The 57,671-nt window shown below is 37.1% G+C and carries 58 protein-coding genes, 1 tRNA gene, 1 pseudogene and 4 riboswitches (1 of these 64 running past the window's edge); of the genes and pseudogenes, 44 read left to right on the forward strand and 16 right to left on the reverse strand.

Going from position 1 to position 57,671, the window contains the following annotated elements:
- Positions 1–232: 232 nt before the first annotated feature.
- The 10 genes and pseudogenes from ACGLXV_RS08995 to ACGLXV_RS09040 all read left to right on the forward strand — a co-directional run bounded on the left by ACGLXV_RS08995 (position 233) and on the right by ACGLXV_RS09040 (position 6,574).
- Positions 233–305, forward strand: a tRNA-Val gene (locus ACGLXV_RS08995).
- Between the two features lie 137 nt (positions 306–442).
- Positions 443–805, forward strand: a complete 363-nt coding sequence (locus ACGLXV_RS09000) for a DEAD/DEAH box helicase family protein (protein WP_391558401.1) — start codon at positions 443–445, stop codon at positions 803–805.
- Positions 798–1,013: a hypothetical protein gene (locus tag ACGLXV_RS09005; protein ID WP_391558402.1), complete on the forward strand. Its 216-nt coding sequence runs from the start codon at positions 798–800 to the stop codon at positions 1,011–1,013. Before ACGLXV_RS09000 ends, ACGLXV_RS09005 begins: the two co-directional genes overlap by 8 nt.
- A gap of 262 nt (positions 1,014–1,275) precedes the next feature.
- Positions 1,276–1,644 carry a type I restriction enzyme subunit R domain-containing protein gene (locus ACGLXV_RS09010; protein ID WP_391558335.1) on the forward strand — a complete coding sequence of 123 codons (369 nt, stop codon included), beginning with the start codon at positions 1,276–1,278 and terminating at the stop codon, positions 1,642–1,644.
- Between the two features lie 44 nt (positions 1,645–1,688).
- Positions 1,689–2,090 carry a type I restriction enzyme endonuclease domain-containing protein gene (locus ACGLXV_RS09015; RefSeq protein WP_391558403.1) on the forward strand — a complete coding sequence of 134 codons (402 nt, stop codon included), beginning with the start codon at positions 1,689–1,691 and terminating at the stop codon, positions 2,088–2,090.
- 1 nt (position 2,091) lies between these two features.
- A pseudogene (locus tag ACGLXV_RS09020) lies at positions 2,092–2,396 on the forward strand (type I restriction enzyme endonuclease domain-containing protein).
- A 285-nt stretch (positions 2,397–2,681) separates the two neighbouring features.
- The gene (locus ACGLXV_RS09025; protein WP_391558336.1) at positions 2,682–4,886 is read left to right on the forward strand and encodes a hypothetical protein; all 2,205 of its coding nucleotides are present in this window, start codon (positions 2,682–2,684) and stop codon (positions 4,884–4,886) included.
- Positions 4,887–5,045: 159 nt separating this feature from the next.
- Positions 5,046–5,312 (forward strand): hypothetical protein, encoded by a 267-nt coding sequence (locus tag ACGLXV_RS09030; RefSeq protein ID WP_391558337.1) that lies wholly within the window; start codon positions 5,046–5,048, stop codon positions 5,310–5,312.
- A gap of 94 nt (positions 5,313–5,406) precedes the next feature.
- Complete coding sequence (locus ACGLXV_RS09035) at positions 5,407–5,625, forward strand: hypothetical protein (RefSeq protein WP_391558404.1); 219 nt, start codon at positions 5,407–5,409, stop codon at positions 5,623–5,625.
- Between the two features lie 91 nt (positions 5,626–5,716).
- Positions 5,717–6,574 carry an HNH endonuclease gene (locus tag ACGLXV_RS09040; RefSeq protein WP_391558338.1) on the forward strand — a complete coding sequence of 286 codons (858 nt, stop codon included), beginning with the start codon at positions 5,717–5,719 and terminating at the stop codon, positions 6,572–6,574.
- A 313-nt stretch (positions 6,575–6,887) separates the two neighbouring features.
- Here the strand turns inward: ACGLXV_RS09040 and ACGLXV_RS09045 are convergent, their stop codons facing one another.
- A complete protein-coding gene (locus tag ACGLXV_RS09045) occupies positions 6,888–9,179 on the reverse strand; it encodes a DUF2726 domain-containing protein (RefSeq protein ID WP_391558339.1) in 2,292 nt (763 codons plus the stop codon).
- Between the two features lie 722 nt (positions 9,180–9,901).
- Between ACGLXV_RS09045 and ACGLXV_RS09050 the strand changes: the two genes are divergently transcribed.
- Positions 9,902–10,819: an alpha-helical endospore appendage domain-containing protein gene (locus ACGLXV_RS09050; protein WP_391558340.1), complete on the forward strand. Its 918-nt coding sequence runs from the start codon at positions 9,902–9,904 to the stop codon at positions 10,817–10,819.
- Between the two features lie 73 nt (positions 10,820–10,892).
- Here ACGLXV_RS09050 and trhA read toward each other — a convergent pair whose 3' ends face one another.
- Positions 10,893–11,540 carry a PAQR family membrane homeostasis protein TrhA gene (gene trhA / locus ACGLXV_RS09055; protein WP_391558341.1) on the reverse strand — a complete coding sequence of 216 codons (648 nt, stop codon included), beginning with the start codon at positions 11,538–11,540 and terminating at the stop codon, positions 10,893–10,895.
- A 137-nt stretch (positions 11,541–11,677) separates the two neighbouring features.
- On the opposite strand from trhA, the gene ACGLXV_RS09060 reads away from it, so the two are divergent.
- The 7 genes from ACGLXV_RS09060 to ytvI all read left to right on the forward strand — a co-directional run bounded on the left by ACGLXV_RS09060 (position 11,678) and on the right by ytvI (position 19,018).
- The gene (locus tag ACGLXV_RS09060; protein WP_391558342.1) at positions 11,678–12,247 is read left to right on the forward strand and encodes a DUF1836 domain-containing protein; all 570 of its coding nucleotides are present in this window, start codon (positions 11,678–11,680) and stop codon (positions 12,245–12,247) included.
- Between the two features lie 228 nt (positions 12,248–12,475).
- Positions 12,476–13,741: an ammonium transporter gene (locus ACGLXV_RS09065; RefSeq protein WP_119707296.1), complete on the forward strand. Its 1,266-nt coding sequence runs from the start codon at positions 12,476–12,478 to the stop codon at positions 13,739–13,741.
- Positions 13,742–13,801: 60 nt separating this feature from the next.
- Entirely contained in the window at positions 13,802–14,773 is a 972-nt protein-coding gene (locus tag ACGLXV_RS09070; protein WP_391558343.1) for a DUF294 nucleotidyltransferase-like domain-containing protein, read from the forward strand.
- Positions 14,763–15,491, forward strand: coding sequence for an exonuclease domain-containing protein (locus ACGLXV_RS09075; RefSeq protein WP_119707298.1), 729 nt, complete (start codon positions 14,763–14,765; stop codon positions 15,489–15,491). The genes ACGLXV_RS09070 and ACGLXV_RS09075 overlap by 11 nt, the downstream gene beginning before the upstream one ends.
- Before the next feature lie 73 nt (positions 15,492–15,564).
- A riboswitch (SAM riboswitch) is annotated at positions 15,565–15,678 on the forward strand.
- Between the two features lie 64 nt (positions 15,679–15,742).
- Positions 15,743–17,020 (forward strand): homoserine dehydrogenase, encoded by a 1,278-nt coding sequence (locus tag ACGLXV_RS09080; protein ID WP_391558344.1) that lies wholly within the window; start codon positions 15,743–15,745, stop codon positions 17,018–17,020.
- Between the two features lie 103 nt (positions 17,021–17,123).
- Complete coding sequence (locus tag ACGLXV_RS09085) at positions 17,124–17,852, forward strand: protein-glutamine gamma-glutamyltransferase (RefSeq protein ID WP_391558345.1); 729 nt, start codon at positions 17,124–17,126, stop codon at positions 17,850–17,852.
- Positions 17,853–17,986: 134 nt separating this feature from the next.
- A complete protein-coding gene (gene ytvI, locus ACGLXV_RS09090) occupies positions 17,987–19,018 on the forward strand; it encodes a sporulation integral membrane protein YtvI (RefSeq protein ID WP_391558346.1) in 1,032 nt (343 codons plus the stop codon).
- Positions 19,019–19,051: 33 nt separating this feature from the next.
- Here the strand turns inward: ytvI and ACGLXV_RS09095 are convergent, their stop codons facing one another.
- The gene (locus ACGLXV_RS09095; RefSeq protein ID WP_391558347.1) at positions 19,052–19,357 is read right to left on the reverse strand and encodes a hypothetical protein; all 306 of its coding nucleotides are present in this window, start codon (positions 19,355–19,357) and stop codon (positions 19,052–19,054) included.
- A gap of 288 nt (positions 19,358–19,645) precedes the next feature.
- Between ACGLXV_RS09095 and ACGLXV_RS09100 the strand changes: the two genes are divergently transcribed.
- The 3 genes from ACGLXV_RS09100 (at position 19,646) to ACGLXV_RS09110 (ending at position 20,597) form a co-directional block, all read left to right on the forward strand.
- On the forward strand, positions 19,646–20,056 hold the full coding sequence (locus tag ACGLXV_RS09100; protein ID WP_119707304.1) for a hypothetical protein: 411 nt from the start codon (positions 19,646–19,648) through the stop codon (positions 20,054–20,056).
- 261 nt (positions 20,057–20,317) lie between these two features.
- Entirely contained in the window at positions 20,318–20,425 is a 108-nt protein-coding gene (locus ACGLXV_RS09105; protein WP_119707305.1) for a YjcZ family sporulation protein, read from the forward strand.
- Positions 20,426–20,459: 34 nt separating this feature from the next.
- Positions 20,460–20,597, forward strand: coding sequence for a YjcZ family sporulation protein (locus ACGLXV_RS09110; protein WP_391558348.1), 138 nt, complete (start codon positions 20,460–20,462; stop codon positions 20,595–20,597).
- Positions 20,598–20,636: 39 nt separating this feature from the next.
- Here the strand turns inward: ACGLXV_RS09110 and ACGLXV_RS09115 are convergent, their stop codons facing one another.
- The 5 genes from ACGLXV_RS09115 to ACGLXV_RS09135 are packed head-to-tail and all read right to left on the reverse strand — an operon-like array spanning position 20,637 to position 24,207.
- Positions 20,637–21,407 (reverse strand): TatD family hydrolase, encoded by a 771-nt coding sequence (locus ACGLXV_RS09115; protein WP_391558349.1) that lies wholly within the window; start codon positions 21,405–21,407, stop codon positions 20,637–20,639.
- On the reverse strand, positions 21,404–22,150 hold the full coding sequence (locus ACGLXV_RS09120) for an ABC transporter ATP-binding protein (protein ID WP_391558350.1): 747 nt from the start codon (positions 22,148–22,150) through the stop codon (positions 21,404–21,406). Before ACGLXV_RS09120 ends, ACGLXV_RS09115 begins: the two co-directional genes overlap by 4 nt.
- Complete coding sequence (locus ACGLXV_RS09125) at positions 22,137–22,910, reverse strand: ABC transporter permease (protein ID WP_391558351.1); 774 nt, start codon at positions 22,908–22,910, stop codon at positions 22,137–22,139. The genes ACGLXV_RS09120 and ACGLXV_RS09125 overlap by 14 nt, the downstream gene beginning before the upstream one ends.
- Positions 22,907–23,200, reverse strand: coding sequence for a thiamine-binding protein (locus ACGLXV_RS09130; RefSeq protein WP_119707310.1), 294 nt, complete (start codon positions 23,198–23,200; stop codon positions 22,907–22,909). The genes ACGLXV_RS09125 and ACGLXV_RS09130 overlap by 4 nt, the downstream gene beginning before the upstream one ends.
- A gap of 11 nt (positions 23,201–23,211) precedes the next feature.
- Entirely contained in the window at positions 23,212–24,207 is a 996-nt protein-coding gene (locus tag ACGLXV_RS09135) for an ABC transporter substrate-binding protein (protein WP_391558352.1), read from the reverse strand.
- 102 nt (positions 24,208–24,309) lie between these two features.
- Positions 24,310–24,420: riboswitch (TPP riboswitch) on the reverse strand.
- 190 nt (positions 24,421–24,610) lie between these two features.
- Here ACGLXV_RS09135 and ACGLXV_RS09140 point away from each other — a divergent pair.
- From ACGLXV_RS09140 to ACGLXV_RS09170, 7 genes are all read left to right on the forward strand, one after another.
- Positions 24,611–26,191, forward strand: coding sequence for a peptide chain release factor 3 (locus ACGLXV_RS09140; protein WP_391558353.1), 1,581 nt, complete (start codon positions 24,611–24,613; stop codon positions 26,189–26,191).
- A gap of 99 nt (positions 26,192–26,290) precedes the next feature.
- Positions 26,291–27,274 (forward strand): EAL domain-containing protein, encoded by a 984-nt coding sequence (locus ACGLXV_RS09145; RefSeq protein WP_391558354.1) that lies wholly within the window; start codon positions 26,291–26,293, stop codon positions 27,272–27,274.
- A 161-nt stretch (positions 27,275–27,435) separates the two neighbouring features.
- A complete protein-coding gene (locus ACGLXV_RS09150; protein ID WP_391558355.1) occupies positions 27,436–30,507 on the forward strand; it encodes an efflux RND transporter permease subunit in 3,072 nt (1,023 codons plus the stop codon).
- 95 nt (positions 30,508–30,602) lie between these two features.
- Positions 30,603–31,079, forward strand: coding sequence for a hypothetical protein (locus tag ACGLXV_RS09155; RefSeq protein ID WP_391558356.1), 477 nt, complete (start codon positions 30,603–30,605; stop codon positions 31,077–31,079).
- Between the two features lie 125 nt (positions 31,080–31,204).
- A complete protein-coding gene (locus ACGLXV_RS09160; RefSeq protein ID WP_391558357.1) occupies positions 31,205–32,233 on the forward strand; it encodes a DUF5667 domain-containing protein in 1,029 nt (342 codons plus the stop codon).
- A 115-nt stretch (positions 32,234–32,348) separates the two neighbouring features.
- Entirely contained in the window at positions 32,349–33,098 is a 750-nt protein-coding gene (sigI, locus tag ACGLXV_RS09165) for an RNA polymerase sigma factor SigI (protein WP_391558405.1), read from the forward strand.
- On the forward strand, positions 33,095–34,060 hold the full coding sequence (locus ACGLXV_RS09170) for an anti-sigma factor domain-containing protein (protein WP_391558358.1): 966 nt from the start codon (positions 33,095–33,097) through the stop codon (positions 34,058–34,060). The genes sigI and ACGLXV_RS09170 overlap by 4 nt, the downstream gene beginning before the upstream one ends.
- Positions 34,061–34,094: 34 nt before the next feature.
- On the opposite strand, the gene ACGLXV_RS09175 is transcribed toward ACGLXV_RS09170, so the two are convergent.
- Together ACGLXV_RS09175 and ACGLXV_RS09180 are read right to left on the reverse strand one after the other, a co-directional pair.
- Entirely contained in the window at positions 34,095–34,292 is a 198-nt protein-coding gene (locus ACGLXV_RS09175; protein ID WP_119707319.1) for an alpha/beta-type small acid-soluble spore protein, read from the reverse strand.
- Positions 34,293–34,406: 114 nt separating this feature from the next.
- A complete protein-coding gene (locus ACGLXV_RS09180) occupies positions 34,407–34,757 on the reverse strand; it encodes a DUF3905 domain-containing protein (protein WP_391558359.1) in 351 nt (116 codons plus the stop codon).
- 135 nt (positions 34,758–34,892) lie between these two features.
- Here ACGLXV_RS09180 and ACGLXV_RS09185 point away from each other — a divergent pair, with 135 nt between their 5' ends.
- Positions 34,893–35,054 carry a hypothetical protein gene (locus ACGLXV_RS09185; protein ID WP_162927708.1) on the forward strand — a complete coding sequence of 54 codons (162 nt, stop codon included), beginning with the start codon at positions 34,893–34,895 and terminating at the stop codon, positions 35,052–35,054.
- A complete protein-coding gene (locus ACGLXV_RS09190) occupies positions 35,054–35,194 on the forward strand; it encodes a hypothetical protein (RefSeq protein WP_162927709.1) in 141 nt (46 codons plus the stop codon). The genes ACGLXV_RS09185 and ACGLXV_RS09190 overlap by 1 nt, the downstream gene beginning before the upstream one ends.
- A gap of 34 nt (positions 35,195–35,228) precedes the next feature.
- Here ACGLXV_RS09190 and ACGLXV_RS09195 read toward each other — a convergent pair whose 3' ends face one another.
- Positions 35,229–36,974 carry a B12-binding domain-containing radical SAM protein gene (locus ACGLXV_RS09195; protein WP_391558360.1) on the reverse strand — a complete coding sequence of 582 codons (1,746 nt, stop codon included), beginning with the start codon at positions 36,972–36,974 and terminating at the stop codon, positions 35,229–35,231.
- Between the two features lie 114 nt (positions 36,975–37,088).
- The gene (locus ACGLXV_RS09200; protein WP_391558361.1) at positions 37,089–38,123 is read right to left on the reverse strand and encodes an acyltransferase family protein; all 1,035 of its coding nucleotides are present in this window, start codon (positions 38,121–38,123) and stop codon (positions 37,089–37,091) included.
- A gap of 264 nt (positions 38,124–38,387) precedes the next feature.
- On the opposite strand from ACGLXV_RS09200, the gene ACGLXV_RS09205 reads away from it, so the two are divergent.
- From ACGLXV_RS09205 to ACGLXV_RS09225, 5 genes are all read left to right on the forward strand, one after another.
- Positions 38,388–39,398 (forward strand): 2-oxoacid:acceptor oxidoreductase family protein, encoded by a 1,011-nt coding sequence (locus tag ACGLXV_RS09205; protein ID WP_391558362.1) that lies wholly within the window; start codon positions 38,388–38,390, stop codon positions 39,396–39,398.
- The gene (locus tag ACGLXV_RS09210; RefSeq protein WP_391558363.1) at positions 39,398–41,692 is read left to right on the forward strand and encodes a thiamine pyrophosphate-dependent enzyme; all 2,295 of its coding nucleotides are present in this window, start codon (positions 39,398–39,400) and stop codon (positions 41,690–41,692) included. The genes ACGLXV_RS09205 and ACGLXV_RS09210 overlap by 1 nt, the downstream gene beginning before the upstream one ends.
- A gap of 336 nt (positions 41,693–42,028) precedes the next feature.
- Positions 42,029–43,672, forward strand: a complete 1,644-nt coding sequence (locus tag ACGLXV_RS09215) for a methyl-accepting chemotaxis protein (RefSeq protein WP_391558406.1) — start codon at positions 42,029–42,031, stop codon at positions 43,670–43,672.
- 117 nt (positions 43,673–43,789) lie between these two features.
- Positions 43,790–45,256 (forward strand): PAS domain-containing sensor histidine kinase, encoded by a 1,467-nt coding sequence (locus ACGLXV_RS09220; protein ID WP_391558364.1) that lies wholly within the window; start codon positions 43,790–43,792, stop codon positions 45,254–45,256.
- A 14-nt stretch (positions 45,257–45,270) separates the two neighbouring features.
- Positions 45,271–45,768 (forward strand): methylated-DNA--[protein]-cysteine S-methyltransferase, encoded by a 498-nt coding sequence (locus ACGLXV_RS09225; RefSeq protein WP_391558365.1) that lies wholly within the window; start codon positions 45,271–45,273, stop codon positions 45,766–45,768.
- A 24-nt stretch (positions 45,769–45,792) separates the two neighbouring features.
- Here ACGLXV_RS09225 and mtnK read toward each other — a convergent pair whose 3' ends face one another.
- Both mtnK and ACGLXV_RS09235 read right to left on the reverse strand, forming a co-directional pair.
- Positions 45,793–46,980 (reverse strand): S-methyl-5-thioribose kinase, encoded by a 1,188-nt coding sequence (gene mtnK / locus ACGLXV_RS09230; protein WP_391558366.1) that lies wholly within the window; start codon positions 46,978–46,980, stop codon positions 45,793–45,795.
- 72 nt (positions 46,981–47,052) lie between these two features.
- Positions 47,053–47,212: riboswitch (SAM riboswitch) on the reverse strand.
- 68 nt (positions 47,213–47,280) lie between these two features.
- Positions 47,281–48,057: a carbon-nitrogen family hydrolase gene (locus tag ACGLXV_RS09235; protein ID WP_119707328.1), complete on the reverse strand. Its 777-nt coding sequence runs from the start codon at positions 48,055–48,057 to the stop codon at positions 47,281–47,283.
- A gap of 129 nt (positions 48,058–48,186) precedes the next feature.
- Between ACGLXV_RS09235 and ACGLXV_RS09240 the strand changes: the two genes are divergently transcribed.
- From ACGLXV_RS09240 to ACGLXV_RS09265, 6 genes are all read left to right on the forward strand, one after another.
- A complete protein-coding gene (locus ACGLXV_RS09240; RefSeq protein WP_391558367.1) occupies positions 48,187–49,362 on the forward strand; it encodes a pyridoxal phosphate-dependent aminotransferase in 1,176 nt (391 codons plus the stop codon).
- 83 nt (positions 49,363–49,445) lie between these two features.
- Positions 49,446–49,553: riboswitch (SAM riboswitch) on the forward strand.
- Positions 49,554–49,640: 87 nt separating this feature from the next.
- A complete protein-coding gene (locus tag ACGLXV_RS09245) occupies positions 49,641–50,873 on the forward strand; it encodes a 2,3-diketo-5-methylthiopentyl-1-phosphate enolase (RefSeq protein ID WP_391558407.1) in 1,233 nt (410 codons plus the stop codon).
- The gene (locus tag ACGLXV_RS09250; protein ID WP_391558368.1) at positions 50,870–51,532 is read left to right on the forward strand and encodes a 2-hydroxy-3-keto-5-methylthiopentenyl-1-phosphate phosphatase; all 663 of its coding nucleotides are present in this window, start codon (positions 50,870–50,872) and stop codon (positions 51,530–51,532) included. The genes ACGLXV_RS09245 and ACGLXV_RS09250 overlap by 4 nt, the downstream gene beginning before the upstream one ends.
- Positions 51,529–52,143: a methylthioribulose 1-phosphate dehydratase gene (locus tag ACGLXV_RS09255; RefSeq protein WP_119707331.1), complete on the forward strand. Its 615-nt coding sequence runs from the start codon at positions 51,529–51,531 to the stop codon at positions 52,141–52,143. The genes ACGLXV_RS09250 and ACGLXV_RS09255 overlap by 4 nt, the downstream gene beginning before the upstream one ends.
- Positions 52,144–52,163: 20 nt before the next feature.
- Complete coding sequence (locus ACGLXV_RS09260) at positions 52,164–52,697, forward strand: 1,2-dihydroxy-3-keto-5-methylthiopentene dioxygenase (RefSeq protein ID WP_119707332.1); 534 nt, start codon at positions 52,164–52,166, stop codon at positions 52,695–52,697.
- Between the two features lie 239 nt (positions 52,698–52,936).
- Positions 52,937–53,176, forward strand: coding sequence for a Spo0E family sporulation regulatory protein-aspartic acid phosphatase (locus ACGLXV_RS09265; protein WP_391558369.1), 240 nt, complete (start codon positions 52,937–52,939; stop codon positions 53,174–53,176).
- Positions 53,177–53,228: 52 nt separating this feature from the next.
- Here the strand turns inward: ACGLXV_RS09265 and ACGLXV_RS09270 are convergent, their stop codons facing one another.
- Complete coding sequence (locus ACGLXV_RS09270; RefSeq protein ID WP_391558408.1) at positions 53,229–54,107, reverse strand: YitT family protein; 879 nt, start codon at positions 54,105–54,107, stop codon at positions 53,229–53,231.
- 157 nt (positions 54,108–54,264) lie between these two features.
- Positions 54,265–55,011, reverse strand: a complete 747-nt coding sequence (locus tag ACGLXV_RS09275; RefSeq protein ID WP_119707334.1) for a ZIP family metal transporter — start codon at positions 55,009–55,011, stop codon at positions 54,265–54,267.
- 435 nt (positions 55,012–55,446) lie between these two features.
- On the opposite strand from ACGLXV_RS09275, the gene ACGLXV_RS09280 reads away from it, so the two are divergent.
- The 3 genes in view from ACGLXV_RS09280 to ACGLXV_RS09290 are tightly spaced (at most 34 nt apart) and all read left to right on the forward strand, a layout consistent with a single transcriptional unit that may run on beyond the window.
- Positions 55,447–56,268 carry an electron transfer flavoprotein subunit beta/FixA family protein gene (locus ACGLXV_RS09280; RefSeq protein ID WP_119707335.1) on the forward strand — a complete coding sequence of 274 codons (822 nt, stop codon included), beginning with the start codon at positions 55,447–55,449 and terminating at the stop codon, positions 56,266–56,268.
- Between the two features lie 34 nt (positions 56,269–56,302).
- The gene (locus ACGLXV_RS09285) at positions 56,303–57,331 is read left to right on the forward strand and encodes an electron transfer flavoprotein subunit alpha/FixB family protein (protein ID WP_119707336.1); all 1,029 of its coding nucleotides are present in this window, start codon (positions 56,303–56,305) and stop codon (positions 57,329–57,331) included.
- Positions 57,324–57,671, forward strand: partial view of an FAD-dependent oxidoreductase gene (locus ACGLXV_RS09290; RefSeq protein ID WP_119707337.1) — the 5' end (the start) only. It continues 948 nt past the right edge of the window; 348 of the gene's 1,296 nt are visible here — the first part of the coding sequence; its start codon is at positions 57,324–57,326; its stop codon lies off the right edge, out of view. Before ACGLXV_RS09285 ends, ACGLXV_RS09290 begins: the two co-directional genes overlap by 8 nt.

A 57,671-nucleotide genomic window follows, 5' to 3' on the forward strand; every position in this document is an offset into this window, starting at 1 on the left:
ATGTATGAACTCCTTCCCGACTTAAAGGTTCAACCTGCGAGGTTGTAAGGTAAGTATAGTAATAATTTTCTAACAAAATCAATAGACTTATAGAGTTAGAAAGTTGGGAAAATTTTGTGATAAAGCGGAGAGAAAATAAATTTTCAAGGAAAATTAAAGACTTCTGATAAGTGAGGGATGATATTGACAATTCTCTTAAATCAAGTATAATAAAATATGTACTTTAATAAGAGATCTGTTAGCTCAGCTGGGAGAGCATCACCTTGACAGGGTGGGGGTCGGGGGTTCAAGTCCCTCACAGGTCATTATAACAGAACCTTGGTAACCTTGAGTTATCAAGGTTTTTTCTATATAACAGGGAATTTAGTTTGAAGTAAAACAGATGAATTGGTGGCAAATTGGTGGCAAAATTAATATGATTAAATCATAACATGGTGCAAAGATTGCTTATCAAGAGGCATTACGGGCAGCAGGTCCGGGCGGTAATAAGAAAATTGGTACCGTGTTTCACAGTACAGGCTCAGGTAAGTCTTTTACTATGCTCTTTCTCTCCAACCTATTGCGGCGCTCAAAGGAGTTACAAAACCCAACAGTTGCCCTGCAGGTAGACCGAACAGACTTGGATGAGCAGTTGTATAATACGTTCCTTTCCGCATACAGTTTTATTGGTAAGGTAGAGCAAGCTCAAAGCGGCGATGATCTGCGGGATTTGCTACGGAATGAGAGTGGTCAAGTGGTTCTGTCCACGATTGAGAAGTTCCGATTGAAAGATAACGAAAGCGAGCACCCGATACTGTCTGTCTGATCGGAACAACCTTATTGTAATCGCTGACGAAGCGCACCATACTCAATATGGAGTAAAGGGATTGGCAGGGAATCTTCGGCTGGCATTGCCGAACGCGTCCCATGTTGCCTTCACTGACACGCCGGTTTCCATGATGGGCAGAGACACAACGGAGCAGTTTGGTCCAATCATTCATACGTATGATATGGTACAGTCCGTAGAGGCTTGAAGATTTCACTGAAATTGTCTCTAAAGGGACGGGGGACGAAGCGCTGGATGAATATAAACGAAAGTTTGCTGCGCTAAAGAAAATTGCTGGCACTCCTGTTCGGTTGAGGCAGCTTGCAAAGGAAATTGTGACACATTTCAATCGGGCCTGCATTGAACAGCCTTTTGCAAAAGGTTTAGTTGTCACGATGAGCCGGGAAATCTGTGTTGCTCTTTATAATGAAATGAAACAGATCTAGAATTGCCATTTGATGGAAGTTATCATGACGGGCGGTACAAATGATCCAGTTGAGTGGAAGGACATCCAGGATGGCAGCAAGTTCTCCCATATCAAGAATGATGAGGAAAAGAAAATTATCAAGGAACGCTTGGCTGATCCAAAAGATCTGCTGAAGCTATGCTTGGTAGTTGATATGTTTCTTACCGGCTCATACTTTCCGCCGATGACATATCTCTACGTAGATAAGCCGATGAAGGGACATACCCTTATTCAAGCCATTGCCCGTGTCAATCGGATGTTTCCTGAGAAGGAAAGTGGCATGATTGTAGATTTTATCGGAATCGTAGATCAATTAAAGGAGGCAACCAAGCAATATACGAATAAACCAAAAGTGCCTCTCAATCGCTTTTAAACATAGAGGAAGCACTCCAGCTGTTTTGGGATGCCTTAGGGCATATTCGTACCCTTGTACCAGATGCACTACGCCCGGCAAATTGGAAGTGCCTTGATAAAGTAGAGTGGGAGGACATTCTTGCTATGCTCGTCGGGTTATTTCTGGATATATCGGAGGAAAAGGACTTTCTAGAAGCGCAGTTGAAGCTGTCGAAGGCATATAAACACGTACTCAATGAAATGGATATCCGTCAGGTGGTGGATGAAGTGCTGATGTATGAGACAGTTAAAACACAAATTCGCAAAATTAAGATGAATGATTTTACCTCTGAAAAAGAATTGGAGCGTAAGTTGGCTCGCTTGGTGGACATTAGCCTAACAACGAAAGAAACTATTGATATATTTGCAGTAGCAGGCATTGAGAAAACCGGACATTTCTATTCTAGACGAGTCCTTTACGATTGATGTGAAGGATAAGAAACATCAGGATCTGCGGCTGAAATTGTTTAAGCAGCTAATCGAGAATCAGATTAAGTTGTTTATTCCAAGAATAAGAATGCGTCTAAATCTATGAGCGAATTGTTGGAGAAAACGCTGCGGGAGTATCGTGACCGCATCATTACAGCTGCTGATGTAGTTCATATGATGGTGAAGTTGCGAAACGAATTACAGAGTGAGGTTCACAAACGTCAGAATTTGGGACTCAGCGAGGAAGAGATCTCATTTTACGAGATTATTGGCCAGTATGAAGGAGCAATCGTTTACAAATGAGTACATTGCTGGCTTAGTTCGGTCCATTGTAAAGGAACTCAAGAAAGAACTAAAGCCTGGCTGGACTTAATCACATCGAACAGATGTAATGGCAAAAGTTCGGGTGGCTGTGACCAAGACGCTTATTCGGGAGAAAGTGACTGGGCAGGTGCTGCAGTTTATACTAAAGGCCGTCGTTGAGGAAGCCAAAGAGAAATACAAGGATTGGCCTATCCATGCCTAATTCATGAGAGGAGGTTTTATACCTTCCCACTTACTATTATGATTCAGAGAGAGAGGTAGTGTATGAAGGAAGCGAATGAGTTATCTGAAATGTTGATTGCACTTAACCCTGATCAGCTAGTACAGAAAATGGAAGAAACCCTCATGAAGATTCAAAGCAAAATTTTAAGAGGAAACCCCTTAGTCACTATGAGTAAACTCTACATACAGAGGTTTTTTTATCTTCTCAGTGATCAGGAAAGGTTTGTCCTCGGTAACAGTAAGCCTTCAATGAACAAAGGAATTGATATTATACAAAGTCTTGTAGTAACCTCGGAAGCGCCTTTCGAGGATGGATGTTTGCACATGGATGAAATAGGAGAATGTATGGAAGAATTGGATGAACTCTTTGTTGCTGCAAATATGTATGTAGATGTTATGCCACGTGACGAATTAATCAAATACTCTCAGGGCATGCAGATGAACGTATCGGGCACGCTGTATCCAACATTCGAAAAAGAACATTTTCAAGATTTACTTCTTCCATACAATGAACATCTTTTAGAGGTGTTTAAAGTAACTGCTTCAGATATTGTGGATGGAATTCTTAAAATCAGTGAGCATTTACGAACGGCAGGGTTCATGGATGTTATGATCGATGGTGGGGGCCCACTAAAGGGAGATTTTTCTGAAGAGTTACTGTTAAGTATGTCAGAGTACTTTGATGTTGAGCGAATAACGGGATGGCCCTTGGACTTTATAAAAGAACTGGCGATATTGCCAGGTGAGTATAGCGACTTCTTTACAAGTTATTCGGAAGTAATACTTAAGGAATTACCAATCAAATATAAACCTTTTTTAGGTATTGGGAATAAGTATTACTGCTTCTCTATTGATAACTTAATAGACAATTTTTATAGATCCGTCCTTCGTGCTCTACGAAGAAGGAATAAAGACCTTTCAACAGCCATTAATAATATTCAACAGGATTTATCAGAAAAAATTCCTTTTGCATTATTTAAAAAAATTCTTCCTACAGCTCAAATGTATCAGAATGTATTTTACAGAGCTCCTGTTGGAGGAAACGGGAAGTATGAATGGTGTGAATGTGATGGTATTATTATTTATGACGATGTAATGATTATTTTAGAGGTTAAGGGAGGAGCGTTGTCCCCTGTCTCTCCTTTTTCCGATGAGGAGGCTTATAAGGATTCGTTAAGAGCTTTGGCCCAAAACCCTTATGAGCAGTCATTACGACTATTTGAAGAATACAATCGCTCTGGTAAGATTGAGATCTATAAGAAGGAAAGTAAAAAGCGTTATGAGTTTCTCTCTTTAATTAAAGATGTTAATTTTATACAGGCTTGTTGTGTAACGTTGGACGATTTCAATGAAGTTGCCTCGCAAATTGAAAAAACCGAATTCATCCAAAGCAATGATCTTCCGGTATGGTGTGTTTCAGTGAATGATTTGAGAGTATACCCCGAGTTATTTGACTCACCAAGCATTTTCTTAAATTATCTGTATCAAAGAAGCAAGGCATCCAAAAACCCACATATTAAGGTAAATGATGAATTAGACCACATAGGATTATACTTTGAGTACAATGACTACTCTGAGCAAATAAACCAATTGGTTGAAGAATATGGAACAAGCAATATATTTATCTCTAATTATAGGGAAGAAATAGATATTTACATGGCTAGAAAGGTAAATAGTAAATTTGAGGATGAGGAATCGGAAGTTTTCCTTGATATGTTAATTGGACCATATGTAAAGCCTGAACAAGAGATGAGTCCGATGTTCAAGCAGATGATAAAGTTATTAGATAGCACCAAAGATACAATATGTATCAGAGCTGCTAGATATTTGCTGTTGTTAGGTTCAGAAAACCGTGCTCAAATTAATGACTTTCTTTCTACAAGAGCTCAGAGACTCTTGGAATTAAAAGGGCGCTCAGCTCTTCTTACACCATACACAGCTGTTAATTATATGAAGGATTACCGAATAGAGGAACTACCGGTTATTATGGTATTTTTACTTAATGCATCTAATAAGCTTTTAAGGGAAGAAGTGGAAAGGAAACGCTTCTTGATGGAGAGGGTTTTACATGAGGATGAAGCAACCTTTTGTATATTGCTAGGTGTGGGTAGAAACAAACAGTTAAAAAAAGTTGTTTCTCAGATAATAGTGCCTGAGCAATTTCAAATGTTGCCAGAATCAGCATTTAACCTATTGATGAGTAGGCGAGAAAAGATAGTTAATTCTAGAAAATTTGGTGAGCTGTAAACCAGAGTTAGGAAGGATACTGACGTCAGGGCCCAAATATTGCTCTGCCGCTAGTATCCTTATATTATTTTTCAAGTAATAATTCTCTAATGACTCAGCAATTAAGTCCTAATTGATCATTATAGGACAAGTCTCAGTAGCTATGAGTTGGGAAAAACAATGAGCTTATGGCTAGTACGAGTAGGAAGAAATGGAGAACAAGAAAAAGGGGCCTTAAACAATGGGGTTGCAGCTATTAGGTGGAGTGACTTACCGGATTTATCTAAGATTAATAACAGAGAAGAACTAAAAAAATATATGAAAATACCTACCCAGGGAGTAAAAAAAATACTATTAATAACGAAGTTGGACAAATTTGGACGTTTATCAATCGAATTAAGGAAAAAGATCTCATTGCATTACCGTCTAAATTTTCGTCCTCAATAGCAATTGGTGAAGTAATAGGAGGTTATAAATATCGTAATGATCTTGACCAAAACATTAACGTAATTGTGTACAAGTCAAATCATCACAATCACCAATCGATGTAACTGTCCTTAGGAATTTACAAGGTATCCTTAAAAATTTTGACGCGGATCAGGGGCTTCTCGTTTCTTGGGGTGGGTTTAATAAGGTTGTTTTGGAAGAGGCAGGAGAAACTTTATTACGATTAGGTTATGAGATTCATCAACACTGTTACAAGCAATCACACGAAATTATGATAGGCTTCCTGATGCTTTACAGGCGGAGTTGCCTTTAAAAAGTGTCTGAGCTCTTGTAGATGAACAAGATTAATAATAAATGGTGATTATCCACAAAAAATTAATTATTTGAAGGGTGATGATTTAAAATTGACAGTAATACATAGGGCGCTTAACTATACAAGGGGAATTGAATTAGCGCGTTACATTCTTAGTTCCTTTTATGATGAGGAGTACGACATTTTTTGTGATTTATGTAACAAATTAAGATATTATTCTTTTACGAAACTTTATGATCCCCAACCTTATACCGTACTTCATGATTATATAGATTTATTCGTACAGAATGTGAGTTATTTTGAGGAAGAAATAAATTTTATTCTCCATGAAGTAAAAAAGGAAAATTACAAGCAGGCAATTGATTCTTTTAAATATGAAAATGGAATTGATTTAACAGGATACCGGGAACCGGACTATGATAATGTTCTAATATGTAAATCAAAGGACCATGAGAAATGTAACTGTCACGCTTGCGTTTCACTTTCAGGTTATCTTGAATTAATAGCCAGTAAATACTTTGAAGGTAATTCGAAGGCAAAGGATGCTGCATGGCATATCCTAATGAATAATAGATATTTTCTTCGCGATTTTCATGAAAGGCTTGGTGAATTCATTAAAGAAAATCTCGATGAATTAATTAATAGATATCCAGATTGTTTTGACATAAATAGACGGATTAAACGTAAAGATTATTGGAAAAAGTGGATAAGAAACGGAATAATTCATAGGGATAGAGCGAAATGTGTAATTCGTAGGGAGGATTTGAGTTACGAGCTTAGTACAGATCCCGATCCAAATATTGATCACATCGTTGCCCTTGATAAATTTGGTACAAATGATCCTACAAACTTACAATTATTATGCAAAAAATGTAATTTAGAAAAATCAACAAAAAGTACTACTACCGACTGGGATATTCCTCTATGGGATTTGGATGAAGATGAATAAACAAAAATATTTTATCAATTAAAGCGCAAAGCTAAAAAGCTTATATAAAAACAATTTGTAGTAAAAGTGAATAAAAGATTTATAAAACTGCATCGTAAATATTAAAATTAGCTGCAAAAATACGAACAAGAGAAAAAATAAATGATAATGTCATAATTTCCACGTATAGGGCGAGATAAGTAACAGATTAATGCATTAGTAAAAAATAAGGACCTCTTAGAGGTCCTTATTTTTTATATAGTTATAAACACTAAAATTTAATTACACCATCTTTCCGAAAGGAAATCCTTACCTCGTATTCATTTTTTTGCGCTTACGACCAATAAAACTGAACTGAGTTCAAAATAGGAAATTGTTGATAAAGCTTGCTTTTGATGCTTTCTGCCCCAAGTTCCAATACCGGCCTCGCGGTTTCTTCTACAGTAACCCTTAACACGCACTGTTCTTGGTCAAACTCAAGCAAATTCGTATGGGCCGCCACCATGTTTCCAACCAATTTCTTCCACGCTTCTTTTAGCTCATCGTCAGACGGCAGGTCCTTAAGGATACCAAATCGTTTCGGGTCGATTGACTCCAAAATCCTTCGGGTCTCTGCATCTGTGTTTCCGCTAATTTGAAGGATGTACTCTTTAGTTGCCTGTTTGATTTCTTCTTTCAACCGTTCATAATCCATGGCACTATTGTAACGTATACGTATTAATGGAAGTCCGCTTGTCTCGAAAATCGTATTCTTCTTTACGGCGTTCGATTTTTGGGGCTCTACATCCTGAAATTCACTGTCCCTCTCAAAGGTGAGGATTGGGAAATACGTTTTAGTTTCGATGATGGCGAAATCTACATGGGCCTTGAATAGATAATCTAAAAGTTCGCTGCCGATATAGTCTCTTATTTTTTCCACTTGGATAATCGTTTTTAAGTCCATGTTTGGAAAAACAAAATGCTGTGGAAAAAGTTCCGTCAAGACCCGGTACAGTGTGATTTCCGCTTCATGATAAAAGATAGGGCGGTACATCACTGCCCTGTTGTTCCGGATGATTTGCCGTTCTAGTTTCGGATCAACATAACTTGCCACTTTCACCCGGATAGGAGATTCAAGCTTCCATCCCTTTTCGGCATCAAAGAAGATCAGTTCCAAATTTTCAAGTTGGGACAAGTGTTTTTTAAGGTAAGTACCTTTGAAGCTTGTTGCATTTTCAATATCTTCGATGGTGACTTTATCAAGGTCTTCCAATTTGTATATGGTGAAACAGATACTTTTTAGCTGTTTGTCAGTCTTTTTAAAATAATTCTCGATCTGCCTTTTCGGTTTTTCTTTTTCTTTTTTGATCATTTCCATTGTTGTTTTGATGTTTCTTTGAAAAAGTTCTTCTTCTGGTTCGTTTTTTGCGGCGAGTTCGAAAAATTCTAGGGCTTTATCGTAGTTTTTGTCTATATCCCTGTAGATAACGGCTAAGTTGTTTAGTACAGCACCCGAGCCTTGTTCGTTTTGTATTAGCTCTTCATAGAGCTTTTTCGCTTTCTCATATTTTTTACCGTTTGCTAGGCTAAAGGCAATTTCGAAACGGTGACTTTCCACTTTTTTCTCTGAAAATAATTCCTCCTCATAGGCGTAAGCAACTAGGGAGTAAGCTTTGTTTTTATACCACTTGGAAAGGTCTATCCCGTAAGTGATTATTTTAGAGAAAACCTCCTTTTTGTAGGTGGTAGAGTTGCTTTCGCGTACAATTCTTCCGAGAAGCTGGGTATCAGAAAAATGTCCTGTAGGTATCCAGAGGGTTATGATTTCAGAGAATATTTCAGAAAGTCCTTCACCCTGTCTCTTACAAAAAGGCTCCTTCATATGTTTGAGGAAGGAGGAGGCTTTATCCACCAAAGTGGTGTATTCCAGTTTCTTTTCTGCAACGCCCACAATCAGCATTGCATATTCAACGACTCGATAGGCCAAGGGGTCAAGGCGTTTTGTTTTTTTATAACTGGTATAAAAACTTTTCACTTTTTTATAAAGCGTAAGATTATCAGAGACTGCATTTAGAAAGTCTTGTATCATCCAATTGGTAAGTTCGGTCCAAAAAGTTTCTTCCTCTTCCGGAGTAATTAATTCTTTCCATTCTGAATGTGTATCGATCAGCATATCTATAAAAAGTGGTTTATCGGTGTCGAAGTATCCGTTATATCTCTTGAACCACTTTAAAACCATCCCAAGAGAAAGTAATTGTTCGGACGAAATCCCGTTCAAATTGTGCTGGATGGTAAAATAATTCATGACAAGGTCCGAGTAAAACCCCCATTGTTTTTTTTTCTTATCAATGTCCTTCTCTTGAAGAAAACTCGTTGGTAATCCCGGGCATAGTCTTTTGTAAATGGAATCGCCCAAATGAAAATCTTTCAGTTCCAAACTATAATAAACCAAATCTCTGGCCATCCCCATATAAGATTCAAACATTTCATCGGTCTTTATGTTGCTATTATCCATACTAGCAATAATACTAACTATCTCATCAATTTTAGCTCTGAACTGGAGTGAATCCTTGGTATCGCGGTATTCTCGGATACCTTCTTTTAGTTTGATTTGATATTTTTCTAATAGATCATGTGTTTCGTTCATAGTCTCCCCCTAGTTGTTTCATAGGGCTATTTTATCATTTCATCAATAGGATGAGGAAGGTATTTACATTGTTAAAGAATTCCTAAATCACGGATTTAGCTACAACCATCATAAATAATTGACGTACATCTCTATGTATATATGTTGTGGTTAGTTACACCTAAAATGGTGGCTTAAGGTGATTAATTACCTTATAGGACAAGGGGTTTGATAGCTATTGTATTGGTGGCAACATGGTGGCAAAACCAATCATACTGCCACCAATTTTATCTGTTTAAATCATACATAGGAAGAATAAAAGCCTATAATATCAACGATTTCAAACTAAATCTGTTATAATCTGTTTCGCTCTACAACCTTGACAGGGTGGGGGTCGGGGGTTCAAGTCCCTCACAGGTCATTATATAAACACCCAATTGCTTAAAGCAATTGGGTGTTTTTTTGTAGGTCGTGGTCTTTTTCACGCTATAAATAGATTCATATCAACAAGTTTTTCAAAGAAATGACGAAGCTTAAAAGTTATAATAAAACGCTTGAAAAAATGTGTGTTTGACATGAAATAAGTCCAAACCCATATTACAAGGATGGAATAAATTAAGTATAGAGAAGGAAGAACATTTATTAGAATTGTCATATTCACCTATAAGTGTCTATACAAACTACGGGAACTTGAATAATTTATTATTGTTACATTAAATTGAAAAGGAGTTGTATATCTTAATATGTCTTTTCCAAATATCCCTCCTGATGGTATTAATCCAATCGATGGTCTTGATTCTGAACAAGTAATTCTCTTGCTTCTTGCTTCGATTGCATTTGAAGAACTTGGTTTAGCGCACCTAATTAATACTGAAGCTGAGAAGCTTCAGGGAGCAATCGGTACTCTTGTGGATGATCAAGGAAATATAGTAAACCCGAATATTGTTGCTGGGAGCCTTGCTGAATTATTGCAAGTAAATCGTGAAGTGGAAAGAATGTTGCAAACTATCATTAAAAAAGAAATGTTACTTCAATTTAAATTCGAAAATATTCTTGATTTTCTTTCTACATCAACAACAACAACAACCACCACAACAACAACAACAACCACCACAACAACTACTACTGATACAACGACTGATACAACGACTGATACAACGACCACTACTACCGATACAACGACAACAACGACTGATACAACGACCACTACTACTGCAGCACCTTGTGATTGCAGAACAGATTTTGGATTTTCGACTGAGGGGCAAACGGTACAGGTCCAGCAACAAAATAGAGTAGGTGATGTTTCAACAAGTAGTAATATTTGCCCTTCCTGTACTCTTGAGGGTACAAATTTCACGTTTACCTTTACTAGTACTGACGGAATGGATCCTTTTGTTGAATTTACTTTTGTTGCGGATGAATTTTTTACAATTAACTGCCCAGGCGAAGGACAAGAAAATGTAATGTTTGTTACTGGTTCAGGTCAAGTACAGGCAGGTAGCGAAGGAATTGATCCTGGTACGTACACATTTTCTCTATTTGTTGACGATGCGAACGACATCATTGATTTAGAATTATTTGATGAAACAAATACACGAGTTTTCAACACATTTAATGGTGTTCCTGTACCTTTAGGAGTAGTAATTACCGATTGTGATTAATCCGAAATTTATTATTGGAAGTCACAAAAACAAGTCCCTAATTAATTGATTAATTGGGGATTTGTTATTTAATTTATAGTACATACATATACACGCATAGGAAGTGAGCGGTCGATCCGAGCATGATGAAAATATGAAAAATCTCATGGAATCCCATAAAACGTGATTGAAGAAATTTAGGTTTCGCTCCGTAAATAATACCGCCAATTGTATAAAAAATTCCTCCTAAAACGAGCAGAAATAAACCAGAGCTACTCAAAATATCTGCAAGAGGAGAAGCGACAAAGATTACCATCCAACCCATCACAATATAAATGACTGTTGATAACCAACGCGGGCAACTAAACCAAATCATTTTAAATAACACACCACAAAGAGCAGCAAATACGATAATAGAAAACAGTACCCAACCGGTTAATCCATTCAGACTAATTAAACAAAAAGGAGTATACGTCCCTGCAATGAGAATAAAAATCATCGAGTGATCAAGCCTACGCAGAAAAGCAATGACCGAATCTTTTGCAACAACCATGTGGTATGTGGCAGATGCTGAATACAGCAATATCATACTTATCCCAAAAATGATAACAGAAGTAATTGTCAAAGCGGAGCTCGTTGTTATGGAAGCTTTAATCACCAACGCTAAGAGGGCGATAAACGAAAGAATGGCTCCTGCCAAATGGGTAAGACCATTGATAGGTTCTCTAATATAAGAAAGCATGTGCTTCTCTCCTTTTTTACATGTAGTTTTTATAACTACTTATTATAGTATACGTATTACAACAACTAGTCAACATTTACTAATAATGAATTGTGAAGTAAAATTGAAATGTAGATAGAAGAAAAAAGGAGAGTATTATGAAACATCTTGATGAGCTTATAGACGAGCTAGGATTGCAGCAACAAATTACAATGGACGATATTCCAGCAATTGATTTATATATGGATCAAGTTATTCAATTATTTGATCAGAAATTTAATGATACGAAAAGAAATAAAGATGAGAAATTATTAACGAAAACAATGATAAACAATTACGCAAAGGATAAATTGTTCATTCCGATAAAAAATAAGAAGTATTCAAAGGAGCATCTTATACTTATTAGTCTCATATTCCAGCTTAAGGGTGGCTTGTCTATTAATGATATTAAAACAACATTAGTTGGTTTAAATGATGGTATCCAATCAGGTAATCTGGATTTAGAGAAATTCTATACATCCTACCTAAATTTGGCTATGAAAAATGTTACATCTTTTCACGAAGAGGTAAAGTCACACTGGCAAGATGTGATTGAAGAAATGGAAGATACTACTGAAGAAGATAATCTTTATTTAAAAAATGTTCTCCTTATCGCCTCATTAATTAATATTAGCAATCATTATCGCCGAGTAGCTGAAAAACTTGTTGATGAAATAAGCACGAAATAACACCGTTTTCCTTGTGGAAGATGGTGTTTTTTGTTGTCAAATCGTAAAGAAAGGGGTTACATATATTGATTGTTAGATTATCTAACATGGTATTTTCAGAATGTTTGTAAATAATATTGACTCTTTATAGATATCGTTTAAAATAAACTTAATCGAACTGATGTTATATTTTATGACATTATAATGTTAAGTAAAGTTACACAACAAATATTAAGGGGGAAAAGAAAAATGGATGTAAACTACTTAATGAACAGTCTATGGGTAATGGTATCAGCAGTCTTAGTTATCTTCATGATCGGTGGATTTATCATGCTAGAAGCAGGTTCCACTCGAATGAAGAACGCTGGTCATATTGCTGGTAAAACCATTTTTACATTCGGTTTAGCTTCATTAGTATTCTGGGCAGTCGGTTTTGGATTTATTTTTGGTGACAATGCTAACTTCTTTGTTGGTGCTTCAAACTTTTTCTATGGTGGAGCAGAATTAGATTTAGCACTTAATTCTTCAGTATTCTTCTTATTCCAATTAGCATTTGCAGGAATTGCCATAACAATTGCTCTTGGTGGTTTTGCTGAACGTGCAAAATTATCCGTATATTTAATCTTTACAGTATTGTTCTCAGCATTAGTTTATCCGGTCGTTGCTCATTGGATCTGGGGCGGTGGCTGGTTAGCGGAACATGGTAAGCAAGACTTTGCTGGCTCAACAGTTGTTCACTTAACGGGAGCGATGGCGGCACTAGCAGCTACTATTCTATTAAAGCCTCGTATTGGGAAATATAACAAAGATGGCTCAGCAAATAATATTTATGGACATAACCAAGTATTCACAGCATTAGGTGTTCTTATTCTTTGGGTAGGTTGGTTTGGATTCAATGCTGGTAGTACCGTTTCGGTTGATGCTGGATTCTTTGGATTTGTAGCACTTAACACGAATTTAGCTGCGGGTGCGGGTGCAGTGGCAGCACTAATTATTTCTTGGGTTGTATTAGGAAAATCAGATATTCCAACTATTTTAAATGGTGCACTCGCAGGTCTGGTTGCTATTACAGCATCATGTGCTTTCGTTGATACGTGGGCAGCAGTTGTTATCGGATTTGTAGCTGGAATTCTAGTATTCTATAGCGCGAGATTCTTTGAAAAACGTAAAATTGATGACCCGATCTTTGCCTTATCTGTACATGGTACGGCTGGGGTATGGGGAACACTTTCAACAGGTTTTTTTGCAACACCAGAATTAGCGACAGTTGGTAAGCCTGGTTTATTCTATGGCGGTGGCTTAGAGCAACTTGGAGTTCAAGCAATGGGTGTTGGTGTATCAGGTTTATATGCATTCGTCGTCTCATTTGTTATCCTAGTGATTGCAAAGAAAGTACTTGGAGGATTACGTGTAACTGAAGAAGAAGAAATTATGGGTCTAGATGTAAGTGAACATGGTAGCTACGGATACCCAGAAGTATTTTTAACTAGTGAAAATCAAAAAGTTTCTTCATAATTAATAAGGAGAGCCTCATTTTATGGGGCTTTCCTTATCTACTTAAAGGGCGTGTAGGATTTGAGTTCATATGAATCAATAAAATTATGGAAAGAAACTCATGTTGCAGAGTATATATCAAATTCAGATTCTCTAAATAAGTTCCACGACGAGATTATGATTAAGGTATTTAAGGCTGCGAGTGCCCGAATGAATGCTGAACCTCCGTGTGCCTTTGTATGGTTTATTACTGGTAGCGGGGGACGATTTGAACAAGGAATAATAAGTGACCAAGATCATGGGATTATTTTTCAAGACGATAGTCAAGAGGCTGGTTCTTATTTTAGTGATTTAGGAAATGAATTATCAATTGGATTACAAATAGTTGGTTACCCATTTTGCGATGGTAAGGTAATGAGTTCAAATCCACTATGGTGTCAAACAGCTGCCAGCTGGAATAAACAGGTGGTAAGTTGGATGGAGGAGAGCAGTTGGGTTTCGATTCGTAATTTGCAAATTTTTTATGATGCTAGAAAACTTGTAGGTGACCATGACCTCCTTTACCATCTAAAAAACGTGATCCACGAATATAGCCATTCCCATCCTCAATTTTTAGGCCGATTATTAGAAAATGTAAAACATGTAAAAAAGACAATTGGTCCACTAGGACAAATCATTGTTGAGGAGAAGGGAATACATGCTGGAGCTATTGATTTGAAGTATTCTGCTTTTATACCATATGTGAATGCAGTTCGGCTATTGGCGTGGAAAGAAGGAATAATCGAGACTAGTACAATAGGCAGATTAAAAGAGCTAAACAAATTAGAGAAGTATGAGGAGTTATCTCAATATCAGGAGAATTTTTCGCAACTTCTTCAGTTCCGATTAGATCACCTTTCTATTACGGCTTCTTATGATGATTCCCACTATTTGTATGTAAAAAAACTTACGAAAGACAATCAAAAACTAATTAAAAAGATACTGAAAGATGGAAAGAAGCTGCAGCAATACGTTCAAAGAATGATTGAAAAGGGTGGAAATCATGGCGTTTGAACCATTTATTCATTTTGTGAGGGGAATCCAGGGGAAACTGGGGACAAATGTATATAGTGGCTTACAGGGACAAAACGGTCAGCATGTTGCCTTTTTGCGTCAAATTCAAAAAGAACTGAATTCAGACAATGCCTTACTGATTCCATTGTCTGAATTAGAGGTGACGGTTTTTGACCTTGAAACAACAGGTTTCTTTCCTGAAAAAGGCGATGAAATTTTGTCTATAGGTGCTATAAAGACAAAAGGTGCGTATGTGAAAGAAACCGAGTCCTTTTATTCTTTAGTTCAATATGATAAAGAACTTCCAGTCCAGGTGAAGGAGTTAACAGGAATTTCTGAAGAGGAGCTAAAGAGTGCGCCGCCGTTATCAAATGTTCTGCTGGATTTTTATCACTTTGCTAGAGGAACGCCACTTGTTGCACACCATTCAAATCATGAAAAAAATTTCTTGCAAGCAGCGAACTGGAAACAATTCAAAGCCCCTCAAAAACATCGCATCATTGATACGTCATTTCTATCAAGAGTTGCCGATCCGGAATTAACCCAAAACAAGCTTGAGGATATTTGCGAGCGGTATGGGATAGAAGTAGTGGATAGACATCATGCACTAGGAGACGCTAAATTGACAGCTGTTCTGTGGTGTATTTTTATTGATAAAGCTCAGCAAAAGGGATATGAGACTCTTCAAGATATATATAATCTTATGGCAAAATTGTAAGATTCTATAATTCTTCTTTACTTTTAAAAAAAGTTTGTGCTATTATTATCCATAAATAAATTGAATATTGGATTTCTTATCCAGAGTGGTGGAGGGGCTGGCCCGATGATACCCGGCAACCGATTTTCTTTTTATAGAAAACACGGTGCCAATTCCTGCAAAGCAATTGTGCTTTGACAGATAAGAAGAGATGATAACAATACACCCTCTTCTTTGGAAGAGGGTTTTTTATTTTATCAGAGGAGGAAAACATGATGGAAACGGTGAAAGTGGTTCTTTTAGGATTTGGTACGGTAGGTTCAGGTGTATATGATTCTATCCTTCATACTCATCAGGAGAAGCTGGAAAAGGTAATTGGTAAGAAGGTTGAAATAGTTGGTATTTTAGTGAAGACAGAAAAGGAACGTCAGATTCCCAAGAATATTATTGTAACTACAAAGATTGACGAAATCCTAGCTCTCCCAAAAATAGACTATGTGTTCGAAGCGATTGTTGGTATTGAACCAGCCTATTCCTATATACAGTTATTTTTAGATCGTGGCTGTCATGTCATAAGTGCAAACAAGGAATTGCTTGCTAATCGTGGTGAGGAGCTATCGGAATATGCTTTAAATAAAGGTAAGTTCTTAACGTTTGAGGCAGCCGTTGCGGGAGGGATTCCTTTACTTAGAACGATTATTCAGCTCCTTCAAGTGAATGGGATTTTAGTTCTAGAGGGTATTTTGAATGGAACGAGCAATTACATTCTATCGAAAATGAGAAATGAGAAATTAAGCTTTGAAGATTGCCTGCAAGAGGCACAGCAACTCGGTTACGCAGAGGCTAACCCAGAAAGTGATATTTCTGGTAGAGATACTTTCTACAAGCAAATGATTTTAAGCAGTTTAATCTATCATGAGCAGCCCGACTGGGAAAAGGTTGAAAGAATCGGGATTGAACAAGTCGCATTAGAAGATCTAGCCTTAGGTGAGGTGCATGGATTAAGGCTAAAGCTGCTGGCCTCTTTGAAAAGAGAAGATGAGGGAATCAAAGCAACAGTAAAGCCCACGTTTGTAAGCTCAGAACATCCTCTTTACAATGTGGAGGGAGTAGACAATGGCATTGTTATTAAGACGGATTTGGTTGGGACTCTTATGCTTCAAGGACCAGGAGCTGGTTCAAAGGCTACTGCAAGTGCTATGATTGAAGATTTAGTGCAAATTGAACAACAAAAACAACCGTTGCAGAAAGTTCATCGATATAGCTATCAAACTCAAAATGAAAAAGAGATTAACAAAAGAATTCAATTAGCGGTATTTCCTCTCCAAAATAAGGAGGAATGGCTTAGCTTAAAAGCGGTTTTAAATGAAAACTCAAAGTATGTAAATATCCTTCAAGAAGTTGTTAAAGAGCTTGATGGTAGTATATACGGAAGCTTATTATACGAAGGAGAGCTAGAACGTATAAATCTACCTGTCTTATTTAAACGGTATCCAGTATCACCGATCGGTATAAAAAGAGATCATTTGAATGTAGTTAATAGTTTCTAGGGAAGACGCATAATTATTGCGTCTTTTTTTGTATCGTAATATGGATGCCTCTTTTCCCATTGAAGCATAGCATGTAGTAATGGAGAAAGGAGGTCAAGGATTTGTGATTATCGTTGCGGGAATGAATGTAGAGATACCCCCTTTTCAATTATCCAGCAAACAAGCAGAAATTTTTCACTACTTAAAGAACAGTAGTGAAGTGCATAGTTATGTTCATAATAAAGAGCTTTTGTTTGAATTGATGTTACGAGAAAACATGATGAATAGTGCCATTGCATTGAACGAAAGTGAAGTAGAATTTTCTATATTTCAAACATCAAAGTTCAACTCCATGTATTGGTTGAAAACATCAAGAGGTTATATGCTTAAGCCAAATGTATTGCCCTCCGATGCGATAAAAGATATTTTTCATAATGGGACAGAGTACGGTTTTGAATGTTCGACGGCCATTGTTGTAATATTTTATTATGCTGTTCTTCAATCCATTGACGAGAGATCTTTTAATGGGCTTTTTAATCATCTTCTCATTTGGGATTGGAGCTATGATGAGGACCTAGGAATTATTACAAAAGTCGGCTCGGATTTTATTCCGGGGGATGTAATGTATTTTTTCAATCCAGATTATGATAATCCGGTTTGGATAGGAGAAAATGTTGTATTTTTAGGTGAAGATAAATATTTTGGTCATGGAATTGGAATTGGTACAGCGGAAGAAACGATTAAAGCCCTAAATACATTGCGAAAAGCAGGTGCCACGAAATCTGCTCACTTAATACACCAGCATAGTCGTTTAAATTATAAGTATTTATCACAGTTTTCTAAGCAGATATAATTAATTGGAAAAGGACAAATGATCATTTGTTAGAAAAGGTCATTGTCCTTTTATATTTATTTCATGTTAACTCTTTTTTCCATATGAAAATCGCTGTATACTAATACTATGGAAGGAAAGTAGGAGAGAAATACATGCTAAAAAAGCTTCTTATCGTTATTATCTTGTGCAGTGTTGGCTTTTTCATACTGCCGTATAGTTTGCCATTAGTTTTTGCTTTAGTTACAGCTATATTTTTAGAAGGATTAGTTGAGTTTTATAAAAATAAACTTAGGATTGCACGAGTGCATGCTGTATTAGCATCATTCTTAACGTACATATTAGGTTTAGTAATCATTGGCTATCACTTTTTTACTCTAATCATTCAACAAACTCTTCGTTTGTCAGAGAGCACTCCGACTTTTGTAAAGGATTTTTATCGGAGTACACTTTTACCAATAATGGGTAGCTTAGAAAGATATTTACAAACACTTCCAGGAGAAGTGTTGAAATCGATGGAAAACACAATAGAGTCAAGTATCGCTTCCTTAGATGCCTTCTTACAAACTATGTTTGAAACCATCATATCTTTATTAACAGCCATTCCTGGTTTTTTAATTGAATTTTTAGTATACTTGGTTGCTTTATTCCTGTTTTCTTTAGAGCTACCTAGATTAAAAGAAAATATAAAAAGACATCTAACGGAGGGAAGTTTAAAGAAAGCATCCCTTGTCATTAACCAGCTTACATGGGCGGGGGTTGGGTTTATAAAGGCTCAGCTATTTTTAAGTGTAATTACCTTTGTGATGGCATTCACAGGATTATGGATTTTAGGGGTTTCAAATAAAACTCTTTTATCATTATTAATAGTCATTGTTGATATATTACCTATTTTGGGTACAGGCTCTGTTTTAGTTCCTTGGGGAATTGTGGCAATTTTACAGGAAAATCAATTGCTAGGAGTAGGCTTAATTATTTTGTTCGGGTTAATCACAGTAATTAGAAGGATCATTGAGCCGAAGGTATATTCGAGCAGTCTCGGGATTTCTCCACTAGCATCTTTAGTAAGTCTGTATATAGGCTTTAAGCTTATTGGTTTTCTTGGATTATTTTTAGGCCCGGCTATCGTTATTGTTTACGATACATTAAAAAAGGCAAATGTTATTAAAGTAAACTATAAAATATAAATATGAAAAGCCATCGATAGATGGCTTTCGTTTTTATTCCCAATCTTCATATTTGACAATTCCGCCTGTTAAATCAAGCTCTGATCGATCTCCTTTGTAGTACAGTTTTCCATTTTCAGATACAATCAAGTTTTCGTACGTATAAACTTTTTTTCCACTCGGTAAGATGATGATGATCTTTTCCCCTGGTTCGTCCTCCTTAGGTTGATCGGTGATGTTAGTATTATTAACGAAAAGCTTTGCTACTAAAAGAAAAAGTACGATGAGACAAACTAGTAAAAAAACAATTTTCAAACTTACCCAAGGTTTATACGTCATGTATCGCTTCAATTGACTCACACTTGTTCTCCGCCTTTACTTCAATCTACCTTTAAATCTATGCAGGAATAAGATGGAAGTTTCCTTTTTTCATAAAATCTATTAAACTACTTTAGAATGGTTTTTTATTATAATAGACGGTAAATTTACATCAATATTGGTAATGTATGATAGAAACATACAACAAACGTCCTGATCTCGAATAAGAAAAAGAAAAGGACAAGTACTCGCTAGGTCAATTGTCCAATTTTTTTAATCGACAAATTGTGATATGTTATGCATACATACGAAAATGAGGAAATAAAGGAAATGGAAAAGATGAAAAAAAATATGGCATTAATTTTTAAAACGATTGATGGTGTCTCTCTTTGGAAAATTAATAGAATGCTAAAGAAGCTTTCTAGATCAAAATTAATGATTTTGGAGCAAATAAAGGATGAAAAAATTGTTATTCATCTTCCTTCTAAAAAGGAGAAAGAAGTAACAAGTCTCGAAATCAAAAGGGAATTACTTAAAGAAGTAGTTCAATTGGATGGTTTTGAATCCTTTAATGTAAGTGTATTAGAAAATTGTCGACCAATTTACAAAGAACAAATCACTCAATTTGGTCTGTATCGTTGGATTGAACTTCCCTTGCCAAATCAGATTCAATACGAATATAATTTTGCTGAAATGAAAGAATCTATTATTAATAATTATGAAATGAGACCGATCATGTAGAAACAAGAGCCTCCCCATTTGGGGAGGCTCTTGTTTTGGATTAAAGCTTGACCTAGTTTGAAATCCAGCTCCAGCGGCTAGGGGCTCGGGTCATAAGCCGCCCTCCTCCAGAAATCAGGATTTCCTGCGGAGTGCGTCTTATGCCTGTCGCCCCTGTACAAGCCGCCTCCGCTTTTTACCTAAAAAAGGGCGTTTGACTATTCGCACATTTTGGGTTTCTTACATAGGATATATTGACTTACAACTAAGGAGGTAATTTAAATGTCAGAAACATTTGGTGGATACGGCGGAGGTTTCGCTCTGCTAGTAGTTTTATTTATCCTTTTAATTATCATTGGTGCTTCTTGGGGCTATGGTTTCGGTTATTAATAATTAACTAAAACATTAAAAGGGAGGAATTTAAATGTACGGATACGGATATCCTCACAGCGGTTGTGGTTACCCAGCAGTTGGCGGAGTTGGGTACGGTGGTGGCTTCGCGCTAATCGTTGTACTTTTCATCCTATTAATCATCGTTGGTGCTGCTTGCTTTAAGTGGTAATAAAAAAGAATGAAGGTGGGGTTTCTCACCTTCATTCCTTTATAAACGAAAGAAGTGTTTTGTATTTACATACAGTGTTTCATATGTCTTTTCTACTGAGATAGCTTTCAATTCAGAAAGTTGTCTTATTGTTTGATGAATCATGTTGGGGTGTGTCATTCTTTCGCTAAACGGTCCTTCAAAGGGCCAAGGACCGTCTGTTTCCACCATCATCTGTGAAAGGGGAAAACGCTTAGCGATATGTTGAATTTCTTCTTCGTAAAAAAGGTCAGGAGTAAGCGATATGAAGTGTCCGTTTTGAATGATTCGATCCATATCTGTGTCTGCTCCTTTAAACCAGTGGAAATGAGCATTTTTAATACTATGCCTTTCTAACAGAGAGCAAACGGTTGGCACGTCATCATAAATTGCATGAAGCGAGATAGGCAAGTTTTTCTTGCTAGCCATCTTTACCCACTCTTCAAGAAGTTCTAGATATGGTTCCAGAGAGAAGTTCCAGGAAGTGGAAGAGCGTAAGTAAAAGGGGAGGCCAACCTCTCCAACCGCTATCATCTCATCGAAATGTGTGTACACCCATTGAAAAAGGTCTGCCATTTCTTCGTCTGAGCCTATTGCTTGCTCAGGGTGAAATCCAAACGCTGTTTTGACATGAGGGTATATCCTTGAAAGATAAGCATTTCTTTTACAGGATTCTAAGTCATAGGAAACGCTTATGAGCATTTCAACTTCGTCAAGTGTCTCCATCATCGTATGAATCTCTTCATCTAGGTACTTATCTAGATGTAAGTGGCAGTCTATTATTTTCCTCATTTTTGATCAACCTTTTCTTTTAAAAAATCATGAATCAATTTTTTGTAACGAAGAAATTCTCCGGAGAACATCATTTCCTCGTTTCTTGGTCGCGAGAAGGGAACAACAACCTCTTGTTTGATTCTTGCAGGTTTATTGGATAATACGAGTATTCGGTCGGAAAGAAAGAGTGCCTCCTCTATATTATGGGTAACAAAAATAATTGTTTTTTTATACTGATCCCAAATCGAAAGTAGCCATAACTGCATTTCCTGACGAGTTAACTCGTCTAAAGCTGAAAATGGCTCATCTAAACATATGATGGGCTGGGGACTTAACAGTGCCCGTAAAAATGCAACCCTTTGTTTCATACCTCCTGAAAGTTCGTGAGGAAAAGCATTTCTATACTCCAGTAGCCCCGCTTTCCGCAGCATCTCCATAGCCGTTTCGTAATCCTTTTTAGCTTTCAGCTCTTGGCCAAGAACGACATTTTGAATGATTGTTCTCCAAGGTAGTAAGGAAGGGGTTTGGGGCATATAACTAATATGTCCTCTGTTACCTGTAATGTCATTTCCTTCGAGTATAATGGACCCTGCATGTGGAGCCTCCAGGCCACCGATTAACTGGAAAATCGTACTTTTCCCACTTCCGGAGGGACCAAGAATCGTTACGAACTCCCCGTTCTTAATAAAGAGGTTGAGATCATGTAAAATTTGTTTATCTCGATAAGAAAAAGATACATTTTGTAATTCAAGATGCTCCACGATTTTTCCCCTCAGCTTTCCAACGAATAATAAATCTCTCCAACCAATTAATCATGATAAAAAATAACAAACTTAATGCCATAATGAGAAATATGGCAACAAACACGCGATCTGTTCGAAACGATGAGGAAGAGAGTGTCATATAGACTCCAATACCATTTTCTGATCCTAACCATTCAGATATAACCGCTCCCATGACACTGTATGTCGCTGAAATTTTCAGCCCTGAAAAGATCGAGGGAAGGGCAAACGGAAACTCGAGTTTCCAAAATAACTGTCGTTTTGTTGCTCCTGCCATTTGCATATAATGGAAGAGCTCTGGAGCAACCTGGCGAAATCCATCCATGGCTGAAATCGTTATTGGAAAGAAACAAACCAGAGTGATTACAATTAATTTTGGTAATAGGCCGAAGCCGAACCATATAACAAGAAGTGGAGCAAGTACGATAATGGGTATATTTTGCGATAAAATGAGAAGCGGATATAAAGATTCTTTTAAAAAAGGGATATTATGTAAAATAAAGGCAGTTAACAGACCTACGGTAACCCCAGAAACAAAACCTAGTAAAATAAGCTGAATGGTGGATATAAGATGTACAGAGACACTGCTCCAACCATTTATGAGTTCGTTAAAAATTTGTGATGGAGTTGGGAGCAGCCAAGATGGAACTTGAGTCATTCTTGCGGTGAATTCCCATCCAATGAATAAAAGGAGGAGAACAAAAATTGGTCTCCACCCTTTTTGTAGTTTTTTTATCATGAACGATATTTCTCCGTAAGTGTATCCATTTTTATTCCAGATGGTTGATAAAGAATCTTCACCTGCGAAATAACATTGCTGCTTCCCATTTCAATCATCTTTTCATTCATTTTCGAAATCACTGCAAAAAGTTCCTGAAGATCACCCTCCATAGTTGTTTCCAAGGGATGAACCTCATACTTTACTCCTGACGCATCAATAATGGCTATTGCTTCATCTACGTAAGGAATCACATTTTCACCGTTTTTTGTCTTAGGGATAATTTGTATACTAACAAGCGCGTTTGCCATATGACCAACTCCTATTGTGGTAAAAATTCATTTGTAAAGGCTTTTTCTGCATCTAACTCTGATTCTAGCAACCCATTTTCAAGCATCCAAGAAGCATAGTTTTCCCATACTTCTAAACGTTGCTCACCCCATTGGTCTGCATCGTCTTGATATTTGGTAGCAAGCCATTCCTGACTTTTCTTAACAAGCTCTGCGTCAAGCTCAGGAGCAGCTTTGATTAGGACGTCCGCCGCATCGGAAGGATTGTCGATAGCAAATTCATAGCCTTTTGAAGCCGCTTTAACAAAAGCTTTTACTGTTTCTGGATCGTTGTTAATCATGTTTTCACTAGTTGTTAACACAGGTGTATAATAGTCTAGCTTTTCGGAGTAATCGGTTAGATAGACCATATTTATGTCTTCTCCTCGTAATTCCGCTTCCACGCCTGTCCAACCGTAGTATATCCATGCAAAGTCAATATCACGTTCAACAGCGGTAAAGAAGTCCGCATCGCCTATGTTTACAATATTCACCTTTTCTACATCTGCTTGTTCCTGCTTCATAAGTGAGTCGATGACGGATTCTTCAACAGGTGAACCCCAACCACCATATGTTTTTCCTTCAAAATCCTTAGGAGATTGAATATTTTTAGATGCCGGTGATGCGAAACCAGATGTGTTGTGTTGAATGACCGCAGCTATAGAAACAAGCGGTACCCCTTGGACTCTAGCCTGTGTAATGCCCTCTTGATAACCTACACCAAAGTCTGCTTTCTCAGAAGCAACAAGTTGGTCAGCACCAGCCTCTCCAGGCATCTGAATGGTCACATCAAGACCTTCCTCTTCAAAAAAGCCTTTTTCTTTTGCAACATATAGCCCTGTGTGATTTGTATTTGGAGTCCAATCAAGAACGACAGTCACTTTTTTTAAGTCAGCGCTTGATTCCTCCTGTTCTGTTTGTTGTTCATTTGTTCCTGAACATCCTGCGAGTAATACAGAAGCTGCAAATGCAGCTATCCACTTTTTCATTACCTTCTCCTCCAATGGTAAAAGTAGGGACATGACCTGAACCTCTAGACGACAAAAAAACGCCCAGTTTTTGAACCGGGCGCATATGTTTAAACAAATTTATTGTCTAAAGAATATGTTCCCTACGCTGGTATCATCCAGATCAGGTTCAAAGGGTCAGCATCTATTGGATGCACTCTCAACCGGTCTTCACCGGTCCCCCTACAATTCTTACCTATTTAGTTTCATTTCTATCTCATTATAGCAGAAATTATTTTCTTGAAAAGGAAGAACTTTCTTGAATAAATGAACATAATGATAGGTTTGTTATTGCTTTTGTAAAGAACACATTGCAAACTTCATACAGTCACGATAAGATTGAAGTTATGGATGAATTTGTGTAAGGAAAGAAAGGAATTTCATAATGGCAAAAAATTTTAAAGATGATGTACAATCGCGTCGCACATTTGCGATCATTTCCCACCCGGATGCTGGGAAAACAACATTAACAGAAAAGTTATTGTTATTTGGTGGAGCGATTCGTGATGCGGGAACTGTAAAAGGAAAGAAAACGGGTAAGTTTGCAACGAGCGATTGGATGGAAATTGAAAAACAACGTGGTATTTCCGTTACGTCGAGTGTAATGCAATTTGATTATAATGACTGTAGAGTGAATATTCTTGATACACCAGGTCACCAAGACTTCAGTGAAGATACGTATCGTACTCTTACAGCTGTTGATAGTGCGGTCATGATTATCGATTCAGCAAAAGGGATTGAGGAGCAGACCTTAAAGTTATTTAAAGTGTGTCGAATGAGAGGTATTCCGATTTTTACCTTTATCAATAAGCTTGATCGTCAGGGGAAATCTCCATTAGAACTTTTAGCTGAGCTAGAAGAGGTTATGGGGATAGAATCATATCCGATGAACTGGCCGATCGGAATGGGGAAAGAATTTCTCGGTATATATGACCGTTTCTACAAGCGAATTGAACAATTCCGTGTGGAAGAGGAAGAACGATTTATTACATTAAATGAAGATGGAGAAATAGAAGGAGATCATAGACTAAAGCAATACTCCTTATATGACCAAACGTTGGAGGAAATTATGCTATTAAATGAAGCGGGAAATGAATTTTCTCGTGAAAGAATAGCAAATGGGGAACTAACACCTGTATTCTTTGGTAGCGCCTTAGCGAACTTTGGTGTTCAGACTTTTCTAGAAACCTATCTTCAATTTGCTCCTGCACCTCAAGCTCGGGAATCTACAGAAGGGAAAATTGATCCATTATCAGAGGATTTCTCAGGCTTTATTTTTAAGATTCAAGCAAATATGAATCCTGCTCACAGGGACAGAATTGCCTTTTTACGTGTATGTTCAGGGAAATTTGAAAGAGGGATGACAGTCAATATTCCACGCTTAGGAAAGCCAATGAAGCTTTCTCAATCAACACAGTTTATGGCTGATGACAGAAACACGGTTGATGAAGCGGTTAGTGGAGATATTATTGGTTTGTACGATCCAGGTACGTATCAAATTGGAGATACATTGACAGTTGGAAAAAACAACTTTCAATACGAAAAGCTTCCTCAATTTACTCCTGAACTCTTTGTTCGGGTTTCTGCTAAAAACGTAATGAAGCAGAAGTCTTTTCATAAAGGAATTCAGCAACTCGTTCAGGAAGGTGCCATTCAGCTCTTCCGTACGGTTCGAACAGATGATTATTTGTTAGGGGCCGTTGGTCAACTCCAATTTGAGGTGTTTGAGCATCGGATGAGAAACGAGTACAACGCAGAAGTATTAATGGAAAGATTAGGTTCAAAAATTGTCCGTTGGGTTGAAAATGAAGAAATTAATGAAAATCTTTCTAGCAGTCGAAGCCTATTAGTAAAGGATCGCTACGATAAGAAAGTATTTCTTTTCGAAAACGATTTTGCTCTTCGCTGGTTCCAAGAAAAAAATCCAGACATTACACTTTATAATCCTATGGATGATTACCAATAAGTACCTAGAAGTCCTCGTCTTTTGAGGGCTTCTTTTTTATAGGAAAAAACTCTACTTTTGGTATAATAGTATTGATTCTTAAGACCTGGAGGAGCTTCTATGAAAAAATGTACCGAATGCGGAGTTAGTTACAAAATTGATACCTCAGGGTACTTATTTATCGAGGGAATGAATAATGAGAGTACTTTTACTGAGTATGAATACTCTTCGTTTCAAGAATTAGAAGACTATTTAAAAACACTGACTATAGATCTGAAAAATCGTCCGGAAGTAAAAGCAGCTTTATCGAGTGAAAGGGTAAAACCAATATTATTGACGTCTTTACCTGTTTTATTAGAGAGAGTAAAAAATCGGGATATTGTTCAAGTAATTCAAACTGGGGAGTTAATTGGACATATACAACCAATCATCGATTTACAGAACAACCAATTATTTGCATTTGAATCTCTTTTACGTACCAATGGCATGAACCAAATGCCACCAGGACAGCTATTTCAGGTGGCAGAAAAAACAGGGCTACTATCGATGCTCGACCAAAGGGCAAGAGAGGTGGCCATACAGACTCGTAGAAAGTATATAAAAAAAGGGATCAAAAGCTTTATTAATTTTTTACCATCGACCATTTATAATCCGGAATTTTGTCTACAACATACCTTTCATCTAGTTAATAAATATGGAATTGATCCATCAGATTTAGTGTTTGAGGTTGTAGAGACAGAGAAAATCGAAGATGTTGAACATTTGCAAAAGGTGTTTATCACTTACAAAAAACAGGGGATGAAGGTGGCCCTTGATGATGTAGGCTCAGGCTTTTCTACAATAGACATGCTAGAACTGCTACATCCCGATTATGTAAAAATTGACCGAAGCTATATTGACCACTGCGATCAGGATAGGCAAAAACAAAAGTTTTTAAGGGAAGTTCAACAAGTTGCACAAGATCTAAATATTGAAGTTCTGGCAGAAGGAATTGAAAGAATGGAAGAACTAGAGTTGTGTAGAGACCTCGGGATGAATCTAGCTCAAGGGTATTTTATTGGAAAACCAAAAGCAGGGGATCAATATATAAATCTACAACTATAAGAATACTTTTTATGCAAGCTTCTCCAATAATGGGGAAGCTTTTTTGTAGGAGAGTTTGAATCCAGCGCTTATTTGCATACGATATTTTGCTTCTTTATAATATGGGCATAAAAGCCTTTAGTCGGCTGAATCTGTAGGGTTTGAGAGGAGTTAGCGATGGAATGAAGATTAGCGAATATGCTATAAAAAGACCAGTCTTTACAATTGTCACGATGTTCTTAGTGCTGATTCTAGGAATCGTTTCGTTAGTGAATATCCCATTAAAGCTAATACCGGAGATAAAACCTCCTGTAGGTGTGGTAGTAACGAATTATCCAGGTGCAAGTCCTGAGGAGATTGTAGAAAAAATAACAAAACCACTGGAGAGTAACTTAGCCACTCTGCCTGGTATAAAAACTCTCACCTCAACCTCACAGGAAGGCGCAAATTTTATCCTTCTTCAATTTTCTTGGACGACACATATTGATGAAATACAGGATGAAATAATTCAACGCATTGATTTAACAACTCTCCCAGACGATGCAGAAAAGCCTAGGTTCTTAAAATTTGACCCTTCTCAGTTTCCTGTAATTCAACTATCGTTAAGTGCGGATGAGAATGAGGAGATGTTGAGACAGTTAGCCCAGGAATTAGAACTGGAGTTAACAAAAGTGGATGGAGTTGCGAGCGTTAATTTATCTGGAACCTCTGCAAAGGAAGTAAAGGTTGAACTTGATCAGGAAAAATTAAAGGCGTACTCATTAAGTCAAAGCGATATAGTCGATTTGATTCAGGCTAATAATATTTCGATGCCGGGTAACCCGATTTTAACTGAAGGTAAGCAATTAACGACAAGAATTATATCCACCCTTGATTCTATAGACACATTACAAAATTTAACGGTGTCAATGAATCCTTTAACGGGTGATGAGATACAGTTACGTGATGTAAGTGATGTAAAACTAGAAAATCAGGATGATCGTACCATTACCCGCACAAATGAAAATCCTTCTGTGCTTCTTAGTGTTCTTCAGCAATCTGATGCGAATACGGCAGAAGTATCTAGAGCATTTGTTCAAGAATTAAAGAAACTGTTGAATAAGGAAAAATATCAAGATATTCAGTCAGATATTATATTTGATCAAGGGGAATACATAAAACAAGCCATAGGAAATATAACAACTTCCTTACTCCTTGGTGGCCTATTTGCAATGGTAGTTCTTTTTTTCTTTTTAAAAAATGTAAAAAGTCCACTGATTATCGGTGTTTCTATTCCGTATTCAGTTATTTTCACCTTTGTATTAATGTATTTTTCGGATTATACGCTTAATATTATGACTCTTGGAGGACTAGCATTAGGGATTGGAATGTTGGTGGACAACTCCATCGTGGTCATTGAAAATATTAATCGTCACTTGGCGTTGGGCAAGAATGCAAAGGAAGCGGCTCGTGTTGGCTCACAAGAAGTAGGTGGGGCCATCACAGCTTCTACTCTTACAACAGTTGCTGTCTTTTTACCAGTTGTTTTTATTACAGGAATTATTGGAGAGCTTTTTAAAGAATTTGCTGTGACCATTTCGTTTAGCTTAATAGCGTCGTTGTTAGTATCGTTAACTGTAGTTCCTATGCTAGCAAGTAGGTTATTAAAGGCATCTATACATAATGCTGAGAAGGAAAGACAAAGTTCCTATGTTGTTCTAAGGCTTGAAAGGGGAGTGAGATGGTGTTTAAATAATCGAATATTTGTTTTAATCATTTCGACTTTGTTATTAGTTGGAGGAGTGTTTAGTTTAACAACTGTAGGTATGCAGTTTTTACCGAAAACGGACGAAGGATTTTTTACCATTCGTGTCAAGTTAGGAAATGGAATGGCATTGTCAGAAACAGAAAAAGTACTAACTTCCATTGAAAAGGAGCTTAAAAAGGAATCGGATGTTGAGACATTTGTTAGCCTAATTGGAACAACACAGGAGGGCTCCTTCAGAGGAGCAAGAAACGCGAATGAAGCAGAGATGTACGTAAAAATGAAACCGCTTAATGAACGTACACAATCCATCTTTCAATTTGCGGATGACGTAAAGGAATCAATTGAAGCGGCAGCAAAATCCACGAATAAAACAGCTAAACTATCATTTAATATGCAGTCAACTACTGGGTCGAATCCCAATACCCTTACCTTCAGTATTCTGGACACGAAAAAGGAGAGGCTAGAAGAATCGGTTGGTAAAATCTATGCAAGGTTGAACAAACTGAGTGAAGTAAATGAGGTTACAACAGACTTAATGGAACAACTAGAAGAAATTCAGATCACGGTGAATCGAAAGGAAGCATTAAAGCAAGGCTTGACACCAGCTGCAGTTGCGATGATTGTAAATAACGTAACTCGTGGAAGTGTTGCCACCCAAATAGTAGATGACAACTCACAGATCTATCGAGTAATTGTTGAATATGATAAAAGCGTAAGCGAAAGTATGGAAAGCATAAAAGAACTGCTAATAAAAAACCCTGCTGGAAACTATATTGAGTTAGGTGATGTTACCAATATTAGCCGTGGATATGGACCTGTCAAAATAGAAAGAATTAACCAACAGGCTGCTGTTCAATTTACTGTAAAGTATAAAGACACGACGAATCTCGGTTTTATTTCAAGAAAAGTGGATCGAGAGATTGAAAACCTGAAACTAGCAGATGAAACAGAAGTTGTTTTTAGTGGGGATCGTGAATTGCTTGATAGTGCGTTAAATCAGTTGTTATTAGCATTTGTCCTGGCTATTACGTTTGTGTATCTCGTTATGGCGGCGCAATTTGAGTCCTTGAAATATCCACTTGTTATTATGTTTACGGTTCCGTTAATGGTTATAGGAGTTGCCCTCGCTCTGACCATTACAAACACGCCAATTAGCTTGACCGTTATCATTGGAGTGATTGTTCTAGCAGGGATTGTCGTTAACAATGCAATTGTAATAATAGACTATATCAATCAAAAGAAGAATCAAGGAATGGAAACCGCTGAGGCAATTGTAATATCTGTAAAAGAACGGTTTCGTCCCATTCTAATGACCGCTTTGACAACGATTTTGGGACTTATTCCGCTTGCGCTTGGTATAGGAGATGGTACAGAAATTAATCAGCCTATGGGGATTACGGTGATTGGTGGATTAATCAGTTCGACGTTCTTAACATTGTTTGTTATCCCAGTTGTATATAGCCTTTTTGATAGAGGAATTTCGAAAACTAATGGAAATAATGCCTAATGTCGAAAAATGTAGGAAAAGTCTTGCATGTTCAAGTGATAATTCTTCTTTATTTCGTACAACCTATAAGTAATGAAAATTAGCTGGTGATTAGGATGAAAAAACAAGGGAAGTTAGAAGCTGTATTGTGGAGTATTGCGCTGCCTGGATTTAGTCAGCTTCTTAGTGGAAGCTACGTGAAAGGGGTACTATTTGTACTACTTGAGTTTGTTGTTAATGTAATGAGTAATTTTAATGAGGCCATTATGTTAAGTTTTTTATGGGAGATAGATAAAGCATTTGCAGTACTTGATTATCAATGGCTGATGTTTTACCCTTGTCTTTATATGTTCGCTATGTGGGATGCATACCGAGCTGCAATGCCAGAAACGGAGGAATACTCTTATCTTCCTTTTGCCTTCGGAGCTTATTTTGTTACGGTCGGGTTGATGTTATCAAAAAAAGTGAAGCTTTTTGGTGTCGTATTTGGACCAATCTTTCTTCCTATGATTTTTTTGGTGCCTGGATTGCTTATTGGTTTCGTAATCAGATACTTAATATTAAGAGCAAAAGTACCAAAAGTGAAGTTCTAACTTTTTGTTAGAACTTTTTTTGTTTTTTCTACCTTTACACCCCCATAGCATTCACATGTTGCTCGTAGGTATTTAGTGACTAGAAGATAGCGGCCGCTTCTTACAATACAACTGAGGTGAATGAAATGAACAAACATACTATTTTCGATCTTAACAAAATTACTAAAAGTGCCTTTGCTTTTGTTTTAGCAGGTTCACTTTCATTAACAGCAACAACTGCATTAGCAGAAGAAAATGAGAACATTGAGTCGCAAGTAGTTGAAGAAACAGTAACAAACGAAGAAGTTATTTCTTTAGATGACGCACTCGTTGATGAAAATACAAACGAAGTAGAAGAGCCAGAGCTATTACCAGGAGATTTCTTCTATTTTGCAAAAACGGCATTAGAAAAAATCCAATTAATCTTAACTTTTGATGATGTAAAGGAAGCAAAGTTACTAGCTGAATTCGCAACAGAAAGATTAGCAGAAGCAGAAGCATTATTCTCAGCAGGACAAGAGGAAGAGGCTTTAGCTGTAATGGAAGAAGCTTTAGAAAATTTATCCGTTGCTGAAGAGACAGTAAGTGAAAATACAGATGAAACTGAGGAAACAACAGAAGAAGAGGTTGATTCTACAGAAGCAACAGAAGAAGATGTAGATGCAACAATTGAAATTATTGAGAATGATGAAGAAGTAGTTGAAGAAACGGAAGAAGTAGAAAAGCAAATTGCTCAAAATATCATTTCATTAAAGGCTAATATGGAAAAAGTAAAAAATCCTGTAGCAAAAGCTGCTCTTGAGAAGAACATCAAAAAAAGCTATGTTAAGCTAGCTGAAAAAATGGCTAAACTTGAAGAAAAAGCTTCTGAAGAAGAAAGTGAAGATGTGACTACAGTTGAAACTGAAGATGAAACAACAACTGAAGAAACAGATTTAACAGTTGTAGATGAAACAACTACTGAGGAAGAGGTTATCGAAGAAAATACTGAGGCAGTAACGACTCCTGCTCCAGCTGCAAAGGTAACAAACCAAGTTAAAGTTGATCAAGCTCAAAAGAAAGCTGAGAAGCAAGTGGTAAAACAGGAGAAAAAGGCTGAAAAAGAACAAGTAAATAAGCCGAATACTCAGCAGAATTCAAAAGCAAGTGAACAAAAAGGAAACGGCAAGAACTAACATATCTTCATAAAAAGAGGCCATTTTTAAAATGGCTCTCTTTTTTCCAAAAGCTTACCCTTAAAAATCCCAACAAAGTATCGTATGATATATGGTGATAAGTGAGGTGAAGCTGTTGTTAGGTTTATTATTTTTACCAAAAAAGAAAAAACGCACATTAGAAGAGACTGTTTTTGCCATTCAAAATGGAGATCAAGGTCTTCAAAATGAACTCATTCATCAATATAAACCCTTTATTGCAAAGTCAGTATCTTCCGTTTGTAAAAGATATATTAGTGAAACAGACGATGAGTTTAGCATCGGATTAATTGCATTTAATGAAGCGATACAAAAGTATAGTTCAGATAAAGGCAGCTCCCTGCTTAGTTTTGCAGAGGTTATTATAAAAAGGCGAGTAATAGATTATATACGTCAGCAAATCAAGCATCAAAATCTTTCAATGGATGTTAATGGATTTGAGGAAACTGATGAAGAGGTTGCTCAGACTAGTCTAGAAGCAAATATGTCCCTAGAGGAGTACTACAAGAAAACGGACGAAGAGTTAAGAAGGCAAGAAATCATGCATTTCTCAAAGCTTCTAACGGAATTTGATCTGTCTTTTAAAGATTTAGTAGAGAACTCTCCAAAGCATGCGGATGCAAGAAAAAACGCCATGCTAGTTGCCAAGGAAATTGTTTCTAATGAAGAGATCAAGCAAATTTTAGTAGAGAAAAAGAGACTCCCAATCAAACAAATTGAGGATTCTGTAAGTGTTAGCAGGAAGACGATCGAGCGGAATCGAAAATATATTATTGCTATATCTATTATCTTAATGAACGATTATTTATATTTACAGGATTATGTCAAAGGGGTGTTGGAAACGTGAAACAAGGAATCATAATGGAAGTTAATGATCGTTTTTTAACATTATTAACCCCCGAAGGTGAATTTTTAAAGGCGCCTAAACAAAATAGGAATTATCAAATAGGACAAGAAATCTCCTTTGTTCCGGTTGAGAAAGAAAGTTTTATTAATGGATGGAGCAAGGTTTTTCATAAAAAAACAGCAGGCATACTTGTCGCAGCTTCTCTTCTTCTTATATTTACTTTCATTCCATCTAGAGGGGATAACGAAGTTTATGCTTATATGTCGATAGATGGAGAATCAAGCATTGAACTTGCTGTAAATAAAGATCTTGAAGTGATAGACGTGATTGCTTATAACGAGAGCGGTAAAGAAGTTATTGCTGACATTGATTGGAAAAATGAGCAAGTTGATAAAGTATCATCTGAAATCTTATCTAGTATTGAAAACGAGGAAGTAAATTCTGAAACGCAGGAAATTGTCGTTGGGACGGTCTTTGCTGGTACTCAAATAAACAAAACAGATGAAAAACTACATCAAGTGATTGATTCATTAAAGAAAGAAACTGAAGTGGAAATTGCCGATGTTCAAGCGACTGCTGAAGAAAGAAAAGAGGCAAAAGAACAAGGAGTTTCTGTCGGTAAATACAAATCTCAGCAAGCAAAAGAGAAAGTAAAGGAAAAGAAAGAAGATAACTTGAAGCAAGAGGAGACATCCGTAGAAACACCTGCTCCAAGCGTGACTGAACCAAATAACAATACAACAAATATACCTGCAGCTAATAATAATGGGAATGGAAACGCCAATCCAAATGCTCAAAAAGATGAGCTGAATCAACAACAAAACTCTGGAAATGGTAATTCTAATCAAAACAATCCCGGACAACAAAAAAATGAAATAAAAAAAAATGAAAAAAATATGAATTCAGTTAAGAAACAAGAAAAAACAAATAATGGTAATAAAGAAGAAAAGCCCCGCAAATAATGCGGAGGCTTTTTGCCATTTATATGAAGTTTTTTTAAAAATTACGACCTGACATTTGTGCCTGTGCTTGTTTTACAAGTCGCTTTGTAATTTCTCCACCAACTGACCCGTTACCTCTTGATACTGTATCTCCACTTAACGTAACGCCGAATTCTTGAGCGATTTCGTATTTAACTTGATCTAAAAATTGCTCCACGCCTGGAACTAAAAGCTTGTTACTATTTCTTGCCATAATCTCAGCTCCTTTTTTTAGTAATTACAGAGAAATCATCTCTGTAAGTGTAGTATGCAAGTAATGCCTTAATTACATAAGTGGTAAGTTTTCGTATTTTAGGGAGATATGGTATTAATCTTTCCCATGGCTAACATCTTTTGTAGGGTGCATAAAAGGGTATCCCTTCGGTTTTTTCTTACTTTCCACAAGGTCTCTATTTTCACTTGTATTCCAACCAATATCGTTTGTTGGATGTACCCATTCGTCTCCGGACATAATGGCAGGATCTGTATCCTCACTCCATTGTTCTAATGGCGAATTAGGGGAAGCATATTGGCTATCTCCGATAACAACCCCTTGAGAGTTAATAAATGGTGGTTGAATGGTTATGCCTGTTCCCTTGAAGTCAGGAGAGTTTATTTGATGTGGTAATGTCCCGTCAATTGAATAATTTTCTTCCATCTTTTTTCTTTTTTTGCTCATAGCATTCATCCCTTTTTCTTTTATATTTTGTTTCCAGAGGTTTTTTATTAGTAGAAAATGAAGACAAAAAAAGGAAGATTGAAATATGAAAGAAGAGTGAAAAATATATGTAATTCCATTAAGGAGGAATGAAAAATGGCTAAAAGAAAAGCAGAGCGAGATGCAGCTGTAAAATATAGCAAAACACCTAAGAAAAATGTAAATGAATCTGAATTCTCAGCAGAATTCACTTCTGATGAGAACACGATGAAGGGATTTAATCGAAATTCTAAACAAGGAAGAAAAGGTAGATCATAATGAAAAATAAAAAACAAACACCAAATGTTGAATTTGGAAGTGAGTTTGGTGATATCAATGCAGCAAAACATTATGAAGTCCCACTAATGAATAGTGAAAAAAAGCAAGGCAAAAAGAAAAAGCAAAATAAGAAAAACTAAGGAGGTGCTTAAAAGCCCTCCTTAGTTTTTCTTATCATTTTTTTGTTCCGAATAATAGTGATTGTTGCTTAGTTGGTTCAAAATATGCTAACAGACTAGTTTTTCCTCGTAAAAATACTCCTGTTTGCATATATTCTTGATAGTCAAAAGAAAGTTCTTCTACAATGGAATGCTTGTAAAGCTCCTTTTCTTTAATCTCTAAAGCAGCGAAGTCTTCTCCTAATAGGTGAGGCTCCTCAAGAAACAGGTGATATAGTGCCGATCTCTCATCCTTCTCCAGGCGATCTTCCCACCAGGATTTTCGTGGTTTAAATTTTGCATTCTCCAAATAGTCTATTTTCATTAAGCTTAAGATGATATCTTGGTCAGGAAGATTTATGAATTTGATAAAGTCAAACAAACGCTTAAATAAATCTTCAAGCTGGTGGCCAATTCTAGACCATCCTCTATCTTCCCAATAAGACCCAAATTGTTGGAAAAATTCAAAGGGAGAAGAGAAGGAGTTCGTAACTAAATATTCGATCGTATGGTCCATACGATGATCATTCCAATACTTCTCAAGCACGTCTTCAACTTGTTTGATTTTAATAATATCATCAAAGGATAAAACATTATTACCTAGTATTTCATAAGGTGACTGGTCCATATAAATGTATTGATGGTCTGCGGCTCGTAAACGCAAACCAGTACCTCTTAGCATTTTTAAGAAACCTAGTTGTAATTCCTCAGGTCTCATCTCAAATACATCATTAAAGGTCTTTTTGAACGTATCATAATCTTCTTCAGGGAGCCCCGCAATTAAGTCAAGATGCTGATCAATTTTCTTGCCTTCTTTAACCATCGTTACGGTACGAGTAAGCTTCTCAAAGTTTTGTTTTCTCATCACAAGCTCATTTGTATAATCATTTGTAGATTGAACACCAATTTCAAAGCGGAATAACCCTGGAGGTGCTTCTTGGTTAAGAAATTCGATAACCTCAGGTCGCATGATATCAGCAGTAATTTCGAATTGAAAGACTGTGCCAGGTAAATGTTCGTCTATAAGAAAACGGAACATTTCTAGAGCATAACTACGGCTAATGTTAAAGGTACGGTCAACAAACTTAATAGTTTTTGCACCATTTTTCATTAAATAACGGATATCTTCTTTAATTTTTTCCCGATCAAAATATCGTACACCTACTTCAATAGAAGAAAGGCAAAATTGACAACTGAAAGGACATCCACGGCTAGTTTCTATATACGACACTCGTTTTCCTAGGTGTTCGATATCCTCTTTAAAACGGTATGGAGAAGGAAGTTCACGTAAATCGAGCTTATGACGCTGTGGATTTAGTTTGATTTCTCCTGTTTCGCTGCGGTAGGAAATTCCAGCCACTTGATGAAAATCTTTCTCAGAGTCTAGCTGCTGAAGGAGATTTTTAAATGTTTCCTCACCTTCACCAATGACGATAAAATCAAATTGAGGTACTTTTCCCATCCATTCCATCACATCATAAGTTACTTCGGGACCACCTACAACAATTTGAATCGAAGGATTAATTTTTTTAATCATACTAATGACTTTTATTGTTTCTTCAATATTCCATATATAACAGCTAAATCCAATTACATCCGGCTTTCTTTGGACAAGGTCTGTCACAATATTCATAGTGGGATCCTTGATCGTATATTCAGAAAGCTCGACTTCAAATTCAGGTTCAGCATAAGCTTTAAGATAACGAATAGCTATATTTGTATGAATAAATTTTGCGTTAAGTGTTGCTGCAATAACTTTCATCTTTTGCTCCTTTGTGTTTCTTTATACAATCAGTATATTTTATCATATTTTCTCCAAATAGAGAGAAGGGAAAACATAACATACATATGCATAGAAAAAAAGGAAGCTGAAGTCTTAATGACTGAGCTTCCTTTTTTCTATATATTGCTGAAATTTTGTAAGGAATTGCTTCATGCGTGACATCTTTAGTTCTATTAAAGGCTGTGCAAAGGTCGTAAAAAGCTTACTAGATAGCAACACCGTAATAACAAATGAAATTAATAGAAGCAGAAAGAAGGTTTCCATATTATAAAAATAATCTTGTACTTCGCTATGGCGAAATGGCTGAACAATAAATCCGTGAAGCAAATAGACGTAAAGTGTATTTTTCCCAAAGGGAGTAAAGAATAATTGCCTCTTAGGAATGAGTGAGAAAAAGGCAAGAACCAGTAAAGTACTAAGCAAAAGAAGCCCCAATCTCATCATAGGTGCAGTATAGATTTCTGCGCCTAATGCTTCGTAAGGTTTTGATCCAAATAACCATTGATAGTTCATATCAGGTGCTACATAAAAACCAGTGAAGACGATAGCAAATAGAACAAATGATGCTGCTCGGAACGGTGCACTTGTAAGAACTTTAAAATGCTCCTTTTTTAAATAAAACCCAAGTAAAAAGAGTGGGAAAAATACAAATGTCCTTGAGAGACTTAAATAATTCGTCATCCAATCTACATACCCAACAAGTAAACTGAGAATAACAGCAAATGTAAGGGCAATTTTCCTATCTACTTTCGTAAAAGCAAATAAAAATAGATTCCAAAAGAAAAGACTGATTAAAAACCAAAGTGACCAATGGGGATCAAATGGGTCCACAACAAAAGTCTCTTTAGAATCTAAAAAGAAATAGAAAATCGAATAGATTAGTTGGAAAATTAAATAAGGAATAATTAGTTTAAAGGAAATTTTCCGTAAATAGCCTTCCTTCTGAAATCCTTTAGCAAAGTAGCCTGAGATGAGAATGAAAGCTGGCATATGAAAGGTGTATATCGTTTTGTATATAGTATAGACCGTATGGTGGTCTTGAATGAACGATTGGATTAAGTGCCCAAACACAACAAAAAAGATTAAAATAAATTTAGCATTATCAAAGTAGTAGTCTCGTTTTTTCATCTTATCCTCCTCCCGAAAGTCTACTATTTCTTACCCTTTTTTTCTAGTCATAAAACCTGACACTTTTTGCCAACCCTCTTCCTTTTCTGTTTTAGTACATAAATTCACCTGTTATATAACGGATTTCGCTTAGTTTTAGAGGAAAAATCATAAAAAAAGGTAGCTGTTTCATAAAAAAGATGCAATTGTTTGATATTTATCACAGCGTAAAATGGCTCATTGCCTTAAAATTTAAACAATTACGTATCGTTTTGGGAGGAGCTTATGTCAATTTTACCTGTTAAAAATGAGTTGGGTTTTTTTGAAATACGATTGGAATCTATCGGAGGATTAGGTGCGAACTTAGCCGGAAAAATGTTAGCTGAATCTGGTGTACTTGGGCACGGGTTGAATGGTTCAAACTTTTCTTCCTATGGATCAGAAAAGAAAGGCTCACCAGTCAAGAGCTTTATCCGCTTTTGCGATGCTGAAGTCGCCATTAGAGACCATAGTCCAATAGAGCAACCTCATGTAATTGGGGTTTTTCACGAGGCTTTATATAAAATGGTTGATGTCGTAAGCGGTTTAACTGGTGACGGTATTGTATTGGTTAATTCGACTAGAGATTTTGATGACGTGAAAACAGACTTGAAACTAAACTATGGTACATTGGCCATCGTTGATGCACTTGGCATTGCCGTTGAAGAAAAAACAAAAGTGAATACTGCTATGCTAGGAGCCTTATTCCGCATATGTCGTTTTTTAAACCCTGAATCCATGAGGAATGTTATTCGAAAAACATTTGAAAAGAAATATCCACACTTAGTTGAACCGAATATTCGTACATTTGATCGTGGATATAATGAAGTACAATTCAAAACTTACGAGGTACCAGAGGATGCCGAAGGACGATCCTTTACAAGACCTGTGCCGCAACTAGGATATAACACACAGGCTATTGGGGGAGTAATGATTTCTCAAGCGAATAGTATTTTGAAGGATTTAAGTGGCTCTAGACAAGGGTTTGTTCCAGAATTCCATCAAGAAAAATGTATCAATTGTGCTGCATGCGATACAGTTTGTCCTGACTACTGCTTCGTATGGGAAGAAGGCGAAGATAAACGAGGCCGAAAGCAGACGTTCCTTAAAGGAATTGACTATCAATATTGTAAAGGCTGCTTGAAGTGTGTAGAGGCATGTCCGACAGAAGCTTTAAATGACCTTCGAGAAATGATTGGTTATGCAAACGAACATTCAGTAAAACAATACTTTCCATTTGTAGGGGGTGTAAGATAATGGCAACTTTAGAAAAAGAATTACAAGCAATGGGTTTGCCTGAACAATTAGCTACATTTGAATCTGGGAATGAAATGGCCGCTATGGCAGCTGCTCAAATCAACTATCATTTAATGGGATACTTTCCTATTACCCCATCAACAGAGGTAGCACAGTATTTAGATCAGATGAAAGCTCGTGGGGAGCATAATATAAAATTGATTGCAGCAGATGGAGAGCACGGTTCTGCTGGTATTTGTTACGGAGCTGCTGTAACAGGTGCACGTGTGTTTAATGCGACAAGTGCAAATGGATTAATGTATATGCTTGAACAACTTCCGGTTCAATCTGGCACAAGATTTCCGATGGTTATGAATCTAGTTACTAGATCTATTAGTGGACCGTTAGATATAAGAGGAGATCACTCAGATTTATATTTTGCGTTAAATACGGGCTGGGTGATATTAACGGCAAGAACGCCTCAAGCAGTATATGATATGAACATAATGGCTCTAAAAATAGCTGAGCACTCAAAGGTCAGATTACCGGTTATAGTCGCTTATGATGGCTTCTTTACTTCTCATCAAAAGCGTAAGGTAAACTACTTTAAGGATCGCAAAGTGGTGCAGAATTTTGTAGGCGAATGTCCAACCGACTATCATTTTGCTCGAGACCCTAAAAAACCTGTCACTATCGGAGCACATATGAATGGTGACGATCTATTAAACAACCATTTCCAGCAATCGGAAGCAATGTATGCGGCTGGCGATGTTTTTAAAGAGGTAGCCGAGCAGTACAAAAAGATATCAGGTAGGGAATATCCCGTACTTGACTTGTACGGAATGGAGGATGCAGAAGTTGCTTTATTCTTATTAAATTCTGCGGCAGAATCTGCAAAGGATGTAGTAGACCAGCTCCGAGCTAAAGGAATAAAAGCTGGAGTAATTAGCCCAAATATTATTCGTCCATTCCCTTCTGAACAGATTCGTCAGGCACTGAAAGATGTAAAAGCACTTTTAATAGGTGAACGAGCAGATTCCTATGGAGCAAACGGACCAAACCTAACTCATGAGGTGAAATCTGCCTTGCAGGAAGATAAAGAAAATCAAACACTTGTATTAAGTCGTGTTTTCGGACTTGGAGGAAAGGATTTTTACGCGGATGATGCGGCGAAGTTCTTTGAGCTTGCCCTTGATGCAAAGGAAAAAGGGTATGTTGAGAAAGCATTTGATTACTATGGTCATGTGCCTGGTGAAGTTGAAAATGTGCTGAAACCAGTTATAGAACCTCAGTATGGAGATGCATTCAAAACGGGGTTAATTGAAGTGAAACAAGATGAAGAAACGAAAAAGCTCAAGGTGAAAATTCCGCCTTTACGAGCTTTGACGACAAAGCCAAAGAGACTAGCATCAGGACATGGTGCATGTCCTGGTTGTGGAATCTTCCCAGGACTCGAGCTATTCTTTAAAGGAATAGAAGGGGATGTGGTGGTTTTATTCCAGACAGGCTGTGCGTATGTTGTCACAACTGCGTATCCACATTCATCTCATAAGCAAACCATGATTCATAATTTATTCCAAAATGGTCCTGCAACTCTATCAGGAACACTTGAAGCATTTTTAGAGTTAAAGGAAAGAGGAGAAGTACCGGTTTCAGATGATGTCACGTATGTGATGATTACTGGTGACGGTGGGATGGACATTGGTATGGGTTCTGCAATTGGAACGGCCTTAAGAAATCATAAACTGATTATGCTTGAGTATGATAATGAAGGATATATGAATACTGGGTCACAAATGTCTTATTCTACCCCATTGGGTCATATGACGAGCACAACCAATGTAGGGAAAGCACAGCAAGGAAAGGCATTCCATCATAAAGATACAGCACAAATAATGGCTTCTACAAATATTCCGTATGTGTTTACTGGTACGGAAGCATTTCCACAAGACTTGATTAAAAAAGCGGCAAAAGCTCAGTGGTATGCCCAAAACGTGGGAACAGTTTATGGAAAGATCTTAATTACTTGCCCATTAAACTGGAAGTCTGAGGAAAGATTTGGTCAAACTATTATGGAAGCAGCTGTAAATTCATGTTTCTTTCCTCTATATGAAGTGGAACAAGGGGAAACGACCATTACGTACAATCCGGAAGATAAGAAAAAGCGTATCCCTTTGTCAGATTGGTTAGCCTACATGGGTAAAACCAAACACTTACTGAAAGAAGAAAACAAACCAATGCTTGATGATTTTGGTAAGGAAATAGAAGCGAGATGGCAACGTCTGAAGGCAAAGCACGAAAATCCATTATTATAATAGGAAGGAGCAAAGTTAACTACTTTGCTCCTTTTACTTTTAGGTTCGAAATATTTTTACAATTTGTATTTCAAATTCAAAGTTTCTTTATTATAATGAGTAAAAGTAACTATATATAGTAAAATAGACTTGTTAGATTATCTAACAAGAACAGGACAAACGGGGGAGTATAACATGTTTAGGGTAAAAAACCGACTCTTAAGTTTATTAAAGCGAAAAAGGACATCAAGTAATAATAGGAATAGATATAGTTTTCAATTTCCTTCAAGATTTCCTCTTAAAAGTAGGTGGGATTCATTAAGACTAGGGCAAAAATACGGAGCAGCTCTTGTGTTAATGCTTATTTTGTTTACTGCCTCAACAACCATATCATTTACCCTTTTAACATTAGCAAACAAACAAATGGAGAATGTAAAGGCAGCTGGTGAAAAGGCAGTCATGATCTCTGAAGCTAGTGCTATTTTTCATCAAAAGAACAGCATGATTGGTACTTACATAGTTGATACAAAATCTAGACATGTTAATCAGTTTAACGAGATATCAAAGGAATTTGATCAACTAAAAAAAGAAATTCAACCAGCTTTACAATCAGAAAAAACCCAAACAATCTTCTCAGAAATTGATAAAAATGATCAGAAAATCACCGATCTTTTTACCGATGTAATTGTTACCGAACTGCAAGCAGGGAACGAGTATAAGTACCGTCTTGGTAAGTTGCAGGTAGATAATATTGTTTATGAGACAGTCGTAAGACTTAATGATCTTTCGGAAGAATTAAAAAAGGAATCCTCCAATTCAGTTTCAACTGCAAAAGCTAGTTTAACCACTGTGTTGGTGGTGCTAGTTATTTCTATTATCGTATCTGCTGCAATAGGTATTATTACTATTCTTCTTGTATCAAGAGCAATCTCAAGTAGATTAAATCAAATAGTGGAAGTTGCAAATGAAATTTCAAATGGAAATCTAGATGTTGAATTGGTTCAGACAAGTGACAAGGATGAAATTACAGATTTAAGTAAAGCGATAGACACGATGAAAAACCAGCTACGATCCATGATTCAAGAAATTAGTGCTGTTTCTTCGGCGGTAAATGACAGGAGTGGTGAATTAACACTTGCTTCTTTGGAAGTAAAGGCAGCTAGCCAGCAGGTGGCCTCTACTATGGAGGAATTATCTGCAGGAGCCGAAGAGCAAGCACACTCTTCTTCAATGCTGGCAGAAATGATGGATGTCTACTTAACAAAGGTAGATCAGGCAACCAATAGTGGGACAGTGATAAAAGATTCCTCTAATCATGTACTAAGCTTGACCAATCAAGGTCATGATTTAATGCAGAAATCTCAGGCACAGATGAAGACGATTAATGAGATTATGAATTCTTCGGTGGAAAAGGTTCAAGGATTAAATGAGAGAACAAAGAAGATTAACTCGCTTGTCAAAGTAATACAAGATATTGCATCGCAAACCAATTTACTTGCATTAAATGCAGCCATTGAGGCGGCGAGGGCAGGCGAACATGGAAGAGGGTTTGCAGTTGTTGCAGATGAGGTTCGTAAATTAGCAGAACAAGTAACTCTTTCAGTAGGAGATATTACTAATATCGTGAATGGCATTCAAGTGGAATCAAATGACGTGGTGAACTCCTTAAAGGACGGGTATGATCAAGTGGAGAGAGGTACACAGCAAATTAATGTTACTGGTGAGACGTTTAATCGAATTTATCATTCGGTGAATGAGATGTCCACACATGTTAAAGAGATATCTACGAGCTTGGATGAAATTTCCTCACAAACGATATATATGAATAAGTCTATTGAATCAATTGTGTCTGTTTCACAAGAATCGGCAGCAGGAATTGAAGAAACAAGCGCCTCAGTACTTCAAACGAACGAGTCAATGGAAGGGATATCAGACAATATCCAATCATTATCTGAACTTGCAGACCAGTTAAATGCGATGGTTTCTAATTTTAAGATATAGAACTGAGAAAAAATGAAAAAGTTCGCTTTCATTAGAAAGCGTTCTTTTTTCCTATAGAGGAGTTTTAGGAATAGTGTAGAATTCATAATTAAGAAGTCCTTTTTAAGGAGAGATACCGTGAATACGTTCCTTTCAAGTATAGGTATGGAGAATGTGCGAATCAATCAAATGAAAAAAAATAATATAGAGATACCAATTGAAGATCTGTTTAAATCATTTTTTATAGAATCTCTTGATGCGATTATATTTTGGAATGAAAATATGAGTATCATTGACGCAAACGATGCAGCCTGTCGCTTATTTGAATGTAGCCTTGATATATTAAAGCAATATCCAATTGATGCTTTTGTGTACGAAAAGGATGAAAAATATCATACCATCATACAGGACTTAAACAGAAGGGGTTCTATTCGAGACGAATTACTATTTCATATGTACAATGGTCAAATGAAATATCTTGAGTTTTCTACCAAGCTTTTTGTCGTTGATGGATATCATATGACCATTTTTAGAAATGTGACTGAACGGTATCAAATGGAAAAAAAACTAAGAGAGAGTGAGCAAAAATTCCGAAAGATTTTTGAAGGCTCTCTTGACGGAATGTTATTATGGGATGAAAATCAAAGAATTATTGATGTGAATCCTGCCGGTGAAAAGTACTTGAAAGCAACTAAATATGAAGTTGTCGGAAAAACAATGCGTGATTTGCTGATCAATTGTCATTTCCCGGATGACGAGTTAAATGAAGTTATGAAAAATCTCATGATTGAAGGTCATGCAACAGGTACGTTAACATTAACGACAAGAAGTGGGAAGACTTTGCATTATGAGTATTCCACGAAGCAAAATGTAGTAAGCAACCTAAGTTTAACAACCTTCAGGGATGTTACGGAAAAGCTTGAAATGGAGGCAAATCTTCATAAATCTGATACCCTTAGTGTAATCGGTCAGTTGGCAGCTGGAGTTGCACATGAAATTCGTAATCCGATGACTGCATTGAAAGGGTTTATTCAGCTTTTAGAAGACTCTAGTGAAGGAAAGCATTCGATGTATTTTGATGTGATTTCAACAGAACTGAATCGTATTGACGCGATTATAAATGAATTTTTAATTTTAGCAAAACCACAAGCGATTAAATTTGTGGAGCATAGTATTACTCAGATCATGTCTGAAACGGTCAATCTATTAAGTGCACAAGCTGTTTTGTACAATGTTCAGTTCCTCCTTCATTATGATGATGATTTACCAACATTAATCTGTGAACCTAATCAGCTGAAAAAGGTCTTTATTAATATGATTAAAAATGGTATAGAAGTTATGCCGAGCGGTGGATTTATCACGATTTCAATGAATCAAACAACAGATAATCGGATACATATTTCCATAAAGGATGAAGGCTATGGCATACCGGAGGAAAAACTGAAAAAACTCGGTCAGCCGTTCTATACGACAAAGGAGAGGGGAACAGGCCTAGGTCTTATGGTTTCTTATCGGATTATAGAGGAGCACGAGGGTACGATTAAAGTTGAAAGTGAAGTTGGTAAAGGGACGGTTTTTCATGTGTATTTACCAGTCGGAAAATAAAGGTGGAGTCATGTATGAATAGATTGTATGGAACGGTTGAATCGGAGTTAGGGACGATTTATATAGTAGTAGAAAATGGACTAGTATCGGCCGTTCATATTGGAGATGAGGAATTTCAGAAGCACGAAAGAGGTCAGCAGCCGATCCTTTCATTTGAAAATGAACTGGTAAAAGAAGCTGTGCAGCAAATGGAGGACTACTTTTCAAAGAGAAGAAAGGACTTTGATTTGCCACTTCAGATGGAAGGTACTGAGTTTCAACGGTCTGTTTGGAAGGTCCTTCATTCGATTCCATTTGGGACAACATACAGCTATCAGGATGTAGCAGAAAAGATTGGAAATAGTAAAGCGGTTCGTGCGATCGGACAGGCGAATAAAGCAAATCGTCTTCCTATTATCATTCCATGCCATAGAGTTATAGGGAAAAATAAGAAGCTAACTGGGTATGCAGGAACACGTATAGATATAAAGGAAAAGCTCCTTACATTAGAAGGAGCTGGCTTTAAACAATAGTAAGATTACGAGTAGAGAATCCTTCTACTCGTATTTTTTTGTGTGTAAAAATGTAACTAACTCTTCAATGGATGTGAATTCATTACGCTTAAGAATGAATTCTCTACCTAACGCTAATGATTTTTCTTTCGCTGCAATTCGTTCCTTTTCATCCGATAGACCATCCAAGTCTGCTACATGGGCAAGACCGATTGTTCTTCTTATAAGTTCACAACCTGCAAAACCTACAGCATCCTGAAAGTATTTTTGTAGAGTAGTAGAAAGGAAACCGTCAATACGTGCAAATGGTTCTAAATTGTCATGTTCCCACAGGACTGAAAATTGATTTTGATATACATTCCAGAATGTTCTTACCTGGGAGTATATCGCATCGGATTTTTCTTCAAAGGCAATTGCTTGGAACAATAAATTGGCTATCACTTGACCGATATCAAAACCTACAGGACCAAAGTATGCAAATTCCGGGTCAATTACTTTTGTTTCTTCCTTCGAAACAAATAAGCTGCCTGTATGAAGATCACCATGTAAAAGTGCTTCAGCTTCTGTTAAGAAGCTTTTTCTCAGTAAGGCTACTTGAAGCTTTAACTCTGTATCATTCCATAGTTTTTCAACTGTTGAAGTGAGCTGTGGTTCAAAATCATTTGTCTCTGCATCAAAGTAAGGATCGGAGAAAATTAGGTCCTCAGTAATTTTACATAATTCTGGGTTAATAAATTTTCCAACAAGCTCTTTCTTTTGTCCCTTATCCAACCCAAACTCCGATGTGAAAAAGGTTGTATTGGCTAAGTATGTGCCAAGATGACTTGCAAGCAGGGGATATTCGGTTCCGTCAATTAACCCTTTTCTTGCGATAGTCAAATGAGATAAATCTTCCATAATCGTGATAGCTAACACTTCGTTCGTATAATACACTTCAGGAACAAAGTCTGGAGCATGCTTTTTAAATAGTTTTAATGCTTCTGCTTCAATAGTTGCTCTTTTTAAAGTGAGTGGCCATGACTCTCCTACTACTTTTGCATATGGAAGAGCTTGCTTTATAATGATGCCTTTTCCATCTTGATCTTTAATATGAAAAACTAAATTTAAGTTTCCATCTCCTATTTCTGTACACGACAGAGTACTATTTTCGGAGAATAAATTTCTCTCTTTTGCTAGTGAGATGGCTGTTTCTTCTGTTAATGGTTGATAAGTTTCTTTTACTACTGTTGACATAATGATTATCCTCCTATTGCATAAAAAAACCTCTTTCTACTAGAAAGAGGTTTGAGGCTTTAGTCAACAAACCTCTTATCTACCAGAAAGGAAATTTCTTTCTGTTGGAATTAGCACCGTGCCTTACGGATTTATCCGGCGCTAAAATTAATAGCGCCCCATTTCACAATGGAATTACGGTCGGTTGCTGGGCTTCATCGGGCCAAATCCCTCTGCCTACTCTTGATAAGAGATGTAATTTTCAGTTAATATTCACTGATCAGAATCATATCAGCATAGTGTTAAAGTTGTCAACAGTTTTTAATATAAGTCTGTCCGACGGTCTGAAAATATCGGAATCGTGTTGCGGACTTTCTTCACTTCTGCCAAATCAATTTGACCAGTAACAATAGATTCAAGTTCGTCTCCCTCTGCAATTACTTCTCCCCATGGATTAATAATCAATGAATGACCAGCAAATACATTGTCGGGATCTGAGCCAGAACGATTGCATGCTATAACAAAGCATTGATTTTCAATAGCTCTAGCAATTAATAAAGATCTCCAATGGTTCAAACGAGGGAGAGGCCACTCAGCAACAACCACGATGGTCTCCGCTCCTTCTGTCGTATGAGCACGAATCCATTCAGGAAAGCGAATATCATAGCATATCAATCCTGCAAATAAGTGATTGTCGAGCGCAAATATCCCTTTTGTACTTCCTGATTGAAGATGTTCATGCTCGTTCATTAGTTTAAAAAGATGCGCTTTGCTGTATGTGGAAACAAGTTCTCCTTCGTTATTTATGACAAGTAGTGTGTTATACACACCGTTGTTTTCTTGAGAAGCAACAGATCCACCAACTATATGCACACGATGTTGTTTAGCTAATTTCTGCAAAAATTCAATGCTCTTTTTTGCTTCCACGTCTGCAAGAACATCGAGGCGGGTTAAGTCATAGCCTGTCGTCCATAACTCTGGAAGAATGACTAAGTCAGGTTTTTCAGCCATTGCTGACTCTATTAATCTTTCCGCTTTTTGAAAGTTTTCTTCTACATTTCCAAAGCTTATGTCCATCTGAATACAAGAAACTCTCATAAGAAACCACCTTTTCTAAAAAAATATTAGTAAAAATACTTTACAAGTTGTCATTTACGATATACATTTGTGACTAGTTTTTCAATATAAAAATTGCCAATTACCCGAATATATAAAGTAGGTGGAAAAATGATGATATATCCTCAATCAAAATTATTAAAAAGCTTACCTAAACAATTCTTCGCTTCACTTGTTGCAAAAGTAAATAAGCAGATCAGTGATGGTCATGATGTAATAAACCTTGGTCAGGGAAACCCTGATCAACCGACAGCTTCACATATCGTAAAAGCCCTGCAAGTGGCAGCAGAGAATCCAAATAATCACAAATACTCTCCCTTCCAAGGCTTCGCATCATTAAAAGAGGCTGCTGCGACATTTTATAAAAGAGAATATAACGTAGATATCAATCCAGAGAAAGAAGTTGCCATCCTTTTCGGAGGAAAAGCTGGGCTTGTTGAAATCCCACAATGCCTATTAAACCCAGGTGAACATGTTCTCGTCCCCGATCCGGGTTATCCTGACTATTGGTCGGGAGTTGCTCTTGCACAAGCAGAAATGATTACGATGCCATTGAAGGAGGAAAATCATTTTCTTCCCGATTATACGGCTCTAACAGATAGCGAGCTTGAAAAGGCTAAGCTTATGTTCTTAAATTATCCGAATAACCCGACAGGCGCAATAGCCAATGCTAATTTTTTTGAGGATACGGTTGAACTAGCTAAAGAGCACGAGATTTGTGTTGTTCATGATTTTGCATATGGAGCGATAGGCTTTAATGGTCATAAACCGATTAGTTTCCTACAAACGGAAGGTGCAAAAGACGTGGGGATTGAAATTTATACGTTATCTAAGACGTATAATATGGCTGGTTGGAGAGTAGGCTTTGCGGTTGGAAATGAAAGTGTCATTTCAGCCCTTAATTTGTTGCAAGACCATTTATATGTAAGTCTTTTTGGAGCTGTCCAAGAAGCGGCAGTTACAGCATTAACTGAGTCTCAAAGTTGTGTTCGTGAGTTAAATGCATTGTACGAATCTAGAAGAGACGTCTTTATCGGAGGACTTCAAGAATTAGGTTGGAATGTCGTAGCTCCGGAGGGGTCATTTTTTGCATGGCTAAAGGTTCCTACCGGTTATACATCTGAACAATTTTCAGATCTATTACTAGAAAAAGCACATATTGCTGTTGCCCCTGGAGTTGGTTTTGGTACATGGGGAGAAGGCTATGTCCGAGTTGGGTTACTAACCTCGGAAGCACGTTTGCGAGAAGCGGTTGAAAGAATTTCAAAGCTCCAAATTTTTAGTTAATGTATTGACAGTCGAATTAAATTCTGGAATAATCAAAATCAATTGAAAGTATAAACAATAATTCCATAATGAAAACATTCGTTTTCTTATCAAGAGCAGGTGGAGGGACGAGCCCGACGAAGCCCGGCAACCGACTTACATGTTTTGTAAGCACGGTGCTAATTCTTGCAGCAAAGGCTGATAGATAAGGAGATGTTAGTTTACGATACTAACCTCTTCCTGATGACAAGAAGAGGTTTTTTATGTATATGCGTATAGAAGAGAAAGGACGAAAGCAAATGAGTGAGGTCATCGCAACGTACTTGGTACATGACGCCAAACACAACCCTGAGAAAAAAGCAGAGGAAATTGCGCTTGGTTTAACGGTTGGTTCATGGACTCAATTACAAAAGCTCGAGCAAGAACAATTGAAAAAATATAAAGGTAGAGTTATTTCCACAGAAAAATTACACATAGATGAACATACGAATGAAACGGTAGCGGTGTTAAAAATCGCTTATCCCTCGAATAACTTTTCGCTAGATCTTCCAGCTATTTTAACAACGGTGTTTGGAAAGTTGTCTCTTGACGGGAAGATTAAGCTATTAGATCTTGATTTTTCACAAGAGTTAAAAACGGCTTTTCCAGGTCCTAAGTTTGGTATTAATGGTCTAAGAGAGAAGCTTGGGGTATATGATCGTCCGTTATTGATGAGTATTTTTAAAGGAATTCTTGGTAGAGATCTTCCATTCCTCTTCAGCCAATTACGCGAACAGGCATTGGGTGGAGTCGATTTTGTAAAAGATGACGAAATTCTTTTTGAAAACCCATTAACTCCTTTTGAACAGAGAATTACTGGTGGAAGAGAAGTTCTGCAACAGGTTTATGAAGAAACGGGACATCGTACCTTGTATGCTGTGAACTTGACAGGGCGTACGTCTCAATTAATTGACAAAGCAAAAAGAGCAAAAGAACTTGGTGCGGACTTACTATTATTTAATGTGTTTGCGTATGGTCTTGATGTTCTTCAGGAATTACGCGAAGAAGAGGGTGTCGATCTTCCGATTATGGCACATCCAGCTGTGAGTGGAGCACTCACTTCGTCTGATGTATACGGAATTTCTCATTCCCTACTACTTGGAAAATTGTTGCGTTACGCTGGAGCCGACTTGTCTTTATTCCCATCTCCATACGGTTCGGTGGCTTTGGAAAAGAAAGCAGCATTATCGATTGCTGAAGCGTTAACAGATCAATCAGAACCTATGAATAAGAGCTTCCCAGTGCCTTCAGCTGGTATTCATCCTGGACTTGTTCCACTTTTACTACAAGATTTTGGAATAGATAGTGTCATTAATGCTGGTGGTGGCGTTCATGGGCATCCGGCTGGTGCGAAAGGTGGAGGTCTTGCTTTCCGCCAAGCTATTGATTTAAGTCAAAAAGGATTGCCATTGCGAGAAAACTCGCAGCAATATCCTGAACTAGCAACTGCGATCGAACTGTGGGGAGTTACTGAGGTGGCGAAACAATCATGAGCAAGAAAATAGCCGTATTTTGTGATTTCGATGGCACGATCACCGAGAAGGATAATATTATTGCCATTATGAAAAAATTTGCTCCTCCCGAATGGGAAGCGCTGAAAGACGACATATTATCTGAGCGTATTTCAATAAGAGAAGGAGTAGGAAAGCTTTTCTCGTTGCTTCCTTCTTCAAAAAAAGAAGAAATCATTACGTATTCATTAGAAAATGTAAAAATTCGCGAAGGATTTCCTGATTTTGTGAAGTTTTTGAAAGAGCAGGATATTCCTTTGTATATTGTTAGTGGTGGTATTGATTTCTTTGTATATCCCATTTTACAAGCTTACGGCCCTTTTTCAGGAGTGTATTGTAATGCTGCTGATTTTAATGGCGAATATATCAATATTCTTTGGCCAAATGCATGTGATGAGCATTGTCAAAATGATTGCGGCTGCTGTAAACCTAGTATTATACGTGGACTTAAAGAAGATTTCTACAAAGTCGTTATTGGTGATTCAGTAACCGATTTACAAGCAGCTAAGCAGGCTGATTTGGTCATTGCAAGAGAACTGCTATTAGAAAAATCAAAAGAGTATGGCTTGAATCATAGAGAGTTTGTTGATTTCTATGATGTGATCAAGCATATGTCACAGGTTGAGGAGTTGATTGGATGAGTCTGTTAACAGAACGTTGGGAAGAGCTTGCTGATGTGAAGGATGAGCTTGCTGTTCGAGATTGGTTTATGGGAACGAGCGGGAATTTAGCCATAAAGGTTAGCGACAATCCTATACAATTCTTAGTAACAGCAAGTGGCAAGGATAAGAGGAAGCGAACGTCAGAAGATTTTCTCCTCGTAGATGAAAATGGAAAACCAGTAAATGAGACACATTTGAAGCCATCTGCTGAAACCTTATTACATGTGGAAATCTATAAAAAAACAGCTGCTGGTTGTAGTTTACATGTTCATACGATTGATAATAATATCATATCTGAATTATATGGTGATCAAGGAGAAATCACCTTTACTGGTCAAGAGCTAATTAAAGCATTTGATTTATGGGAAGAGGATGCCGTTCTTCGAGTTCCCATTATCAGTAATCCAGCACATATTCCGACACTAGCACAGGAGTTTAGTGAGCATGTAAAAGAGGATAAAGGCGTTGTGTTAATCAGAAATCATGGGATAACCGTTTGGGGAAAAAATGCATTCGAGGCAAAAAAACTACTCGAAGCATCTGAATTTTTATTTCGCTATCATCTAAGACTTTTAGAATATAAAAAATAAAATTTAAAGGAGTAAAAAAAATGGCACATATTGTATTTCAAAGTACAAAAGAAGAAATTAGAGATCAAAAAGAAGTGGCAGCGTTTTTACAATCTCAAGAGGTAATCTATGAGCACTGGGATATTACAAAACTTCCTAGCAACCTTCAAGAGAAATATATTTTAACAGATGAAGAGAAAGCTGAAATCTTATCTGTATTCTCAACTGAAATTGCTGAAATTTCAGAGAAGCGTGGATACAAAGCACAGGATGTTATTTCTCTTGCTGAACACACTCCAAACCTTGAGCAACTATTAACGAACTTCCAACAAGAACACCACCATACAGACGATGAGGTCCGCTTTATTGTTAGTGGACACGGAGTGTTTATTATCCAAGGATTAGACGGAGAATTTTTCGAGGTGTTTCTAAACCCTGGTGATCTTATTTCAGTTCCTCCGAATGTTAGACATTATTTTACCCTTCAAGAGGATAGAAAAGTAGTTGCCATCCGTATTTTTGTAACAACTGAAGGATGGGTTCCAATCTACGAAAAGAATGAAGTAGAAGCTTAAAAATAGTTTTTAAGGCACTAGAGTCTAAACACCTAGTGTCTTTATTACTTTTGGTGGATAAAATCGATAATTGTCGAAAAATAATAGGGATTTTAGGGTGTTTTTTGTCGTATATAGAAATTTTAAGAAAACTTTGTCTTATTTTGCGATTCTATTTACTTTTATTCAAATTCTTGCAATAATTCATCAAGTGATGATTTTTATTTAGGGGATTTAAGGAGTATTAGGAGGTTAACGGGGTGCAGCAGAATAGCAGTGAAATGCTTGCCACGATTCAACAAATGAGAGAGAGAATGATTGAATCTGCACAAGCAAATGGTCTAGGTGGGGAAGAGACAATTGAGTGTAGTCAGGAGCTAGATAAGCTAATTTTTGAATATCAATGCTTATCACAAGAGAAGAAGAAAATCAAAAAAGAGATAAAGATTACCAGAAAACAAGCTATGTTTGTATGGCCTAATAACATCATATGCATTTAAATAGATTGAAAAGGAAGGAGACGATAGCGCTCCTTCCTTTTTTGTGGGTAATCTAATGTATGGCTCGTTTTTTAAATCTTCCCCCTCTAACTTCGGCAATGTCTGCAACCGCCAGAAAGGCATTACTATCTAGATCTTCTACAATGAGCTTGAGCTTTGCTTCTTCAAGTCGTGTAATGACACAGAAGATAACCTTTTTATCGTCTCTCGTATAGGCTCCTTCTCCAGTAAGGAAGGTGACACCCCGGCCGAGTCGGGCCAAAATCGCATCACCAATTTCTTTATGTTTATCGCTAATGATCCATGCAGATTTTGATTGATCTAACCCTTCAATAACGATATCAATTGTTTTAAAAGCAATAAAATAAGCTAGGATCGAATACATCGCTCGGTCCCATCCAAACACAAATCCCCCGGTACCAAAAATAAAAATATTAAAAAACATGATCACTTCTCCAACAGAAAAAGGAACCTTTTTATTGATTAATATGGCTAGGATTTCTGTACCGTCCAGTGATCCTCCATAACGGATGACGATTCCTACACCAGCTCCTAAGGCAATCCCTCCAAAAACCGTTGCTAACAGAATGTCATCAGTAAAGGCAGGAACAGGATGAAGATATACGGTTGTAATTGATAATATGGTAATAGCGAAGAGTGTAGATAGTGCGAAGGTTTTTCCAATTTGTTTATAACCGATGAAAAAGAATGGAATATTTAATATGAAGATGATTAGACCAATTTTAATAGCAGTAATATGAGACAAAATTATTGAGATGCCGACGATTCCACCATCCATAATTTGATTTGGTATAAGGAAAATCTCTAATCCTACAGCCATTAGGATAGCGCCAATAAAAATAAAAAAAGCTCTTTTAATAATACTCTTTTTCGGTAATTTTCGGTGCTGTATATGGTTCTCTAAATTCATTTGAATGGCTTCATGAATAAGTTGTTTTTCCATTAAGTCACCTCCATTTATATTGATCCTTGATATTTATTATACAATAAAACGTTTCTATGTAGGTAAATCTGGAACTTGAGCATTCAAAGGAAATAAAAAAGCGGCATGTATCACTCATGCCGAATTATTTGGAAAAGAGGTCAATTAACAATATCATAAATAGTAAACCAGAAATAAAGGAATAAGTTGATGTTCGTTCATTCCCATCCCCATGACTTTCAGGTATTAACTCTTTATATATAATGAACAGCATAGCTCCTGCTGCAAAGGCTAGACCATATGGGACGAGACTTTCAACAAACGAAGTTAAATAGAAACCTAGTAAACTTGTAACAATTTCAATTGCACCTGTTAAAGTAGCAACTATAAACGCTTTGCCTTTTTCAATTTTTTGATTCACTAAAAATAGTGCAACTAAAAAACCTTCTGGAGCGTTTTGGAGTCCGATGGCAAAAGCGATTAGATTACCTGTATTAGCTTCAGCATTTGTAGCATAACTAACTCCAACTGATAATCCTTCGGGAATATTATGGAGCGTAATCGCGGCTATAATCAACATCGCTTTTTCATCAAATTCCATTTCATATTTTTGAGTCGTATGCTGTAAATCAATATGAGGAATTCTCATCTCTAACCAAGTTAAGGTAATTACCCCTAAAAGGATACCAATCATTAGTGGTATAAACCCGCCAGTATTAAGGGCTTCAGGAATTAGGCCCATCGTGGAAGCTGCCATCATAATACCCGCCGTAAAGGCAAGTAAAATATCTCTCCAACGGTGTGTCACAGATCGATGCATAAACAAAATGATTGCTGCGCCTAATCCCGTTGACATAGCGGAGAGAACACTTCCAAGCAAAACTTCATTCATTCAGGTTCCCCCTAAAATTAAAACTTAGGTAATACACTCTATTATAAGGAAGAGCGATTGCTCACACAATTACATATATGATAATTACATGACATCTGTGATTTTTCTCATATGGAAAATGTTCAATTTCTTTTAATATAGTAACTATAATGGTAAGTACTTTATCATTCCCTTCAAAAAATAATTGTTATTCCATCATAGTCGTTAAACCCCATCATTTAAATATGTATATAGACAAAAATGAAGATTCCGTAAGCATTTCACTTCTCATACCGACATAATTTTGAAAACGCATACAAAATTATATTATTCACATAAAATATCAACTAATTTGTTTGTACTATGCTCGTAAACCGATACATATATCGTTATTACGAAGCTTTGCAAAATATATATAGGTGATTTAGCCAGTAGTTATTAAGGAGGGGGATTATTATGCACATTGTAGTATGTGTCAAGCAAGTACCTGACACAAAGATTATTAAGATTAATCCTAAGACGAATACGCTTGATCGTCGAAGTGCACCAGCTATTTTAAATCCTTACGATGCACATGCTGTCCAAGAAGCAGTTCGGATGAAGCGTTTCATCAAAGATGTATATATTTCCGTTTTATCAATGGGTCCACCACAAGCAAATGCGATTATTAAAAAAAGCGTAGAAATTGGTGCTGACGAGGGATATTTAATTTCTGACCGTGCATTTGCCGGTGCAGATACATTAGCAACCAGCTACGCATTATCGAAGGCTTTAGATAAAATCGCCAGCATCAGACCGATTGATATGATCCTTTGTGGAAAGCATGCGATTGATGGAGATACTGGGCAAGTGGGACCTGGAATTGCAAGAAGATTAGATATTCCTCCAGTTACGAACGTGATCGAAGTGACAGAGCTTAATGAAAAGAAGCAATCCGTAGTTATTAAGAGAAAGCTATCAGGTGGTTACCAGTTGCTCCAAATCCAAATCCCATGCTTATTGACTGTTGAAAAAGAAATAAATGAAATTGAATATTCCCCACTTCCTAATATGTTAAAAGCTGCAAGGTACGAGCCAGTTGTTTGGACGGTAAACGATTTAGAAGACGTGGACCGTACACAGCTAGGGCTTAAGGGATCACCTACCATCGTTGGTAAAATGTTTACTCCTCCAAAGCATGAAGGTGGGAAGCGTTTAGAGGGCTCTTCAGATGAACAAGTAAGAGAGCTGATCAAATGCTTACTTGAAGAGAAAAAAGAACTATTTTATGTGAAGTGATACACATTAATGATCGATGATGGGGGTGCTTGGAATGAGTAAAGAATACCGTGGTGTGTGGGTATTCATTGAACAAAATGAAGGTGAGATCGAAGGTGTTTCGTTAGAATTGTTAGGAGCCGGAAGAAAGTTAGCCGATAAGCTAAGTGTTTCACTCGGGGGAGTCCTGCTAGGTAAAGATGTTAAAGCTCTTTGTAATCAAGTCATTTCTTACGGGGCGGATGAAGTGTATGTGATTGATCATCCAGTATTAGATGATTACCGAACAGAATCTTATATGAAGGGCGTGGTCCTTCTCGCTGAAAAATACAGTCCTGAAATATTTTTATACGGAGCCACGCCAAATGGAAAGGACCTTGCCAGTGCAGTTGCGACCGATTTAAGTACGGGTTTGACTGCAGATACAACCATGCTTGATGTTGATCTTGAAAAAAGATTACTGGAGGCAAGTAGACCAGCCTTTGGTGGAAATATTATGGCAACGATATTATGTAAAAAGCATCGCCCTCAAATGGCAACGGTGCGACCGAAAGTAATGAAAGCTCTTGAACCAGATAAAGAGCGACAGGGAGTAATCATCGAAGAAAACATCGAATTGCATGAAGAAGATATGAGAACTAAAGTGCTCAAAGTGGTTAAGGATGTAACGAAAAGAGCCAATCTTGCGGATGCACATATCATTGTTTGCGGTGGAAAGGGTTTAGGGGATCAGCAAAATTTCTCATTAATATATGAGCTTGCGGAAGTGATTGGTGCGAGTGTAGGTGGTACGAGGGATGTGGTAGAAGCAGGATGGCTCCCACATGAGTTACAAATTGGGCAAACGGGTGAAACGGTGACACCTAAAATATATTTCGCAGTCGGTGTCTCAGGTGCTATTCAGCACGTAGTCGGTATGAAAAATTCAGATATTATAATCGCCATTAACAAGGATGCAAGTGCACCTATTTTTGATGTCGCAACCTATGGAATCGTTGGGGATGCTTTGGAAATTCTCCCGAAACTCATCCAGCAATTTAAAGAAATACGTACAGAAAAGGGTGGTGAAATCAGTTATGCCTGAAAAATTTGACGTAATCGTTGTTGGTGCTGGACCTGCAGGAACTTCATGTGCCTATACCTGTGCAAAGAGTGGCTTAAAGGTGCTCCAACTCGAGCGAGGGGAGTATCCAGGTAGTAAAAATGTAATGGGTGGCGTATTATACAGGAAACAAATGGAGGAGATTATTCCTGAGTTCTGGAAGGAAGCACCTTTAGAAAGACCTGTTATTGAACAACGCTTTTGGATGATGGATAAGGAGTCAACCGTCTCCTTTGGTTACAAAGGATTAGAGTGGGGAATGGAGCCCTATAATAATTTTACCGTATTAAGAGCTCCGTTTGATCAATGGTTTGCAGCAAAA

Source organism: Robertmurraya sp. (assembly GCF_036676585.1).
Taxonomy (GTDB): Bacteria; Bacillota; Bacilli; order Bacillales; family Cytobacillaceae; genus Robertmurraya_A.

Excerpts from the sequence above, each read along its gene's own strand:
- ACGLXV_RS09060 (WP_391558342.1), top strand. The coding sequence starts at position 11,678 with ATGAAACATCTTGATGAGCTTATAGACGAGCTAGGATTGCAGCAACAA.
- trhA (WP_391558341.1), bottom strand. The coding sequence starts at position 11,540 with ATGCTTTCTTATATTAGAGAACCTATCAATGGTCTTACCCATTTGGCA.
- ACGLXV_RS09065 (WP_119707296.1), top strand. The coding sequence starts at position 12,476 with ATGGATGTAAACTACTTAATGAACAGTCTATGGGTAATGGTATCAGCA.
- ACGLXV_RS09155 (WP_391558356.1), top strand. The coding sequence starts at position 30,603 with ATGAAAAAACAAGGGAAGTTAGAAGCTGTATTGTGGAGTATTGCGCTG.
- ACGLXV_RS09160 (WP_391558357.1), top strand. The coding sequence starts at position 31,205 with ATGAACAAACATACTATTTTCGATCTTAACAAAATTACTAAAAGTGCC.
- ACGLXV_RS09115 (WP_391558349.1), bottom strand. The coding sequence starts at position 21,407 with ATGAGGAAAATAATAGACTGCCACTTACATCTAGATAAGTACCTAGAT.
- ACGLXV_RS09050 (WP_391558340.1), top strand. The coding sequence starts at position 9,902 with ATGTCTTTTCCAAATATCCCTCCTGATGGTATTAATCCAATCGATGGT.
- ACGLXV_RS09125 (WP_391558351.1), bottom strand. The coding sequence starts at position 22,910 with ATGATAAAAAAACTACAAAAAGGGTGGAGACCAATTTTTGTTCTCCTC.
- ACGLXV_RS09260 (WP_119707332.1), top strand. The coding sequence starts at position 52,164 with ATGGCACATATTGTATTTCAAAGTACAAAAGAAGAAATTAGAGATCAA.
- ACGLXV_RS09100 (WP_119707304.1), top strand. The coding sequence starts at position 19,646 with ATGGAAAAGATGAAAAAAAATATGGCATTAATTTTTAAAACGATTGAT.
- ACGLXV_RS09280 (WP_119707335.1), top strand. The coding sequence starts at position 55,447 with ATGCACATTGTAGTATGTGTCAAGCAAGTACCTGACACAAAGATTATT.
- ACGLXV_RS09235 (WP_119707328.1), bottom strand. The coding sequence starts at position 48,057 with ATGAGAGTTTCTTGTATTCAGATGGACATAAGCTTTGGAAATGTAGAA.
- ACGLXV_RS09130 (WP_119707310.1), bottom strand. The coding sequence starts at position 23,200 with ATGGCAAACGCGCTTGTTAGTATACAAATTATCCCTAAGACAAAAAAC.
- ytvI (WP_391558346.1), top strand. The coding sequence starts at position 17,987 with ATGCTAAAAAAGCTTCTTATCGTTATTATCTTGTGCAGTGTTGGCTTT.
- ACGLXV_RS09150 (WP_391558355.1), top strand. The coding sequence starts at position 27,436 with ATGAAGATTAGCGAATATGCTATAAAAAGACCAGTCTTTACAATTGTC.
- ACGLXV_RS09180 (WP_391558359.1), bottom strand. The coding sequence starts at position 34,757 with ATGAGCAAAAAAAGAAAAAAGATGGAAGAAAATTATTCAATTGACGGG.
- ACGLXV_RS09045 (WP_391558339.1), bottom strand. The coding sequence starts at position 9,179 with ATGAACGAAACACATGATCTATTAGAAAAATATCAAATCAAACTAAAA.
- ACGLXV_RS09025 (WP_391558336.1), top strand. The coding sequence starts at position 2,682 with ATGAAGGAAGCGAATGAGTTATCTGAAATGTTGATTGCACTTAACCCT.
- ACGLXV_RS09200 (WP_391558361.1), bottom strand. The coding sequence starts at position 38,123 with ATGAAAAAACGAGACTACTACTTTGATAATGCTAAATTTATTTTAATC.
- ACGLXV_RS09105 (WP_119707305.1), top strand. The coding sequence starts at position 20,318 with ATGTCAGAAACATTTGGTGGATACGGCGGAGGTTTCGCTCTGCTAGTA.
- ACGLXV_RS09075 (WP_119707298.1), top strand. The coding sequence starts at position 14,763 with ATGGCGTTTGAACCATTTATTCATTTTGTGAGGGGAATCCAGGGGAAA.
- ACGLXV_RS09245 (WP_391558407.1), top strand. The coding sequence starts at position 49,641 with ATGAGTGAGGTCATCGCAACGTACTTGGTACATGACGCCAAACACAAC.
- ACGLXV_RS09030 (WP_391558337.1), top strand. The coding sequence starts at position 5,046 with ATGAGCTTATGGCTAGTACGAGTAGGAAGAAATGGAGAACAAGAAAAA.
- ACGLXV_RS09240 (WP_391558367.1), top strand. The coding sequence starts at position 48,187 with ATGATGATATATCCTCAATCAAAATTATTAAAAAGCTTACCTAAACAA.
- ACGLXV_RS09225 (WP_391558365.1), top strand. The coding sequence starts at position 45,271 with ATGAATAGATTGTATGGAACGGTTGAATCGGAGTTAGGGACGATTTAT.
- ACGLXV_RS09185 (WP_162927708.1), top strand. The coding sequence starts at position 34,893 with ATGGCTAAAAGAAAAGCAGAGCGAGATGCAGCTGTAAAATATAGCAAA.
- ACGLXV_RS09080 (WP_391558344.1), top strand. The coding sequence starts at position 15,743 with ATGATGGAAACGGTGAAAGTGGTTCTTTTAGGATTTGGTACGGTAGGT.
- ACGLXV_RS09210 (WP_391558363.1), top strand. The coding sequence starts at position 39,398 with ATGGCAACTTTAGAAAAAGAATTACAAGCAATGGGTTTGCCTGAACAA.
- ACGLXV_RS09275 (WP_119707334.1), bottom strand. The coding sequence starts at position 55,011 with ATGAATGAAGTTTTGCTTGGAAGTGTTCTCTCCGCTATGTCAACGGGA.
- ACGLXV_RS09205 (WP_391558362.1), top strand. The coding sequence starts at position 38,388 with ATGTCAATTTTACCTGTTAAAAATGAGTTGGGTTTTTTTGAAATACGA.
- ACGLXV_RS09270 (WP_391558408.1), bottom strand. The coding sequence starts at position 54,107 with ATGAATTTAGAGAACCATATACAGCACCGAAAATTACCGAAAAAGAGT.
- ACGLXV_RS09250 (WP_391558368.1), top strand. The coding sequence starts at position 50,870 with ATGAGCAAGAAAATAGCCGTATTTTGTGATTTCGATGGCACGATCACC.
- ACGLXV_RS09110 (WP_391558348.1), top strand. The coding sequence starts at position 20,460 with ATGTACGGATACGGATATCCTCACAGCGGTTGTGGTTACCCAGCAGTT.
- ACGLXV_RS09255 (WP_119707331.1), top strand. The coding sequence starts at position 51,529 with ATGAGTCTGTTAACAGAACGTTGGGAAGAGCTTGCTGATGTGAAGGAT.
- ACGLXV_RS09190 (WP_162927709.1), top strand. The coding sequence starts at position 35,054 with ATGAAAAATAAAAAACAAACACCAAATGTTGAATTTGGAAGTGAGTTT.
- ACGLXV_RS09215 (WP_391558406.1), top strand. The coding sequence starts at position 42,029 with ATGCTTATTTTGTTTACTGCCTCAACAACCATATCATTTACCCTTTTA.
- ACGLXV_RS09285 (WP_119707336.1), top strand. The coding sequence starts at position 56,303 with ATGAGTAAAGAATACCGTGGTGTGTGGGTATTCATTGAACAAAATGAA.
- ACGLXV_RS09195 (WP_391558360.1), bottom strand. The coding sequence starts at position 36,974 with ATGAAAGTTATTGCAGCAACACTTAACGCAAAATTTATTCATACAAAT.
- ACGLXV_RS09135 (WP_391558352.1), bottom strand. The coding sequence starts at position 24,207 with ATGAAAAAGTGGATAGCTGCATTTGCAGCTTCTGTATTACTCGCAGGA.
- ACGLXV_RS09140 (WP_391558353.1), top strand. The coding sequence starts at position 24,611 with ATGGCAAAAAATTTTAAAGATGATGTACAATCGCGTCGCACATTTGCG.
- mtnK (WP_391558366.1), bottom strand. The coding sequence starts at position 46,980 with ATGTCAACAGTAGTAAAAGAAACTTATCAACCATTAACAGAAGAAACA.
- ACGLXV_RS09145 (WP_391558354.1), top strand. The coding sequence starts at position 26,291 with ATGAAAAAATGTACCGAATGCGGAGTTAGTTACAAAATTGATACCTCA.
- ACGLXV_RS09010 (WP_391558335.1), top strand. The coding sequence starts at position 1,276 with ATGACGGGCGGTACAAATGATCCAGTTGAGTGGAAGGACATCCAGGAT.
- ACGLXV_RS09175 (WP_119707319.1), bottom strand. The coding sequence starts at position 34,292 with ATGGCAAGAAATAGTAACAAGCTTTTAGTTCCAGGCGTGGAGCAATTT.